The following is a 57,671-nucleotide window of genomic DNA, read 5'->3' as shown; positions in this document are numbered from 1 at the left end:
ATATTCCTTTAAATGACGCATCGCATCCCCGAAGGAGCCGACTCCCGGAAGTATGACATGGCTGGCTTCCAAAATCTCATCCCTGTCCCGGGTGATCCGAACCTCCTGACCGAGATACTGAAAAGCCTTTTCCACACTCTTTATGTTGCCCGCGTCATAATCTATCACTGTAAGCACCTGAAAAACCTCCTTTAAACAGGCTTTTTATCCATTTAACGTTTTAAATGTACAGTGTAATCATATCACATTAAAGATTCCTTGTCGATATTATGCTTTCCAAATATCTTAACTCGTGATATACTGTGAGCAGCCGGTGAAATATCTCACAGGCTCAGCTGACAGGTTTATGGACTAGAAAAGGAGGACGCCATGACAGATTTGGAAAAACGTGCACATGATATAGCGGTTAGAATTCTCCCACAGATGATAGAAGAAAACCAAATATCCTACTACGTCAGCAATGACGGCAGGCATGAATTTTTTAATGCCGCCGATATTGTTGATGAATATCAAATGGTTTATGAAGATATTCTGAATGAACTTCAGAATCCAAAGTAAACTGAAAAATTTTCCATTGCCAAATGAGCAAAAATGTACTACTATATTAATCATAACATTTGGATGTATATTTCTAAGGAGGCAATTTATGAAAACATCACTGTTTGTTGAGTATCAGGGCTTACAGGTAAATGAAAAGGACATTATCGCCGGAATTAAAGAAATCTGGATTAATGAAGGGAATAAAATCAAAGATATTAAAGATTTAAAACTCTATGTAAAACCTGAAGAATTTATGGCTTATTATGTTATTAATGACGATATCTCTGGAAAAATTGAGTTAAAGTAAAAAATACATATACAGCGCAATACCCTGCAGCATTTTCGCCGCAGGGTATTTTTCTTATTCATATTATCATTTCCGGCCGGAGTTTTCTTCCACATCTTCCGGCAGTTCCGGCACTTTATTGGAAGCATCCAGAGTAAACCAGAATTCGACGCCTTTTTCCTTGTTTTTCACACCGTAGGACTGTCCGTGTCTTTCCATGGTCGCCTTCACAATGGAAAGGCCCACACCGCTGCCGCCATATTCCCGGGTCCGGGCTTTATCCACTTTGTAGAATTTCACCCAGATCTGATCGATATCATCTTCCGGTATCGGCGCCCCTGTATTAAATACAGATATTTTCGCCGTGTCTCCCTCTTTGACAACCTTAACTTCAATGATCCGTTCCCCATCCACATGATTCAGCGCATTCGACATATAATTCGTAAACGCTTCTTCAACAAGATAGACATCGCCCCAGACATATACCGGCGCATCCGCGTCAAACTTCAGCGTCGCTTCCTTCTGACGGAAAAGAATCTCCGCATTGGATAAAATATTATCGATGGTGGATACAATATCAAAATGTTCCATTGTCAATGTATCCGTACCAAATTCTATCTGGTTCAGATCCAGGAGTTTTTTGACAAGCCCATTCATCTTTGCCGCCTCGTCCATAATAACCTCACAGTAAAAATCTCTGCTTTCCGCATCATCATTAATATTTTCCTGAAGTCCTTCCGCATATCCCTGAATCAGTGCAATCGGCGTTTTTAATTCGTGGGACACATTGGACAAGAATTCTTTCCGCATTTCATCGATCTGAACCTTCTGCTCTAATTCCCGTTTCAACTGAACATTGGCGCTTTTCAGTTCTCCCAGGGTCTTTTCCAGAGTTTCAGACAGGGTATTGATACTTTCACCCAAAACCCCGATCTCATCTTCAGTTTCCACCGGATACTTCTGGGCAAAATCCAGATGAGACATCTTCTGGGCAATTTTTGCCAAAGCGAGAATCTTCTCCGTAAACCGTTTCGATATAAAAAGCATCGCCAAAAAGCTGATGCCGCAGACGCACATCGTCACATAGATAAAAAACTGATTGGAAATCTGAGCGCTCTCCTCGATACTCTCCACCGAAGCCCTGAGCATGATCCGATCCCCATTGTCAATCGTTCCTATCAGATAAATATAATAGGAATCCATTCGTTTGACATACACCTTTTGGAGCGCGTACCGGTCCGTTTCGCTGGAAACCTCTGTCCTGTCTTCCGACTGAATATAATCCCGGTAAATGGCAAAGCTTTCCACATCCTCCGAGGAGGTATTGCTTCCGCTGGAAGAAAATAAAACCTGCATATCGTATACCGCCTGCTGGTTAATGATCCGTTTATTCTGAATACGATACAGAAGAATTCCGATATTATTATTCTGACTGAGCTGTTCCATGGACAACTCCATATCCAGAAAATCACTCAGCTTGAAAATATCTTCCGAATTAAACCATTGGTAAATCTCATTGTTTTCACCTTTTTCGCCTTCAGTCTGTTTTGAAACGCCATAGGTGTTATACATCTGATTGATTTGATTGTAGGCCCCAATCAACGCCTTTTGCTTGCCGGAGATATAATAATCCACCAGGAAAAAATTATTCACCAGTATCGAGACAACCATGGTTAAAAAAACCGTAGCCATCAAAGTGGCCGATAATTTTACCCGCAACGACTTGTTCATAACGATCCTCCGCTATTCCTTTGAAACCTCAAACTTATAACCCATGCCCCATATGGTTTTAATGTATTCGCCCCGTTCGCCCATCTTATTCCGGAGTTTTTTTACATGGGTATCAATTGTCCGGGCATCACCAAAATAATCATAATTCCATACATTATTCAAAATGCGTTCTCTTGATAAGGCGATTCCCTGGTTTTCAATAAAGTAGGCCAACAGTTCAAATTCTTTATAGCTCAACTCAATCGGTTTATCCCCGACAAACACCTCGTGGGCATTTTTATTCATGGTGATATCCCCGGCTTTGACAATGCCGTCATCCGTATTCACGCTGCTCCGGCGCAAAATAGCCTCCACACGCGCTACAAGTATTTTAGGGCTGAAAGGCTTAGTCACATACTCATCCACGCCTAATTCAAAGCCAAGCAGCTCGTCCCGCTCATCGGCCTTGGCCGTCAGCATGATGATCGGTACTTTAGAAGTTTTTCTTACTTCCCGGCACACTTCCCATCCGTCCATCTTAGGCATCATGACATCCAGAATCAGCAGATCGATATCTTTATCTTCATAAAAAATTTCCATGGCTTCCTCACCGTTGGAAGCTTCCAGCACCTCATATCCTTTTTTTGTCAAAAAGTCTTTCACAAGTTTCCGCATACGGCTTTCATCATCAATCACAAGAATTTTACAATTTTTCATAAAGTTTCCCCTTTCGAGCCAAAATTCTTCTTTCCGAACTCAATTTCCTATATTATATATCCAAAATATGACCATAATGTGAAAAAATGTTTTTCTGTATAAAATTATTTAAAAATCTTTCCCAGGCTTCTTTCATGTGATATAATACTTAGAAAATCATAGTATATACAGATGAGGTGAAAAAATTGAAATTACTTAAGGATAGAATTCTGGCGGAAGGCAGAGCTCTCAGTGACTCAGTTTTAAAAGTAGATGGATTTTTAAATCATCAGGTTGATGCGGATTTGATGCAGGCCGTTGGCCAGGACTTTTGCGAACATTTCAAAGATTATGGCATTACACGCGTGCTGACTATTGAAAGTTCCGGCATCGCCCCTGCGGTCTACACAGCTCAGGCGTTAAAAGTACCGATGGTTATTCTTAAAAAACAGACATCTAAAACATTAAACGGTCAGGTTTTTCAGACAAATATCACATCTTTTACAAAGGGGACAAGTTATGAATTGACCCTTTCCCGCGATTATATCCATCGGGATGACCGGGTACTTATTATCGATGATTTTCTTGCCAACGGTGAGGCCGCTACCGGCGCCGCCCGCCTTGTTCAGATGGCAGGAGCCACCGTTGCCGGAATTGGTATTCTTATCGAAAAATCCTTTCAAAAAGGACGCGGCCGCCTGGAACAGGCCGGATTCGACGTTTACTCCCAGGCCCGGATTGCCCGCCTTGGCGAAGGTATTATTGAATTTTTGTAATTATTCCGTTTCTATAAAATAAAAAACTCTGTCCCGATCCCTTTTACAGGTTAAGGACAGAGATTTTTTTATTTTGCTGTCAGTTTATTGATGAATTCTTCCATATATGTGTTATCATAATCTTCAATCGCTCCGGCATCACAAAGGGCTGCTATCTCAGGAATCATCGGCAGGGACGCATAGGCCGGAATATTTAATTCTTTTGCGGTCTCTTCACCGTGGCCTTCGCCGTAAATATAAATCTGTTTTCCGCAGTCCGGGCAGAGAACATAACTCATATTCTGGATAAGACCAAATACAGGAATATTCATCATCTGGGCCATATTATATGCTTTCTTTACGATCATGCCAACCAGTTCCTGAGGCGAGGTAACAACAACGATGCCATCCACAGGCAGTGACTGGAATACAGTCAGCGGTACATCACCGGTTCCCGGAGGCATATCAACGAGAAGATAATCCAGTTCTCCCCATACGACTTCACTCCAGAACTGTTTGACAACGCCTGCGATCACCGGGCCGCGCCATACAACCGGCGCTTCTTCATTATCTAAAATAAGATTAACGGACATTACTTTTATTCCGGTTTTGGATTCAAAAGGAATAATACCGTCATCCGTGCCAAAAGCCTGTCCGTGAAGTCCAAATACCTTTGGAATGGATGGACCGGTAACATCCGCATCCAGAATACCTACTTTATAACCGCGTTTCTGCAAAAGAACAGCAAGCTCAGAAGTAACCAGGGATTTACCCACTCCGCCCTTACCGCTCACAACGCCGATCACATGCTGAATATGACTCTTTGCATTGGCCGGAACGCTGAAGTCTTCCGTCTTTCTTGATGAACATCCCTCTACATTGCATGAACTGCAGCTGGATTCATTACATGATTCGCTCATTTATTTCACTCCTTTAAATTTCGTATCTTTCATTATACTACGCGTCCTCTGAGGAAGTCAAGGAGACCTCTCTTTTCTTTAAAACCTGCATTGATCTTCTCAAAATCACCTCTTTGAATCTGATTCTTAGGGAAGTTTTTCCGCCATTCTTTTACAAGAAAATCTGCCAGCTGCTCTGTGGCCGGCGTTTGAAACCGGGCGATGGCGGGAACAACAAACAGGGCGGTAAATGCGCTGTCTTCCATCATCTGCATTTCTCTTTTTGATTTCTTCGTGATGGCATTGATTTTTTCCATTTCGTGGGCCATGATCTTCAGGGCCACTTCCTGTGCGTAGGCCTCCGGCTGACTGCTCTCATCATAAAGCGCATCATAAGCCCTCAGACCCTGAGTATAAATATCATAAAAGGCCAGAAATTCTTTCTCATAATTTTTTTTATTAAATATCGTCTTAATATCCCTATCGTTATCGACGATATGGATCAAACCATAATTAACGATTTTTTCTTTTTCTTCTCTTCCCTGCATAAAATTCTCCCTTATAAACATAATGCCCTTGGAAGATGAACTCTTCCAAGGGCCTATATATCCTGTCAATTTCAACGATGTACTTATTTCGCGTAATCGGTTACCCGTGATTCGCGAATAACATTTACTTTAATCTGTCCCGGATATTCCAATTCGTCTTCAATCTTCTTGGAAATATCTCTTGCCAGTAATATCATATCATCATCGTTAACCTGTTCTGGAACTACCATGATGCGAATCTCTCGTCCTGCCTGTATAGCAAAAGATTTATCAACGCCTTTAAATTCATTGGCGATATCTTCTAATTGTTTTAATCTGTTAGTATAAGTTTCTAAGGTTTCTCTACGAGCTCCTGGTCTTGCAGCAGAAATCGTATCCGCTGCCTGTACAATACATGCAATCAGTGTTTCTGGTTCTACGTCGCCATGATGGGATTCCACTGCATTGATAACAATGGCGGATTCCTTATACTTACGGCACAAATCCACACCGATGGAAATATGAGAACCTTCCATCTCGTGGTCTACGGATTTACCAATATCATGTAACAGTCCGGCTCTCTTAGCCATCCTTACATCAGCGCCCAACTCACCGGCCAGCAGACCGGATAAATGCGCTACTTCAATAGAATGTTTCAAAGCATTTTGTCCATAGCTTGTCCGATATTTCATCTTACCAAGCAAACGCACCAACTCTGGGTGGATACCGTGTACTCCAACCTCAAGGGTTGCTGCCTCTCCCTCTTCACGAATCATGGTCTCAACCTCTTTCTGAGCTTTTTCAACCATTTCTTCAATTCGTGCCGGATGAATACGGCCGTCTACAATCAGTTTTTCCAGTGCGATCCGTGCGACCTCGCGCCGAATCGGATCAAAGCTGGATAAAATAACTGCTTCCGGTGTGTCGTCAATGATTAAATCAATGCCTGTCATTGTCTCCAAAGTACGGATATTCCGTCCTTCACGTCCGATGATACGGCCTTTCATTTCATCATTTGGCAACGGAACAACTGAAATCGTTGTCTCCGCCACATGGTCGGCCGCACATTTCTGAATAGCGGTCACCACGTATTCCTTCGCTTTTTTATTTGCCTCTTCTTTTGCCTTGTTTTCAAGGTCTTTAACTAACATTGCGGTTTCATGCTTAACGTCATCTTCAACCGTTCTTAAAAGATATTCCTTTGCTTGTTCGGAGGTTAAACCTGAGATTCTTTCGAGTTCCTGTACTCTTTTCTGGTTCAGTTCATTTACTTCGGCCAGCTGCTTGTTCAATCTGTCCTCGCGTGATGCCAGTTGATTTTCTCTGCGTTCAAGAGAATCTGCCTTCCGGTCCACAGCTTCTTCCTTGGAAAGTACACGTTTTTCGTACTTCTGCAATTCGTTTCTGCGTTCCTTATTTTCTTTTTCAAGCTCATTTTTATTCTTTAAAGCTTCTTCCTTGACTTCAAGAAGGCCTTCACGTTTTTTCGCTTCAGCAGTTTTCATAGCTTCGTCGATAATTTCCCGAGCTTTTTCCTCTGCTGAACCAATTTTAGATTCAACGACTTTTTTTCTATAAGAAATCGCTGCATTCCAAACGATAAGGGCAGTAATTAAAACAGCTGCAACAATGGCAATAACTGCAGTAATTAGCGGCACAGGAGCACCTCCTTATTTAGTTTTAATTGTACATAAATACAACACTTAAATTCTATACTTTTTTTATAATTATGTCAAGTGGATTTCATGATTCCACTGACATATTGACTAAATATTCTGTAAAAAATTGTCTTAAATGCCCAAATCCCGATAAACTGACAAAATATCTCCGCCCCGAAAGCCACGCCGCCCTAGGCAGCGCATCATACGCTCTTTCTCCTTTACATCCGGCGCTGCGTCCGCTCCCCATCGTTTCTCAAGAAGTGCCCGAATTGTCTCTCTGTCATCGGGAAGAACTATTCCGTCTTCGCCTTCTGTCAGAGAAGTTATATCAATTCCTTTCTGCGACAGCTCGTATGCAAGCTCCCTGCGGCTTTTCCGGCCCCCTTTATATTCAACATAATTTTTTGCGAACCGAATATCATCCACATAGTGATAGCTGTCCACATAATCCATCGCCTGCCGTATGACCGTCTCCGGATAGCCATCCTGTTTCAGGCGAGAAATCAGTTCTTTATGACTTCTATCCCGCACTTTCAAAAGATTTAACGCCCGAAGCTTCGCCTTCGGCAGAAGATACTCCCGATAAAGCCTTTCAATCAACCCGTCATCCATATCTTCCCCGGCTTCTGCGCCAAAAGCTTTCCAGTCCTTTTCGGAAATAATAAAGCTGTCACCGTCGGCCAGCGTTATTTTCTGTTTTGATCTGCCGTATTTTTCCACGTAAGATATAAGCATTGAATACTCTCCTGACAATCTTAAAAAGCCCTGCTGAATTTCTCTTTTTTCTGAAAATCAGCAGGGACTCTTAAACTTATTATGCCTCTGTTCCTTCGGAAGCGGATAACGCGGCATCGTTTTCCGCCGCAGCTTTCTGATTCACTTCTTCACTGTTCTCTTCCACTGCGCCGCCCAAACCATAGTGAGCGCGGACCTTTGCTGCTACCTCTTCCATGATCTCAGGATTTTCGCGCAAATAGTTTTTGGCATTCTCACGGCCCTGTCCGATCTTAGCGCCATTATAGGAATACCATGCGCCGCTCTTCACAATAATATCTACATTTGCCGCCAGATCCAGGATATCGCCTTCCCGCGAAATACCCTTGCCAAACATAATATCAAATTCCGCCTCTTTAAACGGCGGAGCGATCTTATTCTTGACAACCTTCACACGGGTGCGGTTTCCAACAACCTCCCCATTCATCTTCAGAGACTCAATACGTCGAATATCCATACGCACGGAGGAATAAAATTTCAAAGCACGTCCGCCGGTGGTTGTCTCAGGGCTTCCGAACATAACGCCGACCTTTTCGCGAAGCTGATTGATAAAAATAACGACACAATTCGACTTGCTGATAACTGCGGTAAGCTTACGCAAAGCCTGCGACATCAGCCGTGCCTGCAGGCCCACATGGGCATCTCCCATCTCTCCGTCGATCTCCGCTTTCGGGACAAGCGCCGCAACCGAGTCGATAACGACGATGTCTATGGCGCCGGAGCGAACCATCGTCTCCGCGATCTCCAGGGCCTGCTCGCCGTTATCCGGCTGAGAAATATAAAGATTATCAATATCCACACCGATATTCCGTGCATATGCCGGATCCAGGGCGTGTTCAGCATCGATAAATCCTGCGATACCGCCAAGCTTCTGAACTTCTGCAACCATATGTAACGTTACCGTTGTCTTACCTGAAGATTCAGGCCCATAAATTTCAATAATACGTCCCTTCGGAACACCTCCGAGGCCAAGGGCCAGATCCAGACTCAATGCGCCTGTAGGCACCGTTTCCACATCCATCTTTGCCGTATTATCTCCCAGCTTCATCACTGAGCCCTTTCCATACTGTTTCTCTATATGTGCAATGGCAGCATCCAATGCTTTCATCTTATCTACTTTATCTACCTTATCCGCCTTGTTTCCCATAGATTCATTTCTCCTTATCCCTAATATCTTTCCCGAACATTCGTTCGCATCTGTATCTATCATACAGGATTTTTCTCTTTCTGTCAATAATTATAACGTGATTTTTTCACCGGGTAAATCATAATCTGACGACCATTATTCACCTTCTTCGACAGAAATATCTCCCATCCTGCGTTTTTGCAGAGGAATAACTTTAAATAATTTACTCTGTTTTAACTGATAGAGTCCGAAAAGGCCGATAAGGAAGAACAAAACAATCCCTACCGAATATCCCATGGCGGATAGCGGCCTCAACTGATTCATAGCCAGTGCGGATAAATTGCTGGCAATATGAAAGACAACCGGCGCCAAAAATGTACCGGTGCGCTTATAAGCATAAAGCATAAGCAGCGAGAACACGAAAGCATAAAGCATCTGAATCATTGTGCCATGGTAAACGCCGAATAAAATACTTGTCAAAATAATGCCGGCTTTTTCATTGCCATAGTGACTCAGCCGTTCAAAAATAAGCCCCCGGAACATCATTTCCTCGGCAATCGGCATTAGAAATCCGATAACAAGCAGCTGCATATAGAAAGGCTCCGAATAAATCCCCCGCGCGATCTGGGCATAATCAATGTCATAACGGAACAATTCAAAGGCATTGACCCCCAGATTAAAAGCCGTCGTCATGCCGACAGCCGCCAGGATCACATAAATATAACGGCGGAATACACCGGAAATGGGCAGTATACGATACGGCCGCTTCAACCATTCTTTATTGAGCGCCCGATAAAATATTAAAATAGAAAGCAGCGCCGCAATACCCGACATCAGCAAAACATTATTCACCAGCATATCGGCAGCCGCTTCCTGCAGCTCCCTGACCTGGACATCGCTCAACATCTCCGCCGCATCCACTTTGCTGTTCATAAACGTAAACGCGGCAAAAAAAGAAACCACATGTTCTATGACAAGAAAAATCACCATCGGTGATACAATTCCCCATGCTCTCTTTAATCCATCCATTTCCAACCCTTACCTTCTATATTTTTTCTGTTGTTTTTTGATAATGAAAAAAGACACTGAAAATCAGTATCTTTTTTTCAAGTCTGCCTGTAAGCCGAGTTATGTTAAAAATGGTCATCTATCTCGACTTCCTGTTGCCAGGAAGCTCCAGCGACCTACCCGGGACACGACGGGCCGCCGTATTGTCCCATGTGCGGTCTTGCTTCGGATGGGGTTTACATGGCTTCCTCTGTTACCAGAGGAACGGTGGGCTCTTACCCCGCCTTTCCACCCTTGCCGGCAAAATGCCGGCGGTTTATTTCTGTTGCACTTTCCTTAGAGTCACCTCCACCGGACGTTATCCGGCATCCTGCCCTGTGAAGCTCGGACTTTCCTCACCTGAGGCCTTTCGGCAAATACAGGCGCGACCATTCGGCAGACTTGAAATATTATATTAACACTCTTTTACTTATTTGTAAAGAGGGTTATACATTAAAGTAACTGCCCCCAATGAATTCTCTGAGAATAGAATTCTTCGGGATATTTTCACTTGTCACCCCGACAAAATAATCCAGGAATTTCAACAGTCTCTTTGCCTCCTCATATTCAGGCTGCTCAGGTTGTATGCGGAATAAAAGAGGTTCGGCAAACTGTTTTAATACAGATAATTCATAGATCAAAGCTGAGTTAAACTGAGCGTCGGCATTTTCCTGATAAGGGAAAATATTAAACTCTTCACCACGCCGTACCGAGTTCCACATGGCAATTGTGTGCGCAGCCTGCGTCCCTCTTCGCGCTGCATCCCGGACGATCCGGCGGATCAGCCGTCCATCCGTTGTCGCTATGCGGTTGTGTTCATCCAGATTTAACTGGGTCAAAGCGCTGATATATACCCGGTATTTATCTTCTTTCGGGATGGCGTTTGTCAACGCGTCATTCAGGCAATGAATTCCTTCGATCACAAGGACATCCTCTGCTCCGATCTGCATAAAATTATTTTTTCCGTATTCGGATTTGCCGCTCACAAAATTAAATATCGGCAATTCCACCCGTTCGCCGCTCAAAAGAGCTGTCAGATCTTTATTCAGCTGCTCGATATTCAGAGCTTCTAAACATTCAAAATTATAATTTCCATCTTCGTCTCTCGGCGTCTTTTCCCTGTCCACAAAATAGTTATCAACAGGAATCGGATGAGGCTTTAATCCTTTGGCCCGAAGCTGTACGCTGAGCCGGTGGGAAAAGGTTGTTTTCCCCGAAGAGGATGGGCCGGCGATGAGAACGATGCGTTTGCCGCTGTGGTAAATATCTTCCGCGATATCCGCAATATTTTTCTCCTGAAGCGCCTCGGAAACAAGCATCAGATCCATAAATTCTCCATTGGAGATGCACTCATTCAACTGGCCGGCATTACATATGCCGAGCCGCTCTCCCCATACGGTAGATTTTTTAAGAACATCGAAGATCTTCTCTGACGGTTTAAATTCCTGAACAATCTCCGGTGCTTCGATGGCGGGCATTTGAATAACAAATCCTTCACGATATGGAATAAGCTCAAACCGGGATATATAACCGGTGGATGGTGCCATGTAACCATAATAGTAATCCGAAATGTCTTCCAACTGATACATATTTACTCTTGATGCTCTGCGATATTTTAAAAGCCGTGCCTTTTCATGCATTCCGTTCGCTTCAAATATTTCGGCCGCCTCCCTGGTGGAAACGGTATGCTTAATGATCGGAATATTCTGCGCTGCAAGGTCCTTCATGTGACTGCTGACATTTTTAAGGATATCCACATCGATAGGCATGTGACCCTTAATTTCGCAATAATACCCCTTGTGCATTGAAAACTGGACAACCAGCTTCGCGTCTTTCCCCATCACATCTTTGACTGACTTTGTCAGCATTAATGTCGCCGTACGGCGATAAGCCTGTTCGCCGATCTTATCTCCGGTGGTCATAAATTCCACCAAAGCATCTTCATTCAATGTTTTATGAAGCTCTCTTAATTTTCCGTTGACCCGGGCCATGATGATCTTATGCGGATATCTGGCCTGAAAATCTTCAGCGATTTCCTCTAATGAAACTCCTTTCGGATATTCTCCCGGTTCATCCAGGACAGTTACTTGAATGTCATTAATTTCTCCCATCTTATCACCTTCTCTACACTGTCCGAAACGGACAGACATTTTTCGACTTATATATCTTTATATCCGGACAATGCCCGGCAAAAAAGTCCGCCATATCATCAACAAACAGATGCTCTAATCCATGATGGCCGGCATCGATAACGGAAATATGTTTTTCGAGACAATCCAACCCTTCATGATGGCCGAAATCGCCGCCGATCAGGACCTGGCCGCCCTGGGCCAGCGCAAAATCCTCCATCCCCTTGGCCGAGCCCGGGCACACGGAAACACGGCGGATCACCTGCTGCATATCACCGTAAACCCGCACATCGGGAATCTGAAACCATTCTTTTATCCGGGCAGCACATTCACCAAGCGTCATCGGACTTTTAAAGTCCCCGGTATAACCGATTCCCTCATGTCCATCCGCCGCCGTCGGCTCCAGCACCTGAAGATTATCCAGCCCCATCCTTGAAACAACAATATCCGCCATCCGCTTGACATCATAATTTGTGTGCATGGCGTAACAGCTTATATGATTTTCTATCATGCAAAGCAGCCGTTCCCCGAGATAATCCTTTTCCTCGATCCGCTTGATGGATGAAAAGATAATCGGATGATGAGTCAGAAGCAGATCCGCCCCGACCCGAACAGCCTCGGCGATATCTTCGCCGGTTGCATCCAAAGCCAGATAAACCTTTTGAATCTCCTTATCCATCCGTCCGCACAAAAGTCCCACATTGTCCCATGAAAGCGCGGCTTCATTTGGAAAATGGACCTGAAGGAGACGATATAATTCCTTGCCGTTCATATATGTATCCATCCTTTTATTTATAGTATTCCATCGCCCGGTCCAGCGCTGTCATATAGGCAGTGACTTCCTCACAGCGCGCAGTGCCGGACTGATGATTTTCCGTCAATTGACTCAAAATTCTCAAATAAATTCGTTTTTCTTTTTCTAAAAATTTTTTAAGCACCGGGTGGCGCTGTTCAAGCAGATATTTCCCAAATAAATACTCAACGTCCTCCCACGGTTCTGCCTCCCCCGGAAGGGCTTTCATCGCCATATAGTATTTACCTTCATCGATCAGTATAATTTCATCGACAATATTAAAGCCATGGGTTATCAAATACCGGCGCACGGATGGAATCTCCGACTGGGGCTGCAGTACCCATGCGGAAACTCCCTGACTGTTTTCGCGGCCATCCTCGAGGATCTGAATCATCAGCGGGCCGCCCATACCGGCGATCAGCACCGTATCTGCCTCCCCCGGCCTTAGCTTTTCCAGGCCATTGGAAAGCCGGATTTCCATAACCTTCTGATAGCCATACCTGTCTCTGTTTTCCCTGGCCCGGAGCAGCGGCCCCCGGTTCACATCCATGGCAATGGCCGAAGGAATGACTCCCTTTTCCAAAAGCCATATGGGAACATATCCGTGATCCGTTCCGACATCTGCCAGGCGACTGCCTTCGGGTACCAGTTCAGCCACCCGAATCAGTCTGTCTGATATTTTCTGCATAATATTCTCCTAGTTCGACAAAAAATCAATTAATTTACTGCTTCTTCCCCGACTGCGAAGCTTACGGAGTGCCTTTGCCTCAATCTGACGAATCCGTTCCCGGGTCACATTAAATTCTTTTCCAACTTCTTCAAGGGTTCTCGCCCGACCGTCTTCCAGCCCGAAACGAAGCCGGAGGACCTTTGCTTCCCTGTCTGAAAGCGTTGCCAGTACTTCCTGAAGCTGCTCCCGAAGCACCGAATAGGCAGCGGCTTCCGCCGGCACCGGCACATGGTCATCCTGAATAAAATCGCCGAGATGGCTGTCATCCTCCTCACCGATCGGCGTTTCCAAAGATACCGGCTCCTGGGAAATTTTCATGATTTCCTGAACACGCTCCACCGGCAGATCCATGCGTTTCGCAATTTCCTCCGGCGTTGCTTCCCGTCCCAATTCCTGCAGAAGCTGTCTGGAAGTCCTTCTTAATTTATTGATCGTCTCCACCATATGAACCGGAATACGGATGGTTCGCGCCTGATCCGCAATGGCACGGGTGATCGCCTGACGGATCCACCAGGTCGCATAGGTGCTGAATTTATAGCCTTTTCGGTAATCAAATTTTTCTACGGCCTTCATCAGCCCCAGATTTCCCTCCTGAATCAGATCAAGCAGCGCCATTCCTCTGCCCACATACCGTTTGGCAATGCTGACAACAAGGCGGAGATTTGCTTCGGACAAACGTTTTTTCGCCGCCTCATCCCCCGCTTCGATTCTCTCCGCAAGTTCCTGCTCTTCTTCCGCAGATAAAAGGGGCACTTTGCCGATCTCCTTCAGATACATGCGCACCGGGTCTTCCATACTGACACTTTCCGGAACGGACAGATCGATCTCCGGGACGGTTTCAACTTCCTCACTGTCCAGAAATTCTTCTTCTAAATCGGCATCGTCTATTTTCAGCAGATCCACGTGGGCCTTATCCATGGCTTCATATATTTGTTCTGTCTGTTCTTCCGTCAGATCGATATCCGAAAAATAGTTAATGACTTCCTGGAAAGCCATACTTTCTTTCCGCTGACGGCTGGCTGCCACCAGTTCTTTTAAGCGTTCATCAAACGACATTTTTTCGCCCATATTCTTCCTCCTGGCAATCTGTCTATATTCTTTCCACACTAAAGAGAAATATGCAAATGCTGTAACTCCGATTTCATTCGTATAATTTTCTGTAATTCAGCCAGGTCCTGCGTCCGCCGGCTCAATTCATCCAAATGATATCGTTTAATCCGCACAACAGTTTCCGTAAGCGCTTTTTCTCTGGCGTTTTTATCATCAATACCAGCAATATCCGAATTAAATATACCGGCAACAAGTTTCTGTTCTTCTTTTTCCTGGAACAGATTAATAATCTGTCCCGGAACGATCTGCCCTGTCGTTTCAATGGATTCATACACAGCCCGGCATACCCGCTGATACACCGGATGCACAAAGTCCTCCCATCCCAGCCATGGTTTGATCTTTTTGAACAGGGATATATCATTCACAAGCCAGGTCAGCAGCAATTTCTGAGAAGCAAGTAAAGCCTCCGGATACTCAGTTCCCGCGTTTTCCTTCCGGATGACCGGCCGTTCCTCCCTGCGCACTTCCCTTTCCGGAAGCGTCAACCCATAACGATTGACGAGCTTTTGCAAATTTTCGAAAGAAATGCCATATTTGCGTGCGATGGCCTCGATATAATTATTGCGCTCCAGCTCCTGCTCAAAATTCAAAAGCTGTTTTGCCACTTCATTAAAAAAGCGGGTTTTGCCATCCGGGTCACCCAGATTGTAGGAACGCTCCAAAACAGAAACTTCAAACATAAAGCTGTTTTCCGCCGCATCGATTCTTTCTTTAAAAGCCTCAACTCCCAGATTTTTTATAAATTCATCCGGGTCTTTATACGGATTCATATGGATCACACGAATTCTCAGCCCGGCAGAACGCAAGATCGGTATGGCCCTGAGCGCCGCTTTCACTCCGGCCTCATCACTGTCATAGGCCAGCCGCACCTCCTCCGTATACCGTTTCAGCAAAATGCCGTGCTGTAATGTAAATGCCGTTCCAAGAGAAGCCACCGCATTGGTAAACCCCGCCTGGTGCATGGCAATGACATCCATATAGCCTTCACAGATGATCATAAAGGGCTGTCTGGATGTCCTGGCAAAATTTAAGCCATAAAGATTTCTGCTCTTATCAAACAGAAGGGTTTCCGGGGAATTCAGATATTTCGGCGTTCCATCCCCAAGTACCCTGCCGCCGAAGCCGATAACTTTATTATTTACATCCATGATCGGAAACATAACCCGATTCCAGAATTTATCGTGAGCGCCGTATTTTTCATCCATCGTTACCAGCCCGGAAGCCTTCAAAATCCCGTCGTCATAACCTTTACTCTTTAAAAACTGATATAGATCATCCCGATAGGGATTCGAAAATCCCAACCCGAAATGGGCAATGGTTTCCTTTGAAAGACATCGGTTTTCAAAGTAGGCCAGCGCATTGGCGCCGTTTTTGCTTTTTAACTGATAATAAAAATACCGGGCAGCCATTTTATGTATATCCAGCAGACGCTGTCTCTGGCTTTGAATCCGTTTCTGCTCTTCGGAAACCTCCACCTCGGGAAGACTGATACCGGCCCGTTCCGCCAGATATTTCACGGCCTCCACAAAGGTATAATTTTCATATTCCATCACAAAGGTGAAAACGTTGCCGCCGGCGCCGCAGCCGAAACAATAATACATCTGCTTGTCCCGGCTTACCGAAAATGAGGGCGATTTCTCATTATGAAACGGGCATAATCCAAAATAAGAGCTCCCCTTCTTTGTCAGCTTTATGTAATTTCCAATCAAATCCACCACATCATTGCGCGAGCGAACCTCTTCGATGACATCATCGGAATAAAACATTTAAACCACCTTCCAAACAAATGGTACATACAGATTTTCGTATACATGAATTGAATACTGATCCGTCATACCCGCAATATAATCGCACACCACGGATTCTTTCTTTTCACCCCGTTCACTCACAAGGCGCACATACTCCTCCGGAAGCTCATGGAAATTATTCATAAAATGGTGATACAGGGCCTCCAGCATATTCTGCGCCTTTTTCTCCTGCCCTTTGGCGATTGGATTCGTATACACATTCTCAAACATATAACTCCGGAGTCCGAGCATGGCTTTTTCAATCTCTTCGCCCATGAGAATATCCGGCCGTCCCATGCTCTCATTAATAACGCTGTGGATCAGCGAATTCAGACGCTGTTTCGGCGAATATCCGAGAACATCCCTGTATTCGATCGGCAGATCCTCTTCGCTGATAATATGAGCTCGCATCGCATCATCAATATCATGATTGATATAGGCGATCTTATCTGAGAAACGAACGATCTTCCCTTCCATCGTCATAGGCATCCGCGATGTTGAATGGTTCATCATACCATCCCTGACTTCTTTTGTCAAATTCAGTCCCTGACAATTTTTCTCAAGTAGTTCAACCACCCGGACACTCTGATAATAATGCTTAAAGCCATCCGGATGGAGTTTATTCAAAATATCTTCCCCTGCATGTCCAAAGGGAGTATGCCCCAGATCGTGGCCCAAAGCGATAGCTTCCGTCAGATCTTCATTCATCCGCAAAGCTCTGGCAATGGTACGGGCAATCTGAGATACTTCCAGTGTATGGGTCAGACGAGTTCGATAATGATCGCCGGTCGGAGCTAAAAATACCTGGGTTTTATGTTTCATTCTCCGAAAAGACTTCGAATGCAGTATTCTGTCCCTGTCCCTCTGATATAGCGGACGCACGTCGCATTGAGGCTCTTCCCTGTCCCGTCCGAGGGAATTCTGACTCAATGAAGCATAGGGACTTAAATATTCTTTTTCCCATATTTCCTGTTTTTCCCGAATATTCATGTAAATCCCTCCTTATTATATATATTCGCCGTCAAATCGAAAAATCCTTCCCGAAATATAGAAAAATCCAGAAAAATATGTTACACTTTGCCTATGTGTCATTTAATGAATATAGAAATTTTCCAAAAAAACTTAATCGAATGGTATAAAAAAGAAGGCCGGGATCTGCCCTGGCGGCACACCCGCGACCCTTATGCCATCTGGGTCAGCGAAATCATGCTTCAGCAGACACAGGTGGACACGGTAAAAAACTATTATATCCGTTTTCTTAAAACCCTGCCGGACGTTCAATCTCTGGCCGAAGCCGATGAAGATTTAATTTTTAAACTGTGGGAAGGTCTCGGCTATTACCGCCGCGTCCGCCATATGCAGGAAGCCGCACGCCGGATCATGGATGAATATGACGGTCATTTCCCGGATAATTATGACGATATTATCCGTCTGAAAGGCATCGGTGCATACACAGCCAGCGCCATTTCCAGCATCGCCTTCGGGCAGGAAAAGGGTGTCATTGACGGCAACACGCTGCGTATTCTTTCACGGATATACAACCGTCAGGACAACATTGCCCTGGATAAGACAAAGAAAGCCTGGCAGTTCCTTATGGATGACCTTATTCACGGCTCGGACCCGTCCATGTTCAATCAGGGAATGATGGATCTGGGGGCCGGTATATGCACGCCAAAGCATCCGGATTGTAAAAGTTGCCCGGTTTCCGATTTCTGTGAGGCCCATGCATCGGGAACAGAAAGCCTGCTTCCGGTGAACATTAAAAACACATCCAAAACGGATCTATATTATATTACTGCCATCTTAAAAAAAGACGATAAATATTTTCTCATTAAAAACAAGGAGGGACTTCTGGAAAATCTCTACGGCTTTGTTCAATATGAGGTGGAATCACCCGTCAGCTTTGAAGAGACATTTTATGAAAACTACGGTTTTTCTGTCCGGCTTTATGAATACTGCAAAGAGATTAAACACGTTTTCTCTCATCGCATATGGCATATGAACGTTTATCTGGGTGAAATTCCGGATGAGCCGGGAACTTCCGGCCGGCTTTCCGGGCATCTTTATACCGAAGCGGAAATGGCGGAGCTTCCCATATCGACGGCCCACCGGAAAATCTGTACGCAAATTTCCTAGCACAGCATGATTTAAACGGCATACATCAAAAGGGCGTATCCCCGGATACGCCCTCGTTTATTATATCTTTGATTTTTCTATCTTTGATTTTTCTTTTTTATCCCCGGCACTGCATGTACATCCGCAGTCACAGCAGCTTCCGCCGCAATATTTTCCTTCACGGAACTGCCGGACTTTCCGCCGGATAACCCAAAGTATATAAATTACCAGTAATATTCCTATAATGATCGACCAAAACATTTTATGATCATCCTCCCATCAGCATAGACCCCACCTGGAATACAAGTACCGCCATTCCCCAGGCGATAAGCAGCTGCATCAGCATCATTCCTATCGTCCAGCGCCAGGAATTTGTCTCTTTATGGATGGTTGCAATGGCAGCCATACACGGTATGTACAACAGACAGAAAATCATAAGTGCATAGGCGTTGACGGTTCCAAAACCCATACCTTCCAGTACATAATGGAAATTCTCAACGCCGATGTCCGAATTGATATTCATTCCAAACAGGACACTGCAGCTCGAAACGACCAGCTCTTTCGCGGCCACGCCGGAAATGAGCGCAACGCCGATCTGCCACAATCCAAGCCCCGCCGGAGCCAGTACCGGCACAAGAAAACGTCCGATCGAAGCGGCAAAGCTGTCCGAGATATCCGTCACCATTCCTGCAGCTCCAAAATTCATGATCACCCACAAAAGCACGGATCCGACAAAAATCGTGGTTCCCGCTTTTGTCAGATAATCTTTTACCTTTTCCCATACATAGATGATAATTGTCCGGGCATTCGGCGATTTATATTCCGGAAGTTCAATTAAAAGACAGTTTTTTTCTTCCTTCCGGCACACAATCTTGCTGTAGATCAACGCAACGATGATCGCCATAACCAGGCCGACCACATACATGGAAAATGCTGCAGCCATGGCAAATTTTCCGAAAAACATTTTTGAAAACAATACATATACCGGAAGTCTCGCACTGCAGGACATAAACGGTGTAACCATGATCGTTCTCAGCCGGTCCCGCGTATCTTCCAGCGTTCTTGCACTCATGATCGCCGGCACGGTACAGCCGAATCCGAGAAGCATCGGGATAAATGCCCGGCCGGACAACCCCATTTTTCCCATCAGCCCGTCCATTACATAGGCCACCCGGGACATATAACCGCTGTCCTCTAAAAAGGCCAGCGCCAAAAACAGCATAAAGATATTCGGCAAAAAGGTCAGGATGCCGCCAACGCCGCTGATAATACCATCGCAGACAAGCGATATCAGCGTCGGGCTCAAATGAAGCAATTCCATGCCATACTGGATACCGTTGGCCACGCCGGAAATAAAAATTTCAAATCCTCCGGCAATCCAGTCGCCGACGGCAAAGGTCAAAAGGAAAACTAAAGCCATGATCCCGAAAAAAATCGGCATTCCCCACACCGGATGGGTCATCCACTGGTCGATCTTTTCCGTGCGGGCTTCCTTCTGAGCCCTGTTCATCAGAACTTCATCAATGACCTCCTCAATGAAATCGTATTTCTGATTGATGATCTCATGTTCATAATTTTTATCCACAATATCGTCAATCCGAATCGGATAATTTTTCATGATCTCCGGATCTTTTTCAAGCATTTTAATGGCATGCCATCTTGGATTGACAATGTCCGGGAAGTTCGCCAGCAGTCGTTCCTCAATATCATCAATCTTATCCTCAATATCATCCGAATAAACCATGGCAAACTCTTTATGATGATTATGCCGATGAACGCTCTGGCATACCAAATCGTGATGATGTTCCACAGGCACACTGTTGGCCTTTCCCTGATGATGGGCCACCGCATGCATAAGCACCTCAAGGCCTGTCCGCTTTCTGGCTGAAACAGGTACCACCGGAATACCGAGCATTTCCGGGAGGCGGTGAATATCCAATTCCATGCCCCGTTCCTCAACAATATCCATCATATTTAAAGCGAGAACAACCGGCTTTCCCAGTTCGATCAACTGCAGTGTCAAATAGAGATTCCGCTCAAGATTTGACGCATCGGCCACATCCACGACAACATCCACCTCATCCCCAAGCAGGTATTGACGGGATAAAATCTCCTCTGTGGAATAACAGGTCAGGCTATAGATTCCCGGAAGGTCTACCAGCTTATACTGATATTCATGAAACTTAAAGGCGCCTTCTTTTTTTTCCACGGTAACTCCCGGCCAGTTGGCAACTTTTAGCCGCGCCCCTGTATAGGCATTGAAAAGCGTTGTCTTGCCGCAGTTGGGATTCCCCGCGAAAGCAACATTAATAACCTGTCCGCTCATAAGGCACCCTCCTTCACATAAATACCCATGGATATCTCCTTTCCGATCGCCATCCGTGTACCTCTGGCTTTAAAAATCATTGTTCCGTTTTTCTTTCTATTTAAAACTTCGAGCTTTGTTCCATAAATCAGGCCAAGCGCCTCAAGCCTTCGCCCAACCTTTTCATTCAACTGAGTTGACTCAACAACATATTCCTTTCCCGGAATGCCTTCAGATAAAGTCATTTGCAATTCCTCCGCCTGTCAATTGATAATATATTCTCATTTACCTCATACATATTACCCTGAATAGAATTAGTTGTCAATAACTTCGTAAAATAAAAACATCCCCCTGACTATTTTATATCCGTCAAAGGGGATGTTTGCCCGTTAAACTCTATTTAATTAAAATAAACCATATCCTCTTCCGGCTTAATGGCCTTTTCAATCCGCCGCGCATAAAGTACCGGGCCGATCCCATGATATTCATCCCGATGTTCCAAACGGACTTCCGCCGTCACTCTGACCCATTGCTTGTTTTTCAGCTGACCGGCAAACTTACTCTTACATAAAAATCCGAGAAACGTAATATCATCCGCGCAGCATGTCATCGCCATACGGCCCGGGACAAAATATCCTTCGTCAAAATTTTTTGAACGGAATACCATGCCCTTGATAATCACCTGTTTGCCCTCATAGCGTTCACCATGGTCCAAAGCATCCAGATACCATATACCGTAATTATCATCATCAATTTCAATAATATCCTGATTCACATCATACGGCAGAATATCTTCTCCCGGATCAAGGATATCTCCGTTTTCCGCTTCAAAAATAAGCTCTGCCCTGCTGTTAAGCACCTTCACATTGCGAATCAGATAAGATATATCTGTTGTTTCTTCATTACAGCGATTAAAAATTGCCATCTGAGTGCAAGTCAGAATATCTGCCATTAAAGAACGCATATTATTCATATACAACTGGAAGGTGGAAGCGTCAACAGTCGTAACGACCTGAAACAGTTCCCATCGATACGGCAGCTGCATACGGATAAATTCGCTGACCGGCCACATACCGTTATATTCGATAATAACCTGCTGAGGGCGATGCTCGCGGCGGCATTTTTTCAGAAAATCCACCGTAAAATCTTCTTTCTCATCGACGGTCACCACATCCACATTGTACTGTTCAAGCAGTTTTGGATTGATCTCCGCTTCGCCTTCCTCCGTGAGAATCAACAGCGTCTTTTCATCCTCAACAAAATTTCCTTCCAAAATAACCTGTTCAATGAATGTTGTTTTACCGCTTTCAAGAAAGCCGGTAATTAAATAAACAGGAACCTGCATTTATCTTTCCTCCGTTCTAATTCAGACCGAATAATTCTGCCAGCTTATCCTCTTTCAAATCGGATCCGATAACGCAGAGGCGCCCTGTGACATCCGGTTCTCCATCACGCAGCTCAAATTCACCAGGCACAAGGTCAAAATATATCCAGCCTCCTTTTGTATCCGGAACCATACCTTTTGCTCTGAGGATCATACCATAGTCTTCCGAATGTGCCAGCACATCCAATGTCATCTGCATCTGTTCACGATCAAACTTTTTAGCGGTTTCCTGTCCCCAGCTTGTAAATATATCATCCGCATGGTGATGGCCATGTTCGTGATCATGATCGTGACAGCCGCATGTGCAGTCCGGACCATGTTCATGATGATGCTCATGTTCGTGTTCATGCTCATGTTCGTGTTCATGTTCATGTTCATGATGGTGATGTTCATGCTCGTGTTCATGATGATGGTGCTCATGCTCTTCCTCGAGAAGTTTCAGGACAAAATCATTTTCCTTTTCCATAGCGCCCAGAATCTTCATACCGTCAATATCATCCCACGGTGTGGTGACGATCGTTGCATCCGGATTATGCTCTTTAATCATTTCAAGACACTTTGCCAGTTTGTCCTCAGACATCTTCTGCGTGCGGCTTAAAACAATGGTTTTCGCATGCTCAATCTGATTATTAAAGAACTCTCCGAAGTTCTTCATATACATTTTACATTTCTGCCCGTCAACAACCGCTGTATAACTGTTCAATACAATATCTACTTTCTCTCCGACGCCTTCTACCGCACGGATCACATCAGACAGTTTGCCGACACCCGAAGGTTCAATGATAACCCGGTCCGGCGCATAATCGTGAATAACTTTTTCAAGGGCTGTACCAAAATCGCCGACCAGAGAACAGCAGATACACCCGGAATTCATCTCTGTGATTTCAACGCCGGCATCCTTCAAAAATCCTCCGTCAATGCCAATCTCACCAAACTCATTTTCAATAAGAACAACCTTTTCATCTTTAAAAGCCTCGGATAACAGCTTTTTAATCAATGTGGTTTTTCCGGCACCTAAAAATCCAGAAATAATATCAATCTTAGCCACTATAGTCACTACCTTTCCAGTTTTAAAAACACATTGTAAAAAATTCCGTCTGACTAAAACTGACGGAATTACTATCATTTAGTGTACCACACCAAAAATGGTTTATCAAGTTTTAAATCCAATCTTTTGTTTTCAGGAAAGCCTCATAGCATTTTTCGGCCTCATAAATGTCGGACTTGCTTGTAATTTCCCATGGTGCATGCATGCTGAGTACCGGGACACCGCAGTCAATGACATCCATATCATAAGCTGCCGGAATCCAGGCGATGGTGTTGCCGCCGCCGGCGTCCACCCGTCCCATCTCAGACATCTGATAAGCCACCTTGTCTTCATCCATCACCCGTCGGATCCGTGCGACATATTCTGCGCCGGCATCGTTGGAGCCGGATTTGCCGCGGGCGCCGGTATACTTATTAAATACCACTCCGTGTCCGAAATAAGCCGTATTATTTTTTTCGAATACGGAAGAATATGCCGGATCGTAGGCCGCGCTCACATCCGAGGACAGCATTTTCGAGTTTGCCAGAGTCCGGCGAAGGGTAATATCATTTAATTTGCCCATGGCATTCAGAATCTCCGCAATGGTATTCTCAAAGAATTTAGAACCCATACTTGATGCGCCCACGCTGCCGATCTCTTCCTTATCCACAAATATGGAAACGCTGGTCCGCACCACATCATCCACCGCCAGCATGGCCATCAGAGATGTATAAGCGCACACCCGGTCATCCTGCCCGTAGGACATCACCATACTCCGGTCCAGACCGAAATCTCTGGCCTTTCCGGCCGGCACGACTTCAATTTCGCCGGAAATAAAATCCTCTTCCTCAATGTCATATTTATCCTTTAAAAGTTTTAAAATATTTGCTTTAACTTTATCTTTTTCATCGGAATCTTTCAGCGGACGGCTTCCCACAAGAATATCCAGATTTTCCCCCTCAACAACAACGGCCGCCTTCTTTTCAAGCTGTTTTGCCGAGAGATGTACAAGAAGATCGGACACTCCGAATACCGGGTCATTTTCATCCTCACCGATATTAATTTCCACATGGCTTCCGTCCTTTTTGACAATTGTGCCGTGAAGGGCCAGCGGCAATGCCACCCACTGATATTTTTTAATGCCGCCGTAATAATGGGTATCCATATAGGCCAGCTCCGTATCTTCATAGAGCGGATTCTGTTTCAGATCCAAACGCGGCGAATCGATGTGGGCACCAAGGATATTCATTCCTTCTTCCATTGGGAAAAGTCCGATATTGACAAACATCACCGCTTTGCCCTTTGTCTGGGCATAAATCTTACTGCCGTGCTTCAACAAATGTCCGCCGTGAACAACCTCTTCCAGCGAAACATAGCCGTACTGCCGTGCCGTTGAGATCATCTGACGCACACATTCTCTTTCCGTTTTGCCGTTGTCCAGAAAAAATTTATATCCCTGGATCAACGCGTCGATCATCTCCATATCTTCATCATTATACGTATTCCAAACATTTTCCTTCATTTGTATAATCCTCCTGTTAACCTAAAAATGAAAGCTCCTTTTCAATTCCACGAATATCCGCCATGATCGCGCTTTGGCGCTCTCCGAGCAATAATCCCTGATTGTACTGATAATACTTTTCACAGCCGTTCTCTCCGATAAACCAGAGGGCGTAATGACTTGAATTCAACTCGGTGATAAAGACGACCATCTCCTGACTTTCGCCGAAAGCCGCCTCCACAAAAGCAAAGGAATTGTCAAAAGCATTCTTCCACTGCTCAAGCATCGACTGGCGTTCATCGACCGCTTCGTTAAATTTTGCTCTGACCGCGTCGAAATCGGCGCCTTCGCGGACGGCCTTCAGATAATCTTCCAATGTATTCATCAAGCGGATGCACATTCGCACTTCTGATTTTTCCATCGTCTTTCCATGCTCGCTTCTTTCCCATTTGTCTCTCTCCTGCTCCAGAGCTTCCGAAAGACCTCCGGTCAAATCCGCCTGTCCTTTGACAAATTTTAAGACGGCAAAGAGACGCTCCACATAAATATCCCATTCATAACACTCTCTGGCCCCATCGCTCAACGCGCTGACTAAAAGTCCGAGCACACTCAGCTTTTCATCAAACGGCGCCGAAGAAATCCGTTCTTCAGCTCCCGGATGGATTTTTCCATGTAAAATATCTTCCACATTGTAATCGGCCGCATATTTTTTGTATAAATCCATATAGGCCGAAAATTCTTTGGCGATTCGCGGGTGCTGCAGATACTGGCCGATCACGCCCTCCGTCACCGGAATATCCAGCTTCTCATAGGCCCGGATCATCTGGGACAAATCTTCCCAGCCGCGGGCGGTCACAAACCGTTTGCCCTCGACCGTCGTCTCCACCGTATAAAAATTTTCTTTTTTGACATCCAGATAGGAAATAATACTTCCGTGAATTCCGGCCTTATAGGCATATTCCTTCCAAACCGGAAGATTTTCCGTCACATCGATCCGCTTCACCCGGTCCAAAGTGACAATATCAAATTCCTTCACTGATTTGTTATATTCCGGCGGATTTCCGGCGGCAACGATGATCCATCCCTCCGGTACCTGATGATTTCCGAAGGTTTTTCCCTGCAAAAACTGGAGCATGGTCGGCGCCAGTGTCTCGGAAACACAATTGATCTCATCAATAAATAAAATACCCTCTTTTAATCCGGTCCGCCGCATCTGATCGTAAACCGCCCCGATGATCTCACTCATCGTATACTCGGTAACAGGATATTCCTTTCCGCCAAACTCCCTATGTTCGATTATCGGCAGTCCGATGGCCGACTGGCGGGTATGATGGGTGATCGTATAGGCCACCAGTCCGATGCCGCATTCTCTGGCGACCTGTTCCATGATTGCCGTTTTCCCGATCCCTGGAGGACCGATCAAAAGTACCGGCCTCTGATGGGTTCTTCCGATCACATAATTGCCGAGCTCATCCTTCGCGGTATACGCCCGCACCGTATGAATTATTTCTTCCTTTGCTTCTTTAATGTTCATTTTACTCACTCCATGTTAATATATCGTCCGGCTCAAGAATCACTTTCATCGCCCACGGCGGAACCTTGATATCCGTATAATCCTCTTTGACAAAAATAAAGGCCGTCTCAAAGCACGGTTTCTTCGGCGGAAATTCGCCGTAACCATCGGTAAAATAAAGAACTCCTTTTAGATTTCGAAATTCTCCGTCCCGCACAAGTTTTTCCACATAGGCAATGCCTTCCTTAAAGTTCGTGCCGCCTCTTCCCCGAATGACGAGGTGCTTCATGCACTCCTTCAGTTCTTCTTCATTTTGAATCTTCATATCCATCTGAACCTTCGCGTCACACTGGATGATATGAAGATTCATATTTTTGAAAAAGCTGTCCATACTGTGCAGAATCTGAAACGTCTCATGGAAAAAACGCCTGAGGATCTCATCACCGCAGGATTCAGATGTATCCACGATGATCGCCAATTCCTGTATTTTTTCCGACTCTTTATACTCCAAAGGTTCCACCAGCGGCACATTGCCGTAGGTATTCAGGCCATAAGTATAAAATATATAATCAAAGCTGTCCAGATCCAGCTTAATTTCCTCATTCATTACCGTAAACTTTCTTAAAAACTTCCGGTAATCATAGGTTTCATGCAGACTGATCTCCATTTGAAGCAACAGATCACCTGCTTTCTCACCCATACTTTTGGAAAATGTGGAAAGATTCGTTTTCATTTTTTCACTGATATCCTTCCATTTATTATCATTTTCCTGCTGCTTCTGCTTTCCCTCCGGCGTGTCTTCCTGTCCCTGCCAGAAAGAATGATCATCCATCGTAAAAATCCGCTCCGCCGCCATCAGTTCCCGGGGAGACAGAGGATGATTCATCATCCATCGATAAATCGACTGGGCATTTAAGACCTTTGTCTCCTGCCCGATCCGATAATACCAGGCTTCCCGCTCATCGCTGACTACCCGCTTCACACACACTGCATCAAACCGGTCTACCAGCGATTCGGCCGCAATATCGCAGGCCAGGTTCCAAAGCCGTTCATCCCGCTCCATTCTTCCCGTCATATGGCGAAAAATATTGTGCATCAGCATATGTACGTAAACCCGGTTGACGTCCTGGGGCCATTCCTTATAAGCCGACGTCAGCCAGGAAGGATTAAACAGAATTTTAAAACCATCCGTCCCAATTGTTTTAGTACTCAGATTCAGTTCATAATCCAGCGCGCTTAAAGCAATGTCAAAATAGCGCATCGACATATAGATTTCATTACGGGAGGCTGCCAGTATCTGAAGGCCGACCCGGTTGATTCTCTCTCTTATTTCATTCATTTTCAGCAATCCTATAAATCAAAAGTTTTCTTCATTGAAGAATAATGAGTATTTTTATACTGCATCAGCATGCTGACAAACTCCGGCACCTGATTTTTCCGGCCAAATTCGATCCCGGCATCGAGCATGTCCTTTGGCAGCGGTTCACCTTCCGTGAGCAGCGGAAACATGTGCCATCGCTTTGTCTCAACCAGATAAAAAAGTACCCGGGCCCCCATCGATCTCAAATGATCAATATAAAATTTTCGGGCCTGCGAAGCCAGTTCATAGGGATAACTCAGCCGTTTCAAAGCCAGATCCATCACCGTTTCCGGTTCATCCCGATGAATGGTCAACTCAAAAATCTCATCATATTTCATATAATCCAGCCCCACACTGCTGATACAGTTTCTGTACAGGCTGCCGGAACCATAGGTTATATGATTAAACTGGCGGGCCTCCTCATTGGCCGTCTCTTCATAAAAGAAATCCGTAAAAACGAGCTGGGATACATTGCCGTCCGCATAGTGAAAGGTGACCGTCAACTCAAAATTCGTATCGCTTAAGATCGTATTGATCTGACTCTCCATCCCCTGTACCGTATATAAATGAATGTCTCTCAGATCCGAATCATTTCGAAATGCTCCGTAACCCATATGCTCAAGGGTCCCGGGCAAAACAGCACGGGTCAGCCGTGTACAGTTATAAAAGGCATAATCATCGATCCGCTCAGTTCCCTCCGGAAATTCAATCTGCTCCAGAAAACGGCACTCGGCGAAGGCATGATCTTCAATTTTCTTCAGTGTTTCCGGCAAATGAATCCGTGTCATCTCCCGCTGCTCATAAAAGGCATATTCACCGATGTCCGTCACCGGATGCCCCTGCCATAAATCCGGCACGGAAACAACCTTATCCGCCCCTTCTGCTTTCAGAAGACGGGCTCCGCCATCTGCCATTATTTCAAATGTGAACTCCATCTTTCTTTCCCTCACTTATTATCCGGCATCTCAGCCAGCAAATCCTGTATAACAACCGAAGCGATCAACAGGCCCGCGCTCCCCGGCACAAAAGACATGCTTCCCGGCGTCCGATGATTTGCCACCGGCTCCTCCGTTGAATACACCACTTTCTGATGTCTGATACCCCGGCTTTTCAGTTCCCGGCGCATCACCCGTGCCAAAGGACAAACACTGGTCTTATAAATGTCTGCCGTCCGGAGCTTTGACGGGTCCATTTTATTTCCTGTTCCCATGGAACTGATGATTGGAATTCCCAACTCCTGACACTTTACAATAAGCTCTATTTTTGCGGTGACTGTATCCACCGCATCTACCACATAATCAAAACTTTCAAAAGGAAAAGTGCGGCTGTTATCCGGCAGGAAAAAGGTCTCCCGCGTATGAACCAGCGCATTTGGATTGATCTCTTCGATTCGTTCTTTCATCACCCTGGTCTTCATCCGCCCGACCGTTGACTCTAAAGCAATGATCTGACGGTTCAGATTCGACATGCTGACCACATCTTTATCAACCAATGTGAATTCTCCGATACCGCAGCGGACCAGCGCTTCCACAACATATCCGCCCACACCGCCGATTCCGAAAACCGCCACATGGCATCCGGATAACCTCTTTAAACCATTCTCACCAATCAGCATCCCTGTTCTCTGAAATCTTTCTTCCAATAGCTTTTCCTCCTTAAATTACACCGTTCCTATCATATCATATTTGAAATCAAAAATAAAGGGACACAGTCCGACTGCATCCCTTATAATACCTTAAATTAATGATGGAAAAGGCGAATACCTGTAAAGGCCATAGCCATGCCGTATTTATTACAGGTTTCAATAACATTATCATCACGGATGGAACCGCCCGGCTGAGCAACATATTTCACACCGCTCTTATGAGCCCGCTCGATATTGTCCCCAAACGGGAAGAAAGCGTCGGAGCCGAGGGCCACATCCTGCATGCCGTCCAGCCACGCCCGTTTTTCTTCTTTTGTGAAAACTTCCGGTTTTACTTTGAAGATTTTCTCCCATGCGCCGTCTGCCAAAACGTCCATATAATCTTCACCGATATATAGATCAATGGCGTTATCTCTGTCTGCCCGGCCGATCTTATCGACAAATTCCAGATTCAATACCTTCGGACACTGGCGAAGATACCAGTTATCCGCCTTACTTCCGGCCAGACGGGTACAATGAATTCTGGACTGCTGTCCGGCGCCGATACCGATCGCCTGACCGCCTTTGGCAAAGCATACGGAATTGGACTGAGTATATTTTAATGTGATCAGAGAAATGATCAGATCGATCTTTGCCAGTTCAGGAATCTCTTTATTTTCTGTCACCACATTGGCAAGAAGGTCATCATCCACCTTGAGTTCATTGCGTCCCTGCTCAAAAGTAATGCCGAAAACTTCTTTATGCTCCACCGGGGCCGGCACATAATCCGCATCAATCTGAATAATATTGTAATTGCCTTTTTTCTTGGCCTTTAAAATCTCCAGAGCTTCCGGTTCATATCCCGGTGCGATCACACCATCAGACACTTCTCTTTTAATAATCTTTGCGGTGGAAACATCACAAACATCGGAGAGAGAAATAAAATCACCAAAGGAAGACATACGGTCTGCTCCCCTGGCTCTCGCATAAGCGCAGGCCAGCGGTGAAAGTTCACCCAGATCATCCACCCAGTAAATTTTCTTCAGCACGTCATCCATCGGCAGACCTACAGCGGCGCCGGCCGGAGACACATGTTTAAAAGAAGTTGCCGCCGGAAGACCGGTAGCTTTTTTCAGCTCGCTGACAAGCTGCCAGCCGTTAAAAGCATCCAGAAAATTAATATAACCCGGTTTACCGTTTAAAACCGTAATCGGCAGTTCGCCTTCATTCATATAAATACGGGATGGTTTCTGATTTGGATTACAACCATATTTTAACTCCAGTTCTTTCATGATGTTCCTCCTATTTATTTTTATTTACGATTCGTGTTTCCCATGTTCCATTTTCGAGGTTGATATAACGGACAAACAAAGAAACTTTATTTTCTTCATTCAGACTGTTCCATATCTTATCGGTAAATGTATCGATATCGCCTTCAATATCTACCCATTCCGGTTCGCCCTCAAAGCTTGGCAGCGGATTTCCGTCACCCATATATGTATGGATAAAATGTCCCTCTCCGTTAAATGGATTATTATAGGCAAATGTATAACGGTTGCACCCCTCCGGGCGGCCGTTATTGCTCTTTAAGATGGATAAAGCATAATTAAAGCTGCCTCTATCCTGATGAATAATACCGGAGATCCGAGGCGTAAAGTTCGGCCCATCCGGCTCAAACTCCCTTGTTCGCAGGGACTGTTCAAATGTCTGCTGTTTGTCCATCAGATCATAAATCGTATCTGTCTGATCGCCATTGGTTACAATAGTCTTATTGCCGAGAACGCGCACCGGCGCATAGATGATCAAACTTGGGTCGACCAGTTTCGATGGATCAAATGCCTCTGTGCGGATTCCATCCCCGTCTTCCACAAAAACACGATTACGGCTGTTTTCGCTTCGGCCCATAATAAAATAAGCCGTCACGGCACATGTACCGTCAGCGGACTTACCAATAATAATCCCTCTTCCCGGATAAGCATTCTCTTTCAACTGTTTTTCGATTGATAACTTTTCCATCAGTATTCCTCCTTATTAATCACCTGAATTATATCATCGATACTTATATTTGGCAACTCATTTTATTGACACTAAAAAACTTATTTGCTAGAATGTAGCTAATCTTTTTTTACATAAAAACCATGCCTACAGAAAGGAATGACACAATGCCAAAATTAAATGAAAACTATCAAAATCTGAAAGAAAGCTATCTTTTTGTTGAAATTGCCCATCGTGTATCAAAATATGCGGAAGCCAATCCGGATAAAAAAATCATCCGTCTCGGCATCGGCGATGTCACTCTTCCGTTGGAACCGTTGGCTGTGGAAGGGCTTCATGAGGGCGTGAATGCCATGACTTCCACCGAAACTTTCAAAGGTTACGGGCCGGAACAGGGGTATGATTTTCTCCGTCAGGCTGTTGTCGATTATTATGCAGAGAACGGCGTAACCATTCAGGCCGACGATGTATTTATCTCCGACGGCGCCAAAAGCGATACAGGAAATATCGGCGATTTATTTGCCAAAGACAATGTTGTCCTCATCCCTGATCCGGTTTACCCGGTTTATGTGGATACGAATGTGATGACAGGCCGCGAAATTCTCTATATTGACGCCAATGCGGAAAACAACTTCCTTCCTATGCCGAATCCGGAGATTCACGCTGATTTAATCTATATCTGTTCACCAAATAATCCGACCGGCGCTGCTTATAATAAAGACCAGTTAAAAGCGTGGGTGGACTATGCCCTTGCAAATGAGGCTGTTATTTTATACGATTCCGCCTATGAAGCTTTTATCACGGATCCGGAATTGCCGCGCAGTATTTTTGCCGTTGAGGGTGCAAAGAAATGTGCCATCGAGTTCTGCTCTCTTTCCAAAACCGCCGGATTTACCGGTACACGCTGCGGTTATACGATCGTCCCTCAGGAGCTCGTTTTCAAAGCGTCCAATGGCGAGGAGATGTCTGTCAACGCCATGTGGAAACGCCGCCAGACAACAAAATTTAACGGCACTTCTTATATCGTGCAAAAAGGCGCCGCTGCCATCTTCACAAAAGAAGGTATGGCGCAGTGCCATGAAAATATTGCTTACTATCAGGAAAATGCGAAGATTATCTCTGATGTTCTCGCTAAAAAAGGCATCCGCTTCTTCGGCGGCAAAAATTCTCCGTATATCTGGTTTGAATGTCCGAAGGGCATGGATTCCTGGGACTTCTTTGATTATCTCCTGAACAATGCCCAGGTTGTGGGAACACCGGGGGCCGGCTTCGGCAAAAACGGTCAGAACTTCTTCCGTCTGACTTCCTTCGGCACCCATGAAAATACCCGGGAAGCCATGGAACGTTTTGAAAAATTATTTTAATTGATATATGTTTTCCAATATGCGATCAGCCGCTCCAGGTTCCAGGCCGCATTGGCCGGACTCGTGGATGGAAGTTTCACCGCTTCCATCCCGGCGGCTGTTTTTGTATATTTCTCATAAAGCCTCCAGGCCGTTGCCCCGTTAGCGCAGATACGTTCGATTTTTGCGCCGGAAAGTATTTTCCCCAGATCGTTCGGCACCACATCCTTAATACTGCTGTCGCTGGAACCGATGATCCGGCAGGAGGCGATCACATCCCATACCGCAATACGATGTGCCAACAACATTTCCTTTTTCTCTTCAATCGTTACCGGCACAGGCACATTAAATATTCCCGCCAAAACCTTCCAAAACCGATTTTGCGGATGACCGTAAAAAAAACCGACTTCCCTGGATTTTACAGAAGGAAAACTGCCCAAGATCAAAATTCTTGAATCTTTATCATAAACCGGCGCTATCTCATGAAACACCGGCTGTGCATCTGAAATTTTTTCTGCTTTCATCTTACATCATTCCTCTCCCACTGCTGAAAGCAGTATATCATAAATCCGCATGAATTTTTGGTAAAAATTATTAAATCTTTATGAAAAAATATCTTTTTCTTGAACTTTTTGCCATAAACTGTTAAGCTTTTAAAAGGAAATACTTTTATATTGACAGGAGAATACATATGGATATAACAACTAAAGAAGAAGCAACACCTTTTTTATTTGAGGATATTAAAAGCTCGGAACGGCCGGAAGTTGTTCTCGCCAATGCTCCGAAATTCAGAGAATTGATCATGCAGTACGAATGTGCCATCATGGAAGTCAACACAAAACTTCATGTTTTAAATAATGAGTTTTCTCATATGTACCAGAGGAACCCGATTGAATCCATCAAAACACGGATTAAAACTCCGGCCAGTATCCTCGAAAAATTAAATCGCCGGAATCTCCCGCTTTGTGTCGAGTCCCTGGAAAATGATCTGACGGATATTGCCGGCGTGAGAGTCATCTGTCCTTTCCCGGATGATATTTATAATGTGGCTGAATTATTGACCAGCCAGGATGACGTCATTCTTGTTGCGCGCAAGGATTATATTAAAAACCCAAAGGTCAACGGCTACCGCAGTCTTCATTTAATTATCGAAATTCCCATCTTTCTTGCCAGCGGCAAGAAAAACATGAAAGTGGAAGTTCAGCTTCGAACGATCGCCATGGATTTCTGGGCCAGTCTGGATCACAAGCTGCGCTATAAGCAAAACCTGAAAAATTCTGAGGAAATCGCTCTCGAGCTGAGAGAATGTGCCGATATCATTGCCGGCGTTGATCTGAAGATGCAGAATATCCGAAAAAAAATCCAATAAAATTCAATCCCCTGCTCCATATACTGAAACAGGGGATTTTTTTCGCTCTTTTGCTTCTAAAACACCTCGGCATCATCCTTCCGGATTTATCATTCAAGAAAGGCGTCGACAATAACTGCTTCCGCTTCCTCTTCCGTCATACCAAGGGTTCTGAGCTTGATCAGCTGCTCATTATTGATCCTGCCGATCGCCGCTTCATGAATAATAGAGGCATCGATATGCCGCGCATTGATTTCCGGAATGGAGCATACCTCCGCCTGGTCCATAATGATCGAATCACACTGGACATGGGCATGACAGGCCGCATTTCCTATGGCCTTCGGATGAAAAGTCTGGGAGGATTTCCCTTTGGCAACGGAACGGGAAGCAATTTTAGCCGAACTTCCGGCACCATTCATCTGAATCTCCATATTCGACACCGCCGTCTGCATATCATGAGTCATCAACCGCTCCGTCACAAAAAGCTTTGCTCCGGCTTCCATGGCTATCTCTGTCTCACGGATACTGGAATCCACCCCTTTGATCTGGGCTGTATCCAGAGTAAATACAGAATTTTCATCCATATAAATCTTGGTTACCGGATTTAAAATACGGTCGCCCGTTCCCTCACCCTCGCCATAATGTTTTTCTTCATAACGGACATTAGCGCCTTTTCCCACATGGAAACTGTGAATTCCATCATGGCGGGTGCTGTCACAACCGGCATTGTGAATACCGCAGCCGGCCACGATCACAACCTCTGCGCCATCGGCTATGTAGAAATCATTATAAACCACATCCGTCATGCCGGAAGCCGTCACAACCACCGGGATATGCACCTGCTCTGCTTTTGTATTCCCGTCAATATAGACATCAATTCCATTTTTATCGGTTTTACTCTTTATTTTAATATGTTCGCTGTCTCCATGACAAAGGGGCTGACCATTGTAACGGAGATTGTAAGCGCCTTCCTGTTTAAAGGTTCCATTATCGATAACATTGAGCACGCCCTGCGTCACCTTATCAATTTCCATTTTCAAAATCTCCCTTCTTAATGTTTCATATATTTACATCCGGCCTCGCCGTCATCTTCAAGCAGCAAAGGCATTACTTCTTCTTTTGTTCCGAGCTGCTGAACCCGGCCGTCCCGGATCACCATAATGCGGTCCGCCATCTGAATGATTCTCTCCTGATGAGAAATAATAATAATGCTCTCCTTTTTCTTTTCATGAATCTCCTCAAACTGTTTTACCAACATGGAAAAACTCCAGAGGTCAATCCCCGCCTCCGGCTCGTCAAAAATACAAAGCTTATGAGGTTTCGAGAAGGCTGTGGCGATCTCAATACGCTTCATCTCCCCGCCGGACAGAGAAGCGTCCACCTGGCGGTCCAAATACTCTCTGGCGCAAAGGCCCACATTACTTAAAAGCTGACAGCTTTCATCCTCGGACAACTCACCGCCGGAAGAAAGTTTTAACAAATGGCTGACTGTCATGCCCTTAAAACGCGGCGGCTGCTGAAAAGCAAATCCCAGTCCGGCTTTTGCCCTGTGGTCAATATCATAAGCCGTAATATCCTCACCATCTAAAATAATCTGACCGGCTGTCTGCGGCTTGATTCCCATAAGGAGCGACGCCATGGTTGATTTGCCGCCGCCATTCGGGCCGGTGATCACAAGCAGTTCACCATCCGCCACATCGAAACTGATATCATCTATAATCTTTAATTTCTGTCCGTTCTCAATAACCTCATAAGACAGATTTTTTACCTGAAGCATGCTATCAATCCTTTCCTTTTTGCATATTCTTTAGATATACATATGTTTAAGTATTCATATGTAAATATATTCTTAGAGTATTATTATAACACCAATACTGGATTTCTCAATAGTTTTTTTCAGATTGTCACTTTTCTGAAAATCAAGTATAATATATGAGCGTGGCTACGGCCATAAATTCAAAACAAAGGCGGCAATACATAATGAATAAAAAAGAGATCAGTGAAATAAAAAAACAGTTTACCCCTTCCCGCTGCGCTGTCACCCGAATCTGTGGCTGCTATGTGGACGGTGAAAAAGAGAAAAAAGCCCAGATGAAAGAAATGTTTCTCTCTCTTCCTGAAGAGGAAATGTTTAAGTACTTTGATATATTCCGAAAAACTCTCTCCGGCACTCTCGGAAAAAATCTCGTCAATATGGAGTTTCCTGTTGAAGCCGAGGATTTCGGCGGCACCCAGGCTTTTTTAATGTCCCTTCGGGAAAGTCAGTTAAACGACCCAAATCTCCTGAATGAATTTTACGACAAAGTCATCGAATCCTATGACTATGGAGAGAATTATTTAATTCTGCTCATTCATTCCGTCTATGATGTTCCCGGAAAAACAACGGACGGCCTGGAAATGGAAGATGCCTCCGACGAAGTCTATGACCACATTTTATGTGCCATCTGCCCGGTAAAGCTGTCTAAACCCGGCCTCTCCTATCAGGCCGAAACGAACAGTTTTCATGACAGGATTCGGGATTGGATCGTAGAGCTTCCTGAAGTCGGTTTTCTTTTTCCGGCTTTTAACGACCGCAGCACGGATATTCACAATCTGCTGTACTACACAAAAAATCCGGAGGAACTGCGTTCCGGCCTGGTTGATGAGCTCCTCGGATGTGTCCTTCCGCTGACAGCCAAAACCCAGAAAGAAACTTTCCAGGCAATGATCGAAGATACCCTCGGTTTGGACTGCGATTATGAAACCATCCGAAACATTCATGATAACCTCCATGAAATGATCGAAGAAAAAAAGGAAGAGCCGGAACCCCTTGTTCTTGACAAAACGGATATCAAAAATCTTCTTGCCGGAAGCGGCGTTCAGCCGGAAAAACTGGAAGATTTTGAGAAACATTATGAGGCTTCCACCCCGGAATCCGTACCATTTATGGCATCCAATATCGCCAACACACGAAAATTCGAGGTGAAAACCCCGGATGTCATTGTCCAGGTCAACCCGGCCCGCTCCGACCTGGTGGACACCCGGATCATCGACGGCCGTCAATGCATTGTGATCGAAATTAATGACGCCGTGGAGGTCAACGGAATCCCTGTTCGGTTTCCAGCAAAAAAGACGGAAGAAACTCTCGATACTCCGGAAGAAACTTTTGATTGAAAATATTCAAAAACAGGAGATGTCGTCCTTATAGGAATGCGTCTCCTGTTTATATATCCGATTTATTAATTCTCAAATGCCCATTCTGCTTCCTTAAAGCCGACAAGCACCCTGTTATCCTCCACAACAATCGGACGCTTTACAAGCATGCCGTCACTGGCGAGCAGTGCAATCTGTTCTTCTTCACTCATCTCAGGCAGTTTGTTTTTCAGCTCCATATCTTTATACTTTTTACCGCTTGTATTAAAAAACTTTTTTACCGGAAGTCCGCTGCGAGCAATCCAATCTTTTAATTCTTCCTCAGTCGGATTGTTTTCAACGATGTGCCGGTCTTCAAAATCAACCTGGTGTTCTTCCAGATATTTTTTTGCCTTTCTGCATGTAGAACATTTTGGATACTCAACAAATAAACGATTCATCTTCTTCCTCCTGCTAAATAATAATATTATTACCCTATGATACCATTCATTTCGACACTTGCAAAGCCCGAACTTATCCGATATAATAAACTCCGTAATTTTGCGAAGGAAAAGGTGTTTCTATGATTTTGAATGTAAAAAATCTAAGCCATGGTTTTGGGGACCGGGCTATATTTAATAATGTATCTTTCCGTTTGCTGAAGGGGGAACATATCGGACTCATCGGCGCCAACGGCGAGGGCAAATCCACATTTATGAATATTATCACAGGAAAACTTATGCCGGATGAGGGAACGGTCGAATGGGCAAAAAATGTGCGGGTTGGATATTTAGACCAGCATGCTGTCCTCGAAAAGGGAATGACGATCCGGGATGTTCTCCAGTCCGCCTTTCAATTTTTATATGAGATGGAAGAAAATATGAATCAGATGTTTGAAAGTATGGCTGAAGCCTCTCCCGAAGAAATGGAAAAACTTCTCGAGGAAACAGGGACTATTCAGGACCTGCTGGAACAGCATGATTTTTATCAAATTGATACGAAAGTGGAGGAAATCGGACGTGCTCTCGGCCTGACGGAAATCGGCCTTGACCGGGATGTCACAGAGTTATCCGGCGGTCAGAGAACGAAAGTTCTTCTCGCTAAACTGCTTCTTGAAAAACCGGATATTCTCCTTCTGGATGAGCCGACCAACTATCTGGATGAGCAGCATATTGAATGGCTGAAACGCTATCTCAATGATTACGACAATGCCTTTATTTTAATCTCCCATGATATCCCGTTCTTAAACAGTGTGATCAATCTCATATATCATATGGAAAATCAAAATCTCGACCGCTATCCCGGAGATTATGATAAATTTCAGGAAGTCTATGCCATGAAAAAGGCTCAACTGGAAGCAGCCTATAATCGGCAACAGCAGGAAATCAGTGCATTGAAGGATTTTGTCGCCCGTAATAAGGCCCGTGTTTCCACACGAAATATGGCCATGTCCCGTCAGAAAAAACTGGATAATATGGAAATCATTGAATTGTCCAAAGAAAAACCGAAACCGGAATTTCATTTTAAAACCGCCCGTGCTTCGGGAAAAATGATCTTTGAAACGGATGATCTGGTCATCGGCTATGACGAACCGCTGACCCGCCCTCTAAATATACGCATGGAGCGGGGCGATAAGATTGCTCTCACCGGGGCTAACGGCATCGGAAAAACGACTCTTTTAAAAAGTATCCTCGGGTTGATTCCTCCCTACTCCGGAAAAGTTCACCTCGGCGACTATCAATATATCGGCTATTTTGAACAGGAAGGTGAAAAAGACAATCGGACAACCTGTATTGAAGAACTGTGGAAAGATTTTCCCTCCTACACCCAGTATGAAATCCGGTCCGCTCTCGCCAAATGCGGCCTGACAACCAAACACATCGAAAGTCAGATCCGTGTTCTGAGCGGCGGAGAGCAGGCAAAAGTCCGCCTCTGCAAAATTATCAACAGAGAAACCAACATCCTGCTTTTGGATGAGCCGACCAATCATTTGGATGTGGATGCAAAGGATGAATTAAAACGGGCCCTTCAAGAATATAAGGGCAGTATTTTATTAATCTGCCACGAACCGGAATTTTATCAGGATGTGGTTACCCAGATATGGGATTGCCAGGAATGGTCCACAAAAATTTTCTAAAAAGCAAAGACGAAATCTGAACATTCATTAGATTTCGTCTTTTTATCTTTCGTATATTCATAAATCTAATTCTCCTCTGAAGGGTAAATCAAACTGTAGAGTTCTTCATCGTCTGCTTCCGGATGGCTCTTTATCACAGCAGCGATCTTTTCAATACTGTCTTCCGACTCATCCATGAATTTTGCAATATCCGACACAGACACGCCCTTAGACAGATTGCTTTTTACAAGAGAAATTGCGTGAATATACATTCCTTCCTCTCTAGCCTCTTCCTTTTCGTAAATTCTTTCTTCCCAGGCCTGCATATATCTCACCCCGACTTGCTCATTTGTTCGAACCTTACATACCCGCTGATGTATCCGATGAATACGGTCGCTCTTAATAGAAGCCACGGTCTCATCTGTTGAACTTTCCACATAACGCAGAAAATCAACCAGTTCCTCCGAAACTTCATCCCTGTTCTTTCCCTTTGTATTCAAAAATATCCGCGTCGCTCCATCTTTCAGCAGATATTCCTGGGCCTCCTGGCACTGGGCTTTAAATGTGTATACATATTTTTTAAGGCCCAGAAGGTCAGACGTCATAATTAAAATGATATAACTTTCTTTCAACAGATTGTAATCTGTAATTCCCGGTTCTAAAAGAGATGTGTCCATCAAAGACTGATAATATCGACTTCGTTTTTGAATATCATTCCGTTTTTTTGGCTGCATCTCCGTATTATATGCCGTATCATTTTCATCTATGGCAAAAACATCCATTCGAACAGAACGGGCCAGCGGCGAAACCCGATGCTCCTTCTCACTTTCATTTTGTTCCAGCAGAGGAATATCATACCCCAAAATAATACTGAGGACATCCTGATGGGTTTGGGCATCATCCATGACTTCATCGAATAAAAACCGATTTGTCAGATTCAATTGTGTTAACGGTATCATTGGCTGCTTCATAGGCATTTCCTCCTTTATTTTATCATATTACAGTTAAAAATCAATTGTTGAAAATCACTCAGAATCAAGTACTTGAATATAAATATGTGGCCGGACAGGCCAAAAGATTTTTACAGGTCAGCCGGAATGGCTTTCCAGATATGCCTACATCTTATCATCAAAAAAATCAAATTGCAATCATCATCCATCGACAAATTTTGCGTCAAAAGCAGGGATATTGAAAAGTTCAATATCCCTGCCAAATATTTTTCTATATGTAATTACAGTGTCAAAGACGGTGCAGAATATACACGGGCGCCAAGTTCGGAATTCAGCATGTACAAGCCTTTGGCATCCGAACCGAAAAGTTCCATTTTTGTGATCATATCGCTGGCATTTTTCTCTTCTTCACCCTGCTCTTTAACGAACCAGTCAAGAAGCTGCATTGTACGGAAATCCTTTACTTCATGAGCTGCTTCGTAAATATTGTTGATCAGAGAAGTTACATATTTTTCATGCTCGAGACCTGCTTCCAGCGGAGCCATATGGCTGTCAAGAACTTTATCCGGTTTTGCAATGGCTTCTAAAGTAATCTTTTCTCCGTTGTTCTCTAAATACTGGAAGAAAAGCATTGCATGGTCGCGCTCTTCCTGAGCCTGAATTTTGTACCAGTTTGCAAATCCATCCAATCCAACGGAACCGTAATAGTTTGCAAAATCAAGGTAAAGATAAGCGGAGTAAAGTTCCTTATTGATCTGATCATTAATTAATTCTGCTACTTTTTTATCCATTTTATATTTCCTCCTGTAATTTAAATTTATCGGTTATGATTATAGCCCTTCGATGCTGTTTTTGTCAATATAACAACCTTAACGGATATTTAATTTTCTGTACCGGTTAAAGCAGGCAAATATCTCCTGTTTTCTCGGCATCGCGAGTCCGGCCGGAAGGTAACTGCCCTCGCAGACAGCTTTAAGATTGCCTGATTCAAGAACATGTATCAATTCCTCTACGATCTGCACCATTGTGCGCTGCCCGTTCATATAATGTTTCTGCGCATAATTCAGCAGATACCCCAAGGCCATGAGCTGTTCACTGTCCACCAGCTGCTCCACATAGCGCATATCGATCGTTTCCCGGTTAAGCTGAACACTGTCCTTTCCGAAAACTTTAATTTTTGTACGATCTCCCGGTCTTTCCGGAAATTTTCCATGCCTTCCGCCGTCAGAGGAGCCGCTTTTAAAGCCGACCGTCTTTTCTCCAGATCCACGCGGTTTTCTGTCAAAGGACGGCGCTTCACATGCCGGCGCTTTTTCCAATGTAAGGGGGAATTCTGCCGCTTTCGACTTTGCGAAATCGGTAATCTCATCCGGCACATATTGACGCATCTGAAGGATATGGTCCGCCTTATGAAAATAAGAACCTGAACTTCCGGCAACGATGATCGAAGATATGCCGTAAATTTCATATAATTCCCTCAATCGATCAATATAGGGAGTAATCGGTTCTGAATCTCTGCTGACGACAGATTGCATCAATTCATCCCGGATCATAAAGTTTGTTGCGCTGGTATCCTCATCGATCAAAAGCACTTTGCTGCCCGCCTCCATAGCCTCAATAACATTAGCCGCCTGGGAGGTACTGCCGCTGGCATCCTCCGTATCAAAATGTTTCGTATCTTTTCCGTTTGGCAGGCCGTTGATGAACATGGAAATATCGACGCTCCGGATGCTCCGTCCATCCTCGGCACGGATTTTCACAGCCGTATGATCGGTAATCACATATTCCCGTCCATCACCAATGATATGATTATAAACGCCCCGTTCCAGGGCTTCAAGAAGTGTCGATTTACCATGATAACCGCCGCCGACAATCAATGTCACCCCTTTTGGAATTCCCATACCGCGAATTTCTCCGCCATAAGGCAGATTCATCCTTATCGCCAGAGATTCCGGCGCTTTAAAGGCAACGGCTCCCTTCATCGGCTTTTGAGATATCCCTGATTCTCTCGGAAGGACGGCGCCGTCGGCAACAAAAGCACATAAATCTTTTTCTGACAGCATCCGGCGGATATAGCTTTGATCATCAGCCAATTCTGCAATTTTATCTAAACGTGCGCTGTCCAAAGACTGATAATATAAAGCTTTCTGCACGCAGGCCGGAATCAGTTCAAAAAATATTTTTATCGCCTCTCTCCCATTGATAGTCCGCCCGTTGGCCGGAAGACCCACCTCCATCCGGAGCAAAATATCCCCGGTTGCCGGATGGATCTCACAGCCGCTCCGCTCAAGAATCTCCTGTCCCGGACGACTGACGGAGATCAATCCGCTCTTCCCCGACCCTTTCGCCTTAAAAGCCGCCTTCTCAGCCTGATAACCAAACTGCCGAAGAAGCTCATCCTGCAAAGCGATACGCCGCGCCGGATTCTCATATAAAGCTTTCGGAAAACCGGAAACTCTCCCCTGAACCGACACGCTCACCTTTGAAGGCGCGGCGAAGGGATCTCCCTGAACATGATCTATCGAAAGCATATATCCCCGAAACTGATAGCTTCCCCGGATATCTTTATAGGCCGGATATCCCCGATGGTCGATACGCTCTAATAATTGACTTAAATCTGCTGCTGATTTCATATCATTACGCCTTTCTTATATTTTTATTTATTAAGTATAACATATTATCATTTTTATGCTATGATATTTTTACAAGAGGTTTCTATGAATCGAACACTGACATACATCCTACGGCCGGAGGACAATGCCGTTACCCATTATGAAGTTTTAAAACGCGAAAAGGGGCACAGCCTTGTTTCCTTCCATCCGGAAACCGGCCGTACCCATCAGATTCGTATTCCTATGAAACATATCGGATATCCCCTGATCGGAGACTATCTGTATAACCCGGACATGCGGCTGATCCACCGTCAGGCACTTCACTCATATCAAAAAGAAACGATTAACTGCATTTTAAACCGTTCCTCTCCAAACACGGCATGGGGTACATCCTTTGGCATGATCAATGTTTCTCCTTCTTTAAGGATAAACACTTCGCCGCCGACGGTAAATCTTCCCGTGCCGTCCAGCACCGTCACCATCGCATCACCACCGGCTGCATGAGTAGAAATTTCTTCTCCCTTGTCAAAGGAGAAAATAGTCATACTGACATGTTCATTTTGAACCAGAGTTTTACTTACTACCTGCCCCTCCTGATAATCTACTAAATCTTTCAACCTTAAACATGTCTGCTTTTCAATATTTTTATACATTTCTTACCTCCGCCTGAAAAATCAGTTTTTAATTCTATATTTTAAATTATACCCCATTTCGGCAGCACTGCCAAGTCAGGAATAATCCGCCAATAACTTCCTCTGATTTTTTCTGTATAAAATAAATGTCAGCACGGACAACACTGCCAGCATCAACAAAAATATCATTTCCGATGAAAGCTGTGGAAAAGCAAGCACTATTCCTGTCGGTATGAGCCATACCGCAAAAGCCGCAAGCATCGAAATTAAAGCGGCGCCGCTCTGCTTAACGACCTGTACCTCGCTCTCCCATTGGAGCAGAGGCAGCGCCATATTAGCGGATAAACCGGCCACCGCCGAAAACAGAATATATGCAGCCGGCACACAAAGGATAAACAGTCCGTCAATCAGACCGGGATGCAGGGCAATGATGCTCAAAATAACAGCCAAAATATAAAAGGGGGCCGCCAGTGATAAATTCAGGAGTATTTTGGCATCATAAATTTTCCTGTCGTCCAAAGGCAACGACTGCAGCCGCCACAGATTTTTCCCCTCCATGGAAATGCTGCAGGCAGTTGTCGGCATCATAGCCGGCATAAATCCAAGTATCAAAGGCCATACCCGGTTTACCAGTCCCGACATTCCTATCATTGTCTCAAATTTCCCCGGAGTATAGATCAACAGGGCGGCCGAAGCAATAACCATAAAAATATATCCAAACATCGTATTGCTGATGTAAATGCCGGATGCAAAATATCTTCGCAATTCCCGCTGCCATAAGGCTTTCATCACCGAATTTTTCCTTTGACTTTCCAGTTTATAATTATTTTTTGCCGATGCCGTATTCAACAAACCGCATATATCTATAAAATATTTTTTCAGGATAAAAACAAATCCGGCAAGAATCGCCGCCGAAACAGCGCACAAGCCAATCATTCCTGAAAACTCGCCTTTTACAACCGCCCTTCCGTAAATCCAGGCCGGCGGATACATTTTTTTCAGAGTGTCCGTCACAAGAAGGGCCATATTTTCAAGCTGCCTCATATCCATCGATTCCGCATTCCATGAAAAAAACATACTGACGCCCATAAGGGCGATGCCGAAGATCAATGTCAATAGGGCAATTCCAACACCCTTATGTTTCATCCGCGCTCCTATAGCCTGAATCACCGCACCGAAGATCAAGGCGATGCAAAGTGGAAGTATGGGCAAAAACAGCAGTCCCAAAACACCATAAATATAAAAAGAAATTGCCGGACGCATAACCCATCCATAAATTCCCATTCCCGGAAGCATTACAACGAAACTGAACAAAAGATTTGTCAAATACATAAGAACAAATCTGCTGACAATGATCGCAGCCGCAGACACGGGCCAGGAGGCCTGAATTTCATAAGTCTTTATCGAAAACATCGTATCTCCCACTTTAAATAAGGAGAAAAATAAAATAATCATACTTGCCGCCGTATAAAAATACATGGGCAGCACATCTTCCAGGCCGATCCTGATATAAGAAAATGACAATACAGCCATATAAAATATAAGGAGTAAGGCTAAGATCATCCATACAACTCCCATTAAAATAAATCGTTGTTTCTTCTTTTTATCCTTTGTATAACGCAGCTCATTGATGTGAAAAAGGGAATACAGCCCCAGCCGGGTCAACTGACATATCTGTTTAAACACCGCTGACCACCTCCATAAACAGGGATTCCAAAGACTCTCCCTGCGTCAGTTCCTCCATCGTACCGCCGGCGACCAGACGACCGTCTTTAATGATTGCCGCCTTATTACATAATTTCTCCGCTACTTCTAACACATGCGTCGAGAAAAAAATGGCCGCTCCCTCCCCGCACATCTTTCGCATTTTATTTTTCAAAGTCAGCGCAGCCTTCGGGTCCAATCCGACAAAGGGTTCATCCAGTATCAGTAATTTCGGCCGATGAATCAAAGCACCGATAATGACAAGTTTCTGCCGCATGCCATGGGAATAGGACGAAATCAAATCGCCGAGCGCTTCCGTAATTTCAAAATCCGCCGCCTCTTCTCTGATTCTTTTCACCCTCTCTTCGGCCGATACCCCAAAAACATCCGCAATAAAATTCAAATACTGAATTCCCGTCAAATATTCATAGATGTCCGGATTATCCGGAATATAAGCCATCTTTGCTTTGCACTGAACCGGCTTCTCCAGAATAGACATGCCGTCAATCCGAATTTCTCCTGCATCAAACTTCTGAATACCTGCAATGCACTTGATTGTCGTTGTTTTTCCGGCGCCGTTGTGACCGATAAAGGCGTAAATATCACCGCTTTGAATATGAAGACTCAGATTCGATACGGCCGTTTTCCCTCCGTGATAGGTTTTGGTTAAATTTTTTATTTCCAGCATTTTTCCTACCTCCTATGGACACAGAGTACACCTTCCCCTCAATGGAAAGTCAATAGCTTATTGACATTCTTTATTGACAAAGTTATACTGTTTTTATACTACATATGTAAGATTTGGAGGGAATTATTATGAACAATCTGCCTCAGATATCCGAAGCGGAATACGAAGTGATGAAAGTGGTATGGCGAGAAGCTCCGATCAATACCAATGCTGTCACTGAAATATTGACTCATAAAACAAGCTGGAGTCCGAAAACCATTCAGACCTTATTAAAACGGCTTGTAAACAAAAAGGCGCTGACCTATGAAAAGCAGGGCCGAGTGTTCGTTTACACACCTCTGATTGAAGAAAAATCCTATGTCAGACAGCAAAGCCGTTCCTTTTTGAAGCGCTATTTCGACGGGGACATGTCCCGCATGCTGTCGGCCTGCCTGGATGAAGAAGCTTTAAGCCAAAGTGAAATCGATTCCCTGCGGGCAATTCTGACAAACCACGAAAAATAGAAAGGAAGATTGTGATGACATCCTTTACGCTGCATTTCATCCTGTGTAACCTTTTTATTTCACTCTCTATTTTGATAGTTCTAGGGATAAAATATTTATTCAAAAACTATGCAGGAATTTTTCCATCCCGTAATTCCGGCGTTTCTCCCGTCTGCATCCGATAAATGTCCATAAAAACCAGTGTATTCAAAAAGGCGGCCGCCTGCTCTTCCTTCCACTCATTCAAAAGCAGATCATAATCTACATAACTCAGGCCGGAAATATATTTTTCTGTCAATTCCCGGCATTGCTTCGGCAGGGGCTTTAATCGAATGTACTCTCTCAGACTTCCGTGCATGGCGGTAAATTCCCTCATATAGATGAAATATCCCTTTTTTGTCAGATTCAGATCAACAATATTGCCGCTGCCAGTCTGATAGATTTCCGGGATTCCTTCTTTATTCCAGTGTATGCCTATATAATAGCTTTGAACTCTCCCTTCGCGGCAGATAAAAGTCAAAACCCCGAAGATTCCGTTTTTATAAGCCTGATATAAAGTCACCTGCCCATTTTCTCCCTCTTTATATGCATTATAAAACTGAACAGCCGCCTCATAATTATCTCTGTTCATTGCATCGATCTCAGCGCATATATCTCTGTTCGCTGACGCCAGAGATAAAGCCGCATCCTTCAGAGTATTTTCTTCCTCTTCAGTTAATATACTGATGGCTTCCCTCTCTGTATACCAATTTAAATCCACTGAATTTTCCAGAGAGAGCACCTGATTGGATACATATTGAAAAGAGCCGTCCGGCATTGGCCGGATCACAACTTTATGAGAAAATGCTTTATCCATCATCCTTTTCGGCCAAATGGCGTCCACTGTCAAGGTGAGCGTGCCGTCACTGTTCTGGCTGCAGTCCACCACCTCCGGATAGGGAATATTCGTAATCCGGGCTACATCATGAATTCCCCTTGGGCGATACTGATAAACATGATTCTCATCCTGATAAACCGTCCGTTTGCGAAGTGTCTCCCCGTCCATCTGAAAATATTTAAAAAACAACTTTTCAAACTCTTCTTCCGGAATCTCATACCGGTCATTTTCCGTATGTACACCGTAGGGCGATTCACAACCATAATCCATCCGATACAGCGGCTCAAATAAATCATAGAAATTCAACTGTTTAAAATTCTTCTCATTCCAATCGCACAGAAACATATTATTGAGATAATAATTAATGGGTGCTACGTAAGTTCTGCATGCTTCCCGGCACCGGCTATCCAGTGGTTTTACCCGGATAGCCCTGTAACCCATGTCTTTTTCATAGCCCTCCGGTAAAGACCGCTCAAAAAACAGATACCCTTTATCCGTATACACCCAGGATGCGGCCTGAAATTCTTCCTTAAATCCGGCTTTCGGCTCATTATTTTCCCAATTAACCATACATTGGCCGATCTCCACTTGTTTTCCATCGAAAGAAAAATGACAGCAGCACAGCTGGCCTTCGGACATAACAATCATCAGCACTGCCTCTCCCGCTATTTCCTTTTGTACATTTTCACAAAATTCTTCCATCTTCTCCGGACAGGTCATATTCCTTTGATTATCCGCATCCACAGCGCTGTAACCTGCTTCCCCCAAACGTTTAAGAAACTTTTCAGTTGTATCGGCGCCGGCCAGGGTTCCGGAGGCCGACGCCTCTTTATAAATATCCTGAACACATACTCCGGCCTCCTGCCCGACAGTCAATATATCTTTTGAAGCGGGGCCCTCCTCTTTTCTTCTGCATCCACTCCATATCACTCCGGCCAACAACGCCCATATAATTATAAAAAACCATCGAATATATTTTTGTTTCATAGCTGCTCCTCTTTATCTTACAAATGTAGGATTTATAATATTACACTTGTAAGATTGAGAAGTCAACACATTTTTATTCCGTTTCTCTGAGCCGTTCCACAAAAAACAGAAACAAAAAGAACGGTATCTATACTAAATGATAAATACCGTTCGCCTTTTTGATTGAATTCTAAATAAATGGTAATATGCTTTTTCGAGGCCTGGGTGTATATCACCCCGAATCCGCTGTCACAACTTCATAGCCATCCTGAGAAAGGGCAAATTCCACTCCCCGGTTCAGACCTGTGTCATCTTCTATAATTAAAACTTTCATTTTATTATACGGATTTATTTTTCCGCCAGCTCGCAGATAATATCCACGCATGTGTCCACACCCAATGTGGATGAACAGAGACAGATATCATAAAAATCTGCCACGCCGAATTCCGTGTTGGTGTAATAGGAACAATATTTTCTTCGCGTTTTATCCACAGCGCGCATCCGCTCAACAATCTTTGTCTCAGAAGAGTCCGGCATTTTTTCTTTCAAATGCATCATGCGGAAATATGGTTCCGCATGGACAAACACATGAAGGGCATTATCATATTCTCGCAGAATGGCATTCGCATTTCTTCCGACAATCACACAACGGCCTTTCTCTCCGATATCCCGGATGACTTTTTTCTGGGCCGAAAAAAGTTTTTCATTTAACGGCTTATTATAAAAATCAAAGAGGCTTTGGGCAAAACCAAAATTCATCGGCACCTTTTCATCCCATTTCTGCAGGCTTTCAACATCGATATTTGAATGTTGGGCCGCACGGAGAATAATCTCTTTATTATAAAACTCATAACCCAGTCTCTCTGCCACCGCAAGACCGATCGTACCGCCGTAAGCGCCAAATTCACGGCTGATCGTAATAATTTTCTTCATAATCCCTATCCTCCGGTTTATAAAACTTTGTTCAGGAAATCAATGGTTCTTGCCTCTTTTGGATGTTTGAGAACCTCTTCCGGAGTTCCCTGCTCCACAATATAACCGCCGTCCATAAAAACGATCCGATTTGCAACCTCTCTGGCAAAACCAATCTCATGGGTAACAACCACCATCGTCATACCGCCTCTGGCCAGCTCCTTCATAACCTCCAGAACTTCGCCAACCATCTCCGGGTCCAGCGCGGAAGTCGGCTCGTCAAAAAGCATGATATCCGGATTCATCGCCAATGCCCGGGCAATGGCCACACGCTGCTTCTGACCGCCGGAAAGCTGCGGCGGATAGACATCGGCCTTTGCTTCCATGCCGACACGGCGGAGCAGCTTCATCCCCGCTTCTTTCGCTTCTTCTTTATTCATCTTCTTTAATTCCACCGGCGCCAGCATAATATTTTCCAGCACCGTCATATGCGGAAACAGATTAAAATGCTGGAACACCATGCCGATATTCTCGCGGACTTTATTGATATCCACATGCTTATCCGTCACATTAAAACCGTCTATGATAATCGTACCCCCGGTTGCCACCTCCAGCTGATTCAGGCAGCGCAGAAAGGTGGATTTACCGCTTCCGGAAGGCCCAAGGAGAACGACAACCTCTCCTTCCGTGATATCAATACTGATATCCTTCAAAACTTCCAGCTTGCCGAAGCTTTTTTTCAGATTAGACACATGTACTTTAGTATTGTTCTGTTCCACGTTTTATCCTCCTCTCCATATATTTTGCCAGTTTGCTGAGTAACGTAATAACAACCAGATAGAATACCGCGATAATAGCCCATGTTTGCAACAGCGCCATCGTATTGCTGGCCACCGTCTTACCTGTATTCGTAAGTTCCGGGAATCCGATTGAAGACAGAATGGATGTATCTTTCAATGTGATGATAAACTGGTTAATGATCGAAGGAATCATGGTCCGAATCGCCTGAGGAAGAACGACCCGGCGCATACTCGTCCCATAAGGAAGTCCGAGACTTCGGGCAGCCTCCATCTGTCCCTTATCCACACTCTCAATACCGGCACGGATAATCTCCGCCATATAGGCACCGCAGTTCATGGCCAATGCGATCACGCCGGCCTGCAGAGCTGACAATCTGAAATTTGCAAATCCCAAGGATTTGATTCCCTGCGGCACACCAAAATAAATAAAAAATGCCAAAACAATCAATGGCACACCCCGCACCGCATCGACATAAATCGTACCAAGCAAATTAAAAAAACGGTTTTTGCCCACATTCATCAAGGCAAAAATCAAACCGATGATCAGGGCAAACACGAGTGACAGCAAAGTCAGCAGCATTGTATTGCCGAGAGATTTCAACAGCATGTTGAAATAAGTGTTAAGTATCGCGCCCATTCACACAACCCCTTCTGTATGTATTTTTGAATATTTATACTATTTTATCATATTGATAATAAAAAAACAAGGACGTCGGAAATTCTTTCGGAATCTCCGGCGTCCCATAAATATCAGCTATGTAATTATCTTATATTTATTCACCTAAATATTTAGCGATAATTTCATCATATTTGCCGTTTTCCTGGATGTTTTTAAGGCCTGCATTGAACATGTCAAGCAATTCCTGATTCTTTTCATCCATGATCGCAAAACCATAAGGTGCGCCTTCACTCTCCATGCCTTCCGGAATTTCAAGTTCAAGACCGCCTTCTTTAATATTGGCAGCCATGATCGGGGTGTCTTCAACGCAGGCAACGCTGTTACCGGTTATAACATCCTGATACATAGATGGTGAATCTTCAAATACAGTAACTGTAAATCCGTATTCATCCTTCAGGCTGTCTGCGAAATCCTTACCTGCCGTACCCTGTTTAACCGCAACATTCTTACCGCTTAAATCTTCAAAGCTCTTAATATCGCTGCCCTTTGCAACGGCAAATGTCTGGGTTGCATTGTAGTAACCGTCAGAGAACATCCATCCCGCATCGATACGTTCCTGCTTGATCGTTGCGCCTGCGATGATTCCATCAGCCTGACCGGCCTGAACAGCCATCGCTGCCGCATCAAAGCCAAGACTACTCAATTCATACTTGAAGCCCTGATCCTCTGAAATCGCCTGCAAAATATCCACGTCAATACCTACAAAGTCGCCGTTCTCATCGGTGTATTCGAAAGGTTTAAAAACTGTATCTGTGGCGATAAGCCATGTTTTTTCACCGTCTGCAGCTTCCTTGCTTTCTCCGGTCTCACCGGCTGTCTCTGCAGTTGTCTCTGCCGCCTTTGTTTCTGCTTCTTTGGAACCGCATCCGACAAGGGCGCCGACAACCATCGCGGAACATAATAATAATGCTAAAGGTTTCTTCATTTTATAATTCCTCCTCAATATAATTTAAAAAAGCGGAATACAAGGCACACCAAACGTATCTTTTGACGCCATCGTCTTCCGCTGATTTCACTCTACTATTATATTAAATCACAGCGCTGTTGTCAAGGTCTCTATTCCAATACCTGATTTCTCTGATCCTGAAGAACCTATCGATAAAAAATCCGCATCAGCCAAAACCGATGCGGATTTAAATTTTATCTACCAATTAAATTCGTTTTATGAAAACGGCTTAAAAGGAGCTTTCCATTCTGCTCAGGCAAAGGAAGTTCTCTTTTCTTTACGGTTTCACCGTTGCCTTCATCCAGAAGATAAGTCAACGGGTCAACAGCCACACCATTCTCTTCCACCTGGAAATGCAGATGATTGCCGGTGGAATAGCCGGTTGTACCGCTCACACCGATCTGCTGTCCTTTGGCGACTTCCTGTCCGACCTCAACATAAATTTCTGAATGGTGCATATATTTCGTAACAAGTCCATTGCCATGGTCAATAACAACCCAGTTTCCGGCGGATTCACTGTATCCTGCCACCGTCACAACTCCGGCCTCTGCGGCATAAGTTGGAATATTCTCACTGCCGGTAGCCAGATCAACGCCCTTATGGAACTGCATGTCGAAATTTCTGAAACCAAAGGTACTGGAAATCGTTGAACCCGGGCACGGATTTGCAAAACGTCCAATCATATTCGAAAAATCCATGAGCGTTAAATCATCCAGGCGATACAGATCATAAGTCGTCATAATCTTAATGAGGCTTTGTCCATAATTCACATCGGTTGCCCACCGGCCGCCGATACGCATGGCGAAAGTATTTGCATCATTCACATCTTTAATTAAATCTGCGTAATTTTCTTCAATCAGCTTCTGACGGTCCTCAATAGCCTCCGTATAGGTGTGATATGCTCTGAACGCTGCGTTTGCCGAATACAGCCTGCCTTCCGCATCCATCTCTATCGTGCCCATATTGACACTGCCTGCTGTGCCTGTACCTTTGATACCGAACAGGTTGCAATACTGAAATGCCAGATAAGAAAGTCCGCTGCCTTCATCGCCGCCCGGTCCATAAGAACCATAACCGGATTCCTGAATGATCTGTGCAATTGTCACAGATGCAGGATAACCGCTTTCATCCTGACATTTCAATGCGCCGACAACCATCTCCTGAGTAATGAATGAAGGCAGTCCCTCGATCGGCACCGTCACATTATACTGGATACGGTCCTGCACCTTTGAAAACTGCTCAGAGGATAAAAAGCTTCCGGGATTAAAATTTCCTTCAACCACAGGGGTTTCCGGCTTTTCTTCCGGCTTCTCACTTTCTGTCTCTGCAGCGCTTTCAGTTTCCTCTGTGCTTTCTGTTTCCCCGGCACTCTCAGTTTCTTCTGTGCTTTCTGTCTCTACAGCACTCTCGGTTTCCTCTGTGCTTTCCGTTTCCTCGCCGCTTTCGGTTTCTTCTGTGCTTTCCGTTTCTACAGCGCTCTCAGTTTCCCCTGTGCTTTCTGTCTCTGCAACACTTTCAGTCTCCGGAGCGCTTTCCGTCTCTTTAATTTCCTCGGTTTCCGGCGGCGCTTCTGTCTCTGCCGGAATCTCCGCTTCTGCCGGAGGCTCCGTTTCTACAAAATCAGCCTCGATAACCGGAGTCTCATCACTCCACAAAATAACACAATTGTTTTCCAATATGTAATGCCAGCCGGCAGGCAGTTGATAACCGGTCCGCGCCTGAAAAGCCTCCGGTGTTTCCCCGGTGACCACGGTGCCCTCCGGTGCCGCAAGAACCTGTCCCGGCATCGCCAGCGATAAAGCCAACGACACGGCCGCTACTCGAATCGCTTTTGAATACTTCATCTGCATCCTTCCTTTTTCTTTTTTCCCATATTTTGGCCTCTTAAGCAAAATATCATTTTCATTCTGAAATCAGAATAACACACCGAAATCTTAATCTAATCTCATTTTGCATCTCTTCTGGTTTTTTTTATTTCTTTTTAAAATCCAAAATGATTGTATATTGGATACCCCAACAGACATCCATATAGAATATATTATAATGCACTGAAAAAATATTTCAACTATTTTGCATGAATTGATTTATTTTTTAAAAATAAATTGACTCTTTGAATATAATGTTATATAATGTTATATAATAAATAATAACAAATATACCATAAGGAGGATTCCCATGAACGTAAAAGAAATTGTTTCTGCAATCAAAGCAGACAAACCTGAAATCGCTTCTGTTTACTTTGTCGGCTGCGGCGCTTCCCAGGCAGATTTATATCCTGGAAAATATTTCCTTGATGCCAATGCAAAAAAACTTCGCGCCAGCCTCCACACGGCTAATGAATTTTATTATTCCACACCAGCCGGTGTCGGTCCTGATGCTATTGTTATCACATGTTCTTTGAGCGGCGGTACTCCGGAAACAGTTGCCGCCACAAAAAAAGCAATGGAACTTGGCGCTGAGGTTATCTCCGTAACGATTGACGCCGATTCTCCACTGGCTAAGGCCGGAAAATATCAGATCATCCATGGTTTTGCAAAAGATTATGCAGCTAAAATGGAAAAAATGACGAATGTCCTTGCCCTTGCATGTGAAATCTTAAATACATATGAAGGCTATGAACATTATGACGATATGCAGGACGGTTTTTCCAAAATCTATGATTTGATCAATAATTCCGTTAAAACACTGATGCCTCGGGCACAGGCTTTCGGCAAAGAATATAAAGACATGCCGATGCTGTATGTCATGAGTTCCGGCGCAACAGCTATGGTCGCCTACTCCTTCTCCATGTTCTTGATGATGGAAATGCAGTGGGTAGCTTCCAGCTCCTACAACTGCGGCGAATTCTTCCACGGTCCATTCGAAATGGCTGAAAAGGATGTTCCTTACCTTCTTCTGATGAATGACGGCCCTACACGCCCAATGGATGCAAGAGCCATGACTTTCCTGCAGAGATTCGATACAAAATTGACGGTTGTTGACGCTAAAGACTTTGGTCTCTCTTCCGTCATCAAATCCTCTGTGGTTGAATACTTCAACCCGATATTACTGTCCGGCGTACTCCGCATGTATGCGGAACAGCTTGCTCAGGAAAGAAATCATCCGCTGACAATGAGAAGATATATGTGGAAACTTGAGTACTAATTGATAATTTCTCTTCTTTAACCAAAAAATGGTCCGCCTCGGAAAGTATTTAAAACACTTCCGAGGCGGACCATTTTTTCACCCATAATTACTTTTTACATAATAATTGTCAGCGTATACCGCTCCGCATTGATGAGCAGTTTACTGCATAGAACCTCATTTCCCTTTTCGTCCAAAGCGACATCATAATGAAGCAGGAGCGGATGCTTCGCTGCTACATCCAGAAGTTCCGCCTCATGCTCCGTGGCATAGCAGATTCCGACCTCTTTTGTCGCATGGGCGATTTCCGTGCCATGACTCCGCAAAATCGAATATATGGAACCGTTCAAATTTTCTTCCGCAACATAAGCATACCGGTTTGACAAACAGGTTTCTTCCAGCATAACGGGTACATCGTCACTCTTTCGGATTCTGACAATCCGAAGAACAACGTCATCCTTGCCAACCTTCAGTCGTTTACATATTTTCGGATCAGCCTTTTTCCATTCCACTGCCAGAATCTCTGATGAAGCCTTCTTCCCGTCCGCCTCACACATTTCAGTAAAACTGAGAACTTTATTTTTCAGTACACGGTTCAGCTTATTGGTTGTGACAAAAGTGCCGATTCCCTGTTTCTTCATCACATACCCGTCTTCCGACAAAATATTGATGGCCTTACGCACAGTAATACGACTTACATGATACTTTTCTCCCAATTCGGCCTCTGTCATAAGCTTATCTGAATCCTGTAATTCTCCGCTCAATATTTGTTCTTTAATTGTATCCGCCAATTGCTGATACATCGGGATTATTGAATTTTTATTCATTTTTACCCTTCCCTCTATAATTTTTACCTCCTCCTCTTCCGTTTTAAAAAAGCAGGACGCATATAATGATATTATATCATCTTATGCGTCCTAAATCTACCAGATTTCTTCTAACTTTTAATTACTGCTTATTATTCTACGATGAAGTTAGCAAGTGCTTCTTCGTCAAGCTGTGCTGCTGCATCAGACTGCATCTGAGCCCAAAGGCCTTCTTCAGTGATATCAGCGAAGAACTGGCTTGCCCATTCTGCAAAGTCTTCATTGCCGTATGCCATGCAAAGACCGCAGCCTTTATCAAATTCATCGGTTGGTTCCCATGTCAGACTGTCAACAACTGCCAGATCCGGGTTCGCTGCAACGGACATTGCTGCAGATACAGCGTTCATACATGCCAGATCAGATTTTCCATTTTTTACGGAAAGAAGAAGGTCAGAAACAAGGCCTAATTCCTGGATTTCGGCATCCGGATAGAGATGCTGTGTCATTGTGATATCGATGGAACCCATCTGTCCGCAAACGCTGACGCCTTCAAGTGTGCCTGTGAATTTTTCATTATCCACATTGTCCTTTAAAGCTACGTAACATTCATTGGATTTGTGATATACATCTGTGAATAACCATGTTTCTTTACGTTCATCTGTAGGACTCAGACGTGTAACAAAGAATACCTGATTAGCTTCCAATGCGGACATACATCCGGTGAAATCACTTTCATAGAATTCTACTGTAACTTCGCGGTCAAGATACTCGCTGAGACGGTCTGCCATCTCATACATACCGGCAACTTCAAAACCGGCCAATACATCTTTTCCATCCTGTACTGTGTGGAAGCAGAATGTCGGGTCATTACCGATGATACCAACTTTTAAAACGCCGTTTTCTTTCAAATCCTTAAAAATTGGTCCCATTTCGCCTTCAGCTACTGTTTCTCCGGCCTCTGTTTCTGCTGTTGTCTCTGTTGTTTCTTCCGCAGCTGCTGTTGTTGTTGTTGTGTCTGATTTACTGGAGCAGGCAGCTAAAGACATTACCATAGTACCAGCCAGCAATAAAGCTGCAACTTTTGTCATTTTTTTCATGGTTTCTCTTCTCCTTTTTAATTATATTTATAAGCCTTCCGACTTACAGTTCATTATGAATTTCTATTTACAGCATCTTACTCAGGAAATCCTTTGTCCGCTGATGCTGAGGATTGGTGATGACGTCTCTCGGATTGCCCTCTTCAACCACATAGCCGCCGTCCATAAATACAACCCGGTCGCCAACCTCACGGGCAAAGCCCATTTCATGGGTAACAACCACCATGGTCATTCCCTGTTCCGCCAGCTGACGCATGATCTGAAGAACCTCGCCTACCATTTCCGGGTCCAGGGCTGAAGTTGCCTCGTCAAACAAAATAACTTCCGGATCCATCGCCAGAGTTCTGGCTATAGCCACACGCTGTTTCTGTCCGCCGGACAACTGGGACGGATAAGAATCGGCCTTATCTGCCAGTCCAACCTGTTTTAAAAGCTCCATTGCCCGTTTTTCAGCCTCCGCCTTCGGCGTCTTTTTTACTCTTCTCGGGCCAACGGTCACATTATCCAAAACACTTAAGTTTTCAAAGAGGTTAAAAAGCTGGAATACCATCCCGAATTTTTCACGGTATTTATCAAGCTTCATATCCTTTCTCAAAATAGATTTTCCATGGAAAAGAATATCTCCATCCGTAGGTTTTTCCAAAAGATTCAGACATCTTAAAAATGTTGACTTCCCGGAGCCGGACGGGCCGATAACAACGACAACCTCACCGCGGGCAATCTCCATGTCCACCCCTTTTAAAACTTCCAGGCTGCCAAAATTCTTTTTTAATTGCTTTACCTGAATAACAATATCTTTCTCATCAATCATGTGCATGCAGCCTCCTCTCCAGAATACCGATCAGCTTTTTCAGTATATATGTAATAATGAAATAAATAACTGCCGTAACGATCAACGGCTCAAAAGCCAGGAATGTATTTGCCCGGACTGAATTTGATGTATAAGTCAACTCATGAAGGGCGATAACGTATACGGTAAATCATGGGTACCGTTGATTTTATAGGCCGCCATTGCTGGCGACCAAATAACCATATTTATTTTACCCGGCATATTTCCGGCAGCTTTGCAGACCACGGCAGAAGTT

56 protein-coding genes, 1 other RNA gene and 1 pseudogene (1 of these 58 running past the window's edge) are annotated in these 57,671 nt (G+C 44.5%); 11 read left to right on the top strand and 47 right to left on the bottom strand.

Annotated features, from left to right (window positions below):
• Positions 1–177, bottom strand: partial view of an imidazole glycerol phosphate synthase subunit HisH gene (gene hisH / locus ACMN7X_RS08385; RefSeq protein ID WP_418747011.1) — the 5' portion only. Its footprint begins 429 nt before the window's first position; only the first 177 of its 606 coding nucleotides appear in the window; its start codon is at positions 175–177; the stop codon falls past the left edge of the window.
• A gap of 192 nt (positions 178–369) precedes the next feature.
• Here hisH and ACMN7X_RS08380 point away from each other — a divergent pair, with 192 nt between their 5' ends.
• Positions 370–558: a hypothetical protein gene (locus ACMN7X_RS08380; RefSeq protein ID WP_418747010.1), complete on the top strand. Its 189-nt coding sequence runs from the start codon at positions 370–372 to the stop codon at positions 556–558.
• An 88-nt stretch (positions 559–646) separates the two neighbouring features.
• Complete coding sequence (locus ACMN7X_RS08375) at positions 647–847, top strand: DUF6465 family protein (protein ID WP_418747009.1); 201 nt, start codon at positions 647–649, stop codon at positions 845–847.
• Positions 848–913: 66 nt separating this feature from the next.
• On the opposite strand, the gene ACMN7X_RS08370 is transcribed toward ACMN7X_RS08375, so the two are convergent.
• Complete coding sequence (locus ACMN7X_RS08370; protein ID WP_418747008.1) at positions 914–2,557, bottom strand: ATP-binding protein; 1,644 nt, start codon at positions 2,555–2,557, stop codon at positions 914–916.
• 12 nt (positions 2,558–2,569) lie between these two features.
• On the bottom strand, positions 2,570–3,253 hold the full coding sequence (locus tag ACMN7X_RS08365; protein WP_418747007.1) for a response regulator transcription factor: 684 nt from the start codon (positions 3,251–3,253) through the stop codon (positions 2,570–2,572).
• A gap of 185 nt (positions 3,254–3,438) precedes the next feature.
• On the opposite strand from ACMN7X_RS08365, the gene ACMN7X_RS08360 reads away from it, so the two are divergent.
• Positions 3,439–4,008 (top strand): xanthine phosphoribosyltransferase, encoded by a 570-nt coding sequence (locus ACMN7X_RS08360; protein WP_418747006.1) that lies wholly within the window; start codon positions 3,439–3,441, stop codon positions 4,006–4,008.
• Between the two features lie 68 nt (positions 4,009–4,076).
• Here the strand turns inward: ACMN7X_RS08360 and ACMN7X_RS08355 are convergent, their stop codons facing one another.
• The 13 genes from ACMN7X_RS08355 to ACMN7X_RS08295 form a co-directional block, all read right to left on the bottom strand.
• A complete protein-coding gene (locus ACMN7X_RS08355) occupies positions 4,077–4,907 on the bottom strand; it encodes a P-loop NTPase (protein WP_418747005.1) in 831 nt (276 codons plus the stop codon).
• Between the two features lie 32 nt (positions 4,908–4,939).
• Positions 4,940–5,434 (bottom strand): hypothetical protein, encoded by a 495-nt coding sequence (locus tag ACMN7X_RS08350; protein WP_418747004.1) that lies wholly within the window; start codon positions 5,432–5,434, stop codon positions 4,940–4,942.
• A gap of 83 nt (positions 5,435–5,517) precedes the next feature.
• Complete coding sequence (gene rny / locus ACMN7X_RS08345; protein WP_418747026.1) at positions 5,518–7,050, bottom strand: ribonuclease Y; 1,533 nt, start codon at positions 7,048–7,050, stop codon at positions 5,518–5,520.
• Positions 7,051–7,203: 153 nt separating this feature from the next.
• Entirely contained in the window at positions 7,204–7,809 is a 606-nt protein-coding gene (locus ACMN7X_RS08340) for a regulatory protein RecX (protein WP_418747003.1), read from the bottom strand.
• Between the two features lie 79 nt (positions 7,810–7,888).
• Positions 7,889–8,995 carry a recombinase RecA gene (gene recA / locus ACMN7X_RS08335; protein ID WP_418747002.1) on the bottom strand — a complete coding sequence of 369 codons (1,107 nt, stop codon included), beginning with the start codon at positions 8,993–8,995 and terminating at the stop codon, positions 7,889–7,891.
• Between the two features lie 135 nt (positions 8,996–9,130).
• Complete coding sequence (locus ACMN7X_RS08330; protein ID WP_418747001.1) at positions 9,131–10,003, bottom strand: lysostaphin resistance A-like protein; 873 nt, start codon at positions 10,001–10,003, stop codon at positions 9,131–9,133.
• 74 nt (positions 10,004–10,077) lie between these two features.
• An RNA gene (gene rnpB / locus ACMN7X_RS08325) (RNase P RNA component class A) lies at positions 10,078–10,426 on the bottom strand.
• 41 nt (positions 10,427–10,467) lie between these two features.
• Positions 10,468–12,132 carry a nucleoside kinase gene (locus tag ACMN7X_RS08320; protein WP_418747000.1) on the bottom strand — a complete coding sequence of 555 codons (1,665 nt, stop codon included), beginning with the start codon at positions 12,130–12,132 and terminating at the stop codon, positions 10,468–10,470.
• A 13-nt stretch (positions 12,133–12,145) separates the two neighbouring features.
• The gene (locus ACMN7X_RS08315) at positions 12,146–12,922 is read right to left on the bottom strand and encodes a Nif3-like dinuclear metal center hexameric protein (RefSeq protein ID WP_418746999.1); all 777 of its coding nucleotides are present in this window, start codon (positions 12,920–12,922) and stop codon (positions 12,146–12,148) included.
• A gap of 16 nt (positions 12,923–12,938) precedes the next feature.
• Positions 12,939–13,631, bottom strand: coding sequence for a tRNA (adenine(22)-N(1))-methyltransferase (locus ACMN7X_RS08310; RefSeq protein ID WP_418746998.1), 693 nt, complete (start codon positions 13,629–13,631; stop codon positions 12,939–12,941).
• A 9-nt stretch (positions 13,632–13,640) separates the two neighbouring features.
• On the bottom strand, positions 13,641–14,741 hold the full coding sequence (gene rpoD / locus ACMN7X_RS08305) for an RNA polymerase sigma factor RpoD (protein WP_418746997.1): 1,101 nt from the start codon (positions 14,739–14,741) through the stop codon (positions 13,641–13,643).
• 38 nt (positions 14,742–14,779) lie between these two features.
• Entirely contained in the window at positions 14,780–16,549 is a 1,770-nt protein-coding gene (gene dnaG / locus ACMN7X_RS08300) for a DNA primase (RefSeq protein ID WP_418746996.1), read from the bottom strand.
• Positions 16,550–17,560 carry a deoxyguanosinetriphosphate triphosphohydrolase gene (locus ACMN7X_RS08295; RefSeq protein ID WP_418746995.1) on the bottom strand — a complete coding sequence of 337 codons (1,011 nt, stop codon included), beginning with the start codon at positions 17,558–17,560 and terminating at the stop codon, positions 16,550–16,552.
• 105 nt (positions 17,561–17,665) lie between these two features.
• Here ACMN7X_RS08295 and mutY point away from each other — a divergent pair, with 105 nt between their 5' ends.
• Complete coding sequence (gene mutY, locus ACMN7X_RS08290) at positions 17,666–18,706, top strand: A/G-specific adenine glycosylase (RefSeq protein ID WP_418746994.1); 1,041 nt, start codon at positions 17,666–17,668, stop codon at positions 18,704–18,706.
• 60 nt (positions 18,707–18,766) lie between these two features.
• On the opposite strand, the gene ACMN7X_RS08285 is transcribed toward mutY, so the two are convergent.
• From ACMN7X_RS08285 to ACMN7X_RS08230, 12 genes are all read right to left on the bottom strand, one after another.
• Complete coding sequence (locus ACMN7X_RS08285; protein ID WP_418746993.1) at positions 18,767–18,946, bottom strand: FeoB-associated Cys-rich membrane protein; 180 nt, start codon at positions 18,944–18,946, stop codon at positions 18,767–18,769.
• A gap of 7 nt (positions 18,947–18,953) precedes the next feature.
• Positions 18,954–21,011, bottom strand: a complete 2,058-nt coding sequence (gene feoB / locus ACMN7X_RS08280; protein ID WP_418746992.1) for a ferrous iron transport protein B — start codon at positions 21,009–21,011, stop codon at positions 18,954–18,956.
• Positions 21,008–21,235, bottom strand: coding sequence for a FeoA family protein (locus tag ACMN7X_RS08275; RefSeq protein ID WP_418746991.1), 228 nt, complete (start codon positions 21,233–21,235; stop codon positions 21,008–21,010). The genes feoB and ACMN7X_RS08275 overlap by 4 nt, the downstream gene beginning before the upstream one ends.
• Positions 21,236–21,390: 155 nt before the next feature.
• Positions 21,391–22,335: a GTP-binding protein gene (locus tag ACMN7X_RS08270; RefSeq protein WP_418746990.1), complete on the bottom strand. Its 945-nt coding sequence runs from the start codon at positions 22,333–22,335 to the stop codon at positions 21,391–21,393.
• A gap of 16 nt (positions 22,336–22,351) precedes the next feature.
• Positions 22,352–23,422, bottom strand: a complete 1,071-nt coding sequence (locus ACMN7X_RS08265; RefSeq protein ID WP_418746989.1) for a CobW family GTP-binding protein — start codon at positions 23,420–23,422, stop codon at positions 22,352–22,354.
• 112 nt (positions 23,423–23,534) lie between these two features.
• Positions 23,535–24,923, bottom strand: coding sequence for an aminopeptidase (locus tag ACMN7X_RS08260; RefSeq protein WP_418746988.1), 1,389 nt, complete (start codon positions 24,921–24,923; stop codon positions 23,535–23,537).
• Positions 24,924–24,939: 16 nt separating this feature from the next.
• Positions 24,940–26,436, bottom strand: coding sequence for an ATP-binding protein (locus ACMN7X_RS08255; protein ID WP_418746987.1), 1,497 nt, complete (start codon positions 26,434–26,436; stop codon positions 24,940–24,942).
• A gap of 1 nt (position 26,437) precedes the next feature.
• Positions 26,438–27,754 carry a VWA-like domain-containing protein gene (locus tag ACMN7X_RS08250; RefSeq protein WP_418746986.1) on the bottom strand — a complete coding sequence of 439 codons (1,317 nt, stop codon included), beginning with the start codon at positions 27,752–27,754 and terminating at the stop codon, positions 26,438–26,440.
• An 11-nt stretch (positions 27,755–27,765) separates the two neighbouring features.
• Positions 27,766–28,710 carry a leucine-rich repeat domain-containing protein gene (locus tag ACMN7X_RS08245; RefSeq protein ID WP_418746985.1) on the bottom strand — a complete coding sequence of 315 codons (945 nt, stop codon included), beginning with the start codon at positions 28,708–28,710 and terminating at the stop codon, positions 27,766–27,768.
• An 11-nt stretch (positions 28,711–28,721) separates the two neighbouring features.
• Positions 28,722–29,417: a ThiF family adenylyltransferase gene (locus ACMN7X_RS08240; RefSeq protein ID WP_418746984.1), complete on the bottom strand. Its 696-nt coding sequence runs from the start codon at positions 29,415–29,417 to the stop codon at positions 28,722–28,724.
• Between the two features lie 98 nt (positions 29,418–29,515).
• On the bottom strand, positions 29,516–30,691 hold the full coding sequence (locus tag ACMN7X_RS08235; RefSeq protein ID WP_418746983.1) for a phosphoribosylaminoimidazolecarboxamide formyltransferase: 1,176 nt from the start codon (positions 30,689–30,691) through the stop codon (positions 29,516–29,518).
• A 10-nt stretch (positions 30,692–30,701) separates the two neighbouring features.
• A complete protein-coding gene (locus ACMN7X_RS08230; protein ID WP_418746982.1) occupies positions 30,702–31,415 on the bottom strand; it encodes an IMP cyclohydrolase in 714 nt (237 codons plus the stop codon).
• Between the two features lie 146 nt (positions 31,416–31,561).
• On the opposite strand from ACMN7X_RS08230, the gene ACMN7X_RS08225 reads away from it, so the two are divergent.
• Positions 31,562–32,758 carry an LL-diaminopimelate aminotransferase gene (locus ACMN7X_RS08225; protein ID WP_418746981.1) on the top strand — a complete coding sequence of 399 codons (1,197 nt, stop codon included), beginning with the start codon at positions 31,562–31,564 and terminating at the stop codon, positions 32,756–32,758.
• Here ACMN7X_RS08225 and ACMN7X_RS08220 read toward each other — a convergent pair.
• Positions 32,755–33,261 (bottom strand): DNA-deoxyinosine glycosylase, encoded by a 507-nt coding sequence (locus ACMN7X_RS08220; RefSeq protein ID WP_418746980.1) that lies wholly within the window; start codon positions 33,259–33,261, stop codon positions 32,755–32,757. The two genes, ACMN7X_RS08225 and ACMN7X_RS08220, sit on opposite strands and share 4 nt — an antisense overlap.
• A 167-nt stretch (positions 33,262–33,428) precedes the next feature.
• Between ACMN7X_RS08220 and ACMN7X_RS08215 the strand changes: the two genes are divergently transcribed.
• Positions 33,429–34,106 (top strand): GTP pyrophosphokinase, encoded by a 678-nt coding sequence (locus ACMN7X_RS08215; protein ID WP_418746979.1) that lies wholly within the window; start codon positions 33,429–33,431, stop codon positions 34,104–34,106.
• A gap of 89 nt (positions 34,107–34,195) precedes the next feature.
• Here ACMN7X_RS08215 and ACMN7X_RS08210 read toward each other — a convergent pair whose 3' ends face one another.
• Together ACMN7X_RS08210 and ACMN7X_RS08205 are read right to left on the bottom strand one after the other, a co-directional pair.
• Positions 34,196–35,119: a SufB/SufD family protein gene (locus ACMN7X_RS08210; RefSeq protein ID WP_418746978.1), complete on the bottom strand. Its 924-nt coding sequence runs from the start codon at positions 35,117–35,119 to the stop codon at positions 34,196–34,198.
• 17 nt (positions 35,120–35,136) lie between these two features.
• Entirely contained in the window at positions 35,137–35,862 is a 726-nt protein-coding gene (locus ACMN7X_RS08205) for an ABC transporter ATP-binding protein (protein ID WP_418746977.1), read from the bottom strand.
• A 203-nt stretch (positions 35,863–36,065) separates the two neighbouring features.
• Between ACMN7X_RS08205 and ACMN7X_RS08200 the strand changes: the two genes are divergently transcribed.
• Entirely contained in the window at positions 36,066–37,238 is a 1,173-nt protein-coding gene (locus tag ACMN7X_RS08200) for a DUF4317 domain-containing protein (protein WP_418746976.1), read from the top strand.
• A 65-nt stretch (positions 37,239–37,303) separates the two neighbouring features.
• On the opposite strand, the gene ACMN7X_RS08195 is transcribed toward ACMN7X_RS08200, so the two are convergent.
• Positions 37,304–37,684 carry an arsenate reductase family protein gene (locus ACMN7X_RS08195; protein WP_418747025.1) on the bottom strand — a complete coding sequence of 127 codons (381 nt, stop codon included), beginning with the start codon at positions 37,682–37,684 and terminating at the stop codon, positions 37,304–37,306.
• Between the two features lie 95 nt (positions 37,685–37,779).
• On the opposite strand from ACMN7X_RS08195, the gene ACMN7X_RS08190 reads away from it, so the two are divergent.
• On the top strand, positions 37,780–39,333 hold the full coding sequence (locus tag ACMN7X_RS08190; RefSeq protein ID WP_418746975.1) for an ABC-F family ATP-binding cassette domain-containing protein: 1,554 nt from the start codon (positions 37,780–37,782) through the stop codon (positions 39,331–39,333).
• Positions 39,334–39,398: 65 nt separating this feature from the next.
• Here ACMN7X_RS08190 and ACMN7X_RS08185 read toward each other — a convergent pair whose 3' ends face one another.
• From ACMN7X_RS08185 to ACMN7X_RS08175, 3 genes are all read right to left on the bottom strand, one after another.
• Positions 39,399–40,283, bottom strand: coding sequence for an Rpn family recombination-promoting nuclease/putative transposase (locus tag ACMN7X_RS08185; protein WP_418746974.1), 885 nt, complete (start codon positions 40,281–40,283; stop codon positions 39,399–39,401).
• A 260-nt stretch (positions 40,284–40,543) separates the two neighbouring features.
• Positions 40,544–41,053, bottom strand: coding sequence for a ferritin (locus ACMN7X_RS08180; protein ID WP_178041405.1), 510 nt, complete (start codon positions 41,051–41,053; stop codon positions 40,544–40,546).
• A gap of 78 nt (positions 41,054–41,131) precedes the next feature.
• A complete protein-coding gene (locus ACMN7X_RS08175) occupies positions 41,132–42,895 on the bottom strand; it encodes an ABC-ATPase domain-containing protein (RefSeq protein ID WP_418746973.1) in 1,764 nt (587 codons plus the stop codon).
• Between the two features lie 60 nt (positions 42,896–42,955).
• Between ACMN7X_RS08175 and ACMN7X_RS08170 the strand changes: the two are divergent.
• A pseudogene (locus tag ACMN7X_RS08170) lies at positions 42,956–43,111 on the top strand (pseudouridine synthase); the annotation flags it as partial.
• Positions 43,112–43,203: 92 nt separating this feature from the next.
• Here ACMN7X_RS08170 and ACMN7X_RS08165 read toward each other — a convergent pair.
• The 3 genes from ACMN7X_RS08165 to ACMN7X_RS08155 form a co-directional block, all read right to left on the bottom strand.
• Positions 43,204–43,527 carry a cupin domain-containing protein gene (locus ACMN7X_RS08165; RefSeq protein WP_418746972.1) on the bottom strand — a complete coding sequence of 108 codons (324 nt, stop codon included), beginning with the start codon at positions 43,525–43,527 and terminating at the stop codon, positions 43,204–43,206.
• A gap of 75 nt (positions 43,528–43,602) precedes the next feature.
• Entirely contained in the window at positions 43,603–45,192 is a 1,590-nt protein-coding gene (locus ACMN7X_RS08160; RefSeq protein WP_418746971.1) for a hypothetical protein, read from the bottom strand.
• Positions 45,185–45,898 carry an ABC transporter ATP-binding protein gene (locus ACMN7X_RS08155; RefSeq protein WP_418746970.1) on the bottom strand — a complete coding sequence of 238 codons (714 nt, stop codon included), beginning with the start codon at positions 45,896–45,898 and terminating at the stop codon, positions 45,185–45,187. Before ACMN7X_RS08155 ends, ACMN7X_RS08160 begins: the two co-directional genes overlap by 8 nt.
• Before the next feature lie 128 nt (positions 45,899–46,026).
• Here ACMN7X_RS08155 and ACMN7X_RS08150 point away from each other — a divergent pair, with 128 nt between their 5' ends.
• Positions 46,027–46,401 (top strand): BlaI/MecI/CopY family transcriptional regulator, encoded by a 375-nt coding sequence (locus tag ACMN7X_RS08150; protein WP_418746969.1) that lies wholly within the window; start codon positions 46,027–46,029, stop codon positions 46,399–46,401.
• Between the two features lie 106 nt (positions 46,402–46,507).
• Here the strand turns inward: ACMN7X_RS08150 and ACMN7X_RS08145 are convergent, their stop codons facing one another.
• The 6 genes from ACMN7X_RS08145 to ACMN7X_RS08120 all read right to left on the bottom strand — a co-directional run bounded on the left by ACMN7X_RS08145 (position 46,508) and on the right by ACMN7X_RS08120 (position 53,404).
• Positions 46,508–48,244 (bottom strand): DUF6070 family protein, encoded by a 1,737-nt coding sequence (locus ACMN7X_RS08145; RefSeq protein WP_418746968.1) that lies wholly within the window; start codon positions 48,242–48,244, stop codon positions 46,508–46,510.
• A 327-nt stretch (positions 48,245–48,571) separates the two neighbouring features.
• Positions 48,572–49,156 carry an AAA family ATPase gene (locus tag ACMN7X_RS08140; RefSeq protein WP_418746967.1) on the bottom strand — a complete coding sequence of 195 codons (585 nt, stop codon included), beginning with the start codon at positions 49,154–49,156 and terminating at the stop codon, positions 48,572–48,574.
• A 17-nt stretch (positions 49,157–49,173) separates the two neighbouring features.
• Positions 49,174–49,914, bottom strand: coding sequence for an amino acid ABC transporter ATP-binding protein (locus ACMN7X_RS08135; RefSeq protein ID WP_418746966.1), 741 nt, complete (start codon positions 49,912–49,914; stop codon positions 49,174–49,176).
• Complete coding sequence (locus ACMN7X_RS08130) at positions 49,895–50,572, bottom strand: amino acid ABC transporter permease (RefSeq protein ID WP_418746965.1); 678 nt, start codon at positions 50,570–50,572, stop codon at positions 49,895–49,897. Before ACMN7X_RS08130 ends, ACMN7X_RS08135 begins: the two co-directional genes overlap by 20 nt.
• A 136-nt stretch (positions 50,573–50,708) precedes the next feature.
• Positions 50,709–51,539 (bottom strand): transporter substrate-binding domain-containing protein, encoded by an 831-nt coding sequence (locus ACMN7X_RS08125; RefSeq protein WP_418746964.1) that lies wholly within the window; start codon positions 51,537–51,539, stop codon positions 50,709–50,711.
• A gap of 215 nt (positions 51,540–51,754) precedes the next feature.
• Positions 51,755–53,404, bottom strand: coding sequence for a peptidoglycan DD-metalloendopeptidase family protein (locus ACMN7X_RS08120; RefSeq protein WP_418746963.1), 1,650 nt, complete (start codon positions 53,402–53,404; stop codon positions 51,755–51,757).
• Positions 53,405–53,735: 331 nt separating this feature from the next.
• Here ACMN7X_RS08120 and ACMN7X_RS08115 point away from each other — a divergent pair, with 331 nt between their 5' ends.
• A complete protein-coding gene (locus tag ACMN7X_RS08115; RefSeq protein WP_418746962.1) occupies positions 53,736–54,704 on the top strand; it encodes an SIS domain-containing protein in 969 nt (322 codons plus the stop codon).
• Positions 54,705–54,799: 95 nt separating this feature from the next.
• Here the strand turns inward: ACMN7X_RS08115 and ACMN7X_RS08110 are convergent, their stop codons facing one another.
• From ACMN7X_RS08110 to ACMN7X_RS08100, 3 genes are all read right to left on the bottom strand, one after another.
• Positions 54,800–55,510, bottom strand: a complete 711-nt coding sequence (locus ACMN7X_RS08110) for a GntR family transcriptional regulator (RefSeq protein ID WP_418746961.1) — start codon at positions 55,508–55,510, stop codon at positions 54,800–54,802.
• A 131-nt stretch (positions 55,511–55,641) separates the two neighbouring features.
• On the bottom strand, positions 55,642–56,586 hold the full coding sequence (locus ACMN7X_RS08105) for a transporter substrate-binding domain-containing protein (RefSeq protein WP_418746960.1): 945 nt from the start codon (positions 56,584–56,586) through the stop codon (positions 55,642–55,644).
• Between the two features lie 67 nt (positions 56,587–56,653).
• Positions 56,654–57,397, bottom strand: coding sequence for an amino acid ABC transporter ATP-binding protein (locus tag ACMN7X_RS08100; RefSeq protein WP_418746959.1), 744 nt, complete (start codon positions 57,395–57,397; stop codon positions 56,654–56,656).
• Positions 57,398–57,671 lie beyond the last annotated feature (274 nt).

The organism is Frisingicoccus sp., assembly GCF_048388605.1.
In the GTDB taxonomy this organism is placed as follows: Bacteria; Bacillota; Clostridia; order Lachnospirales; family Lachnospiraceae; genus Frisingicoccus.
The sequence above is the reverse complement of the archived record's forward strand: the minus strand, read 5'-3'. Positions and strand labels throughout refer to the sequence as shown.

Bases quoted from the DNA above. Each gene is read 5' to 3' on its own strand.
- ACMN7X_RS08205 (WP_418746977.1), bottom strand. From the start codon at position 35,862: ATGCTTCAGGTAAAAAATCTGTCTTATGAGGTTATTGAGAACGGACAG.
- ACMN7X_RS08185 (WP_418746974.1), bottom strand. From the start codon at position 40,283: ATGAAGCAGCCAATGATACCGTTAACACAATTGAATCTGACAAATCGG.
- ACMN7X_RS08380 (WP_418747010.1), top strand. From the start codon at position 370: ATGACAGATTTGGAAAAACGTGCACATGATATAGCGGTTAGAATTCTC.
- ACMN7X_RS08340 (WP_418747003.1), bottom strand. From the start codon at position 7,809: ATGCTTATATCTTACGTGGAAAAATACGGCAGATCAAAACAGAAAATA.
- ACMN7X_RS08225 (WP_418746981.1), top strand. From the start codon at position 31,562: ATGCCAAAATTAAATGAAAACTATCAAAATCTGAAAGAAAGCTATCTT.
- ACMN7X_RS08275 (WP_418746991.1), bottom strand. From the start codon at position 21,235: ATGACTTTATCTGAAGGCATTCCGGGAAAGGAATATGTTGTTGAGTCA.
- ACMN7X_RS08180 (WP_178041405.1), bottom strand. From the start codon at position 41,053: ATGGATAAAAAAGTAGCAGAATTAATTAATGATCAGATCAATAAGGAA.
- ACMN7X_RS08235 (WP_418746983.1), bottom strand. From the start codon at position 30,691: ATGAAAGAACTGGAGTTAAAATATGGTTGTAATCCAAATCAGAAACCA.
- ACMN7X_RS08100 (WP_418746959.1), bottom strand. From the start codon at position 57,397: ATGATTGATGAGAAAGATATTGTTATTCAGGTAAAGCAATTAAAAAAG.
- ACMN7X_RS08200 (WP_418746976.1), top strand. From the start codon at position 36,066: ATGAATAAAAAAGAGATCAGTGAAATAAAAAAACAGTTTACCCCTTCC.
- ACMN7X_RS08330 (WP_418747001.1), bottom strand. From the start codon at position 10,003: ATGGATGGATTAAAGAGAGCATGGGGAATTGTATCACCGATGGTGATT.
- ACMN7X_RS08370 (WP_418747008.1), bottom strand. From the start codon at position 2,557: ATGAACAAGTCGTTGCGGGTAAAATTATCGGCCACTTTGATGGCTACG.
- ACMN7X_RS08125 (WP_418746964.1), bottom strand. From the start codon at position 51,539: ATGAAGAAACCTTTAGCATTATTATTATGTTCCGCGATGGTTGTCGGC.
- ACMN7X_RS08105 (WP_418746960.1), bottom strand. From the start codon at position 56,586: ATGAAAAAAATGACAAAAGTTGCAGCTTTATTGCTGGCTGGTACTATG.
- ACMN7X_RS08365 (WP_418747007.1), bottom strand. From the start codon at position 3,253: ATGAAAAATTGTAAAATTCTTGTGATTGATGATGAAAGCCGTATGCGG.
- recA (WP_418747002.1), bottom strand. From the start codon at position 8,995: ATGGGAAACAAGGCGGATAAGGTAGATAAAGTAGATAAGATGAAAGCA.
- ACMN7X_RS08260 (WP_418746988.1), bottom strand. From the start codon at position 24,923: ATGAAGGAAAATGTTTGGAATACGTATAATGATGAAGATATGGAGATG.
- ACMN7X_RS08110 (WP_418746961.1), bottom strand. From the start codon at position 55,510: ATGAATAAAAATTCAATAATCCCGATGTATCAGCAATTGGCGGATACA.
- ACMN7X_RS08190 (WP_418746975.1), top strand. From the start codon at position 37,780: ATGATTTTGAATGTAAAAAATCTAAGCCATGGTTTTGGGGACCGGGCT.
- ACMN7X_RS08140 (WP_418746967.1), bottom strand. From the start codon at position 49,156: ATGAAGAAAATTATTACGATCAGCCGTGAATTTGGCGCTTACGGCGGT.
- ACMN7X_RS08255 (WP_418746987.1), bottom strand. From the start codon at position 26,436: ATGAACATTAAAGAAGCAAAGGAAGAAATAATTCATACGGTGCGGGCG.
- ACMN7X_RS08375 (WP_418747009.1), top strand. From the start codon at position 647: ATGAAAACATCACTGTTTGTTGAGTATCAGGGCTTACAGGTAAATGAA.
- ACMN7X_RS08210 (WP_418746978.1), bottom strand. From the start codon at position 35,119: ATGGAAATTGATAAGGTGACGCAGGGCGTGCTCAATGTTATCGATAAT.
- ACMN7X_RS08220 (WP_418746980.1), bottom strand. From the start codon at position 33,261: ATGAAAGCAGAAAAAATTTCAGATGCACAGCCGGTGTTTCATGAGATA.
- ACMN7X_RS08355 (WP_418747005.1), bottom strand. From the start codon at position 4,907: ATGAGCGAATCATGTAATGAATCCAGCTGCAGTTCATGCAATGTAGAG.
- rpoD (WP_418746997.1), bottom strand. From the start codon at position 14,741: ATGGGCGAAAAAATGTCGTTTGATGAACGCTTAAAAGAACTGGTGGCA.
- ACMN7X_RS08295 (WP_418746995.1), bottom strand. From the start codon at position 17,560: ATGAATATTCGGGAAAAACAGGAAATATGGGAAAAAGAATATTTAAGT.
- ACMN7X_RS08230 (WP_418746982.1), bottom strand. From the start codon at position 31,415: ATGGAAAAGTTATCAATCGAAAAACAGTTGAAAGAGAATGCTTATCCG.
- ACMN7X_RS08115 (WP_418746962.1), top strand. From the start codon at position 53,736: ATGAACGTAAAAGAAATTGTTTCTGCAATCAAAGCAGACAAACCTGAA.
- ACMN7X_RS08215 (WP_418746979.1), top strand. From the start codon at position 33,429: ATGGATATAACAACTAAAGAAGAAGCAACACCTTTTTTATTTGAGGAT.
- ACMN7X_RS08150 (WP_418746969.1), top strand. From the start codon at position 46,027: ATGAACAATCTGCCTCAGATATCCGAAGCGGAATACGAAGTGATGAAA.
- ACMN7X_RS08320 (WP_418747000.1), bottom strand. From the start codon at position 12,132: ATGGGAGAAATTAATGACATTCAAGTAACTGTCCTGGATGAACCGGGA.
- ACMN7X_RS08310 (WP_418746998.1), bottom strand. From the start codon at position 13,631: ATGCAGAAAATATCAGACAGACTGATTCGGGTGGCTGAACTGGTACCC.
- ACMN7X_RS08350 (WP_418747004.1), bottom strand. From the start codon at position 5,434: ATGCAGGGAAGAGAAGAAAAAGAAAAAATCGTTAATTATGGTTTGATC.
- ACMN7X_RS08130 (WP_418746965.1), bottom strand. From the start codon at position 50,572: ATGGGCGCGATACTTAACACTTATTTCAACATGCTGTTGAAATCTCTC.
- ACMN7X_RS08165 (WP_418746972.1), bottom strand. From the start codon at position 43,527: ATGTATAAAAATATTGAAAAGCAGACATGTTTAAGGTTGAAAGATTTA.
- mutY (WP_418746994.1), top strand. From the start codon at position 17,666: ATGAATATAGAAATTTTCCAAAAAAACTTAATCGAATGGTATAAAAAA.
- ACMN7X_RS08285 (WP_418746993.1), bottom strand. From the start codon at position 18,946: ATGTTTTGGTCGATCATTATAGGAATATTACTGGTAATTTATATACTT.
- ACMN7X_RS08315 (WP_418746999.1), bottom strand. From the start codon at position 12,922: ATGAACGGCAAGGAATTATATCGTCTCCTTCAGGTCCATTTTCCAAAT.
- ACMN7X_RS08270 (WP_418746990.1), bottom strand. From the start codon at position 22,335: ATGCAGGTTCCTGTTTATTTAATTACCGGCTTTCTTGAAAGCGGTAAA.
- ACMN7X_RS08145 (WP_418746968.1), bottom strand. From the start codon at position 48,244: ATGAAACAAAAATATATTCGATGGTTTTTTATAATTATATGGGCGTTG.
- ACMN7X_RS08120 (WP_418746963.1), bottom strand. From the start codon at position 53,404: ATGAAGTATTCAAAAGCGATTCGAGTAGCGGCCGTGTCGTTGGCTTTA.
- feoB (WP_418746992.1), bottom strand. From the start codon at position 21,011: ATGAGCGGACAGGTTATTAATGTTGCTTTCGCGGGGAATCCCAACTGC.
- ACMN7X_RS08250 (WP_418746986.1), bottom strand. From the start codon at position 27,754: ATGAATGAAATAAGAGAGAGAATCAACCGGGTCGGCCTTCAGATACTG.
- dnaG (WP_418746996.1), bottom strand. From the start codon at position 16,549: ATGTTTTATTCCGATGATGTCATCGAAGAGGTTCGCTCGCGCAATGAT.
- ACMN7X_RS08155 (WP_418746970.1), bottom strand. From the start codon at position 45,898: ATGCTGGAAATAAAAAATTTAACCAAAACCTATCACGGAGGGAAAACG.
- ACMN7X_RS08175 (WP_418746973.1), bottom strand. From the start codon at position 42,895: ATGAAATCAGCAGCAGATTTAAGTCAATTATTAGAGCGTATCGACCAT.
- ACMN7X_RS08245 (WP_418746985.1), bottom strand. From the start codon at position 28,710: ATGGAGTTCACATTTGAAATAATGGCAGATGGCGGAGCCCGTCTTCTG.